The sequence below is a fragment of the Gordonia sp. YC-XJ4 genome (assembly GCF_059511865.1).
Genome location: NZ_CM183447.1, coordinates 3106235 through 3163905 on the forward strand (window position 1 = coordinate 3106235; position 57671 = coordinate 3163905).

The following is a 57671-nucleotide window of genomic DNA, read 5'->3' on the forward strand; positions in this document are numbered from 1 at the left end:
CTGGCCCTCGGACAACCGGATCGACGGCATCGCGCTGGGCGACTGCTGGCGCCATGGTGACGTCCACGGCCCCGGTGCGACCGACGGATGGATGCCGTTCCACAAGCTGTCGCAGTGGCTGACGTATTCGCTGCTCGAACCCTTCGCGGCGGCCGGGGTCGAGGTCGGCGGCCTCGATGATCTGACCGCGTTGCCCGAATATCGCAACGGCGGCCTGCTGCTCGACTCCGGCGTCCTGGCCACGGTGAATCCGGATGCCGCACAGTCGGTGTGGTCGGTCGGCGACGAGTTCGTCGTCGAGTGGCGCGCACTGACCGTGGCCCTGCTCGACGAACTCGCACCACTGGTGGCCGCCGAACTCGGTGTCCCGGGATTGCCCCTGGCATGCGTCCTCGAAGGCGGGACCTGGGCCGCCGGGCGCCGATATGCGGCCCAGCTGCGGGGCGGCCTGCCACCATTGACCATCGACAGCGATGGAACGGTGTTCTGACCCGGGCACCCGGACGTCCACCGACCATCGAAGAAGGGCCACCTGATGAATGCCGTGCACGTCATCGATCATCCACTCGTGCAACACAAGCTGACGCTGATGCGACAGGCCGACACCTCCACCAACGATTTCCGCCGCCTGCTCAACGAGATCGCCACCCTGATGGCCTACGACGTACTCGCCGACATCCCGATGCAGGAGATCACCGTCAAGACGCCGATGGAGGTCACCACCGGCCGGGTGATCGACGGCAAGAAGCTGGTCTTCGCGTCGATCCTGCGTGGGGGAACCTCGATCGCCGACGGCATGCTCACGGTGGTGCCCGGTGCGCGGATCGGTCACATCGGGCTCTACCGCGATCCGAAAACCCATGTTGCCGTGGAGTATTACTTCAAGATGCCTCGTGAGCTCGAGGAACGCGACGTCGTGATCGTCGACCCACTGCTGGCCACCGGACATTCGGCGGTGGCCGCGGTGGACCGGATCAAGGAGTATCGGCCGCGCTCGATCCGGTTCGTCGCTCTGTTGACCTGCCCCGAGGGTCTGGCGATGCTTCACGGCGCCCACCCGGACGTGCCGGTGTTCACCGCGTCGGTGGACCGTGAACTCGATGCCAACGGTTACATCCTGCCCGGTCTCGGTGACGCCGGCGACCGGATCTACGGCACCGCCTGAGCCGAACGAGAGTCAGAGAGCCGATCAATGCCGACGGTACAGACCAGTTCCTCGTTACGATTCGCCTTCCTCGTCACCTGCGCGGGCGGATTCCTCGACAGCTATACCTACCTCGCGCGAGGTGGCGCCTTCGCCACCGCTCAAACCGGGAACGTGGTGTTCTTCGCCGTCGAGATCGCCCAGCGACACCCGATGCAGGCGCTGGCGCATGTGTGGCCGATTCTGGCATTCCTCGTCGGAATCGGGGCGGCGGTGCACATCCGCAAGGGCAGGCTCGATCGCCTACTGCCCCACCCGATCCGGGTGACCGTCGCCCTGCAAGCGGCGATCCTCGCCATCGTCGGATTCATCCCGTCGAGTGCCCCGCACTATACGGTGACGATCCCGATAGCCTTCGTCGCCGCGATGCAGATCGAGATGTTCCGGAACGTCGCCGGGCACAACTACGTCGCCATCGCCACCACCGGGAACCTGATGCGTCTGGTCGAGGCGGCACACGGGGTGGCGGTGGATCGCGACCCGGAATCGCGGCGGCCACTGGCGATCTATCTCGGAGTGGTCGGGATCTTCGCGGGCGGCGCTCTGATCGGCGCGCTGGCCACACACCTCATCGGGGTCCACGCGGCCTGGATACCTGCGGCATTCCTGGGCGTCACCCTCGCCCTGTTCATCTGGGACGAGCGCGACACCCCCGGCGTCGCCGAGACGGACGAATCCGCGCCGTAGCGCTCAGGTCAGGTCGCCGGTGAGATAGTGGGTGATGACCGGGCCGACCTGCGCCACGAGCTGGTCGCGATCGGCTGCCACGATCTCCGGTTGCTGGATCACGAAGCGCATCATGAGAAGTCCGAACATCTGGGAGGCGATCAGCGCCAGTCGCCGCTCTCGGCGGTCGGCGCGGACCGCACCGCCGAGCGCAACCTCCACGATTGCTCCCGGAACGTCCTGCGCCGGGCCGGCGGCATGGTTGGTCGAAGCGATGAGCCGCAGGACGCCGGGAATGTGTGATTGCAACTCCGGTGTTTCCCACGCTCGGATGGCCCGTCGCACGAACTCCGGGCCGGCACGCTCGTCGGTCGGCATGTCGACGAACACCACCGACAAGTCGACGGGCGGTCGTAGTGCCTCGGCCACCAGGTTCTTCTTCGGCCCGAAGTAGTGATGGACCAACGCCGGGTCGACACCGGCACGGCCGGCCACGGCACGTACCGTGGTTCGATCGAACCCGTTGTCCGCCAGTAATTCCCGGGTCGCCGTCAGGATCCTCTCGCGAGTGTCGCGCGACTGTCCCGCCGGTGGTCTGCCCCGCGTCCGCCCGGTCATCGCGTTTCCGGGGTGCGGGCGAGAACCAGCATCCGTTCCTCGATGGTCGCCGGGACCGTGGTGACCTCGGCGGAGATGTCGGCATGCTCGAGGATGCCGCGCACCTGCGCCGGATCGGTGTCGGCCACCCGGATGGTCCGGCCGGCCAGGATGACCGGAACACCTGCGCCCTGCAGCGCCGCGAAGGCTCCGCGCCAGTCCGGCGTGTCCACGAGCGCGGCGCGCGTGTCACCGACGACGTCCTCCTCACTGCCCTGCGCGACCAGCCGACCCGCCGACATCAGCAGCAGCCGGTCGCACTCCTGCGCCTCCTCCATGTAATGCGTGGTGACCAGAACCCCCACCCCGGAATCCGCCTGCGCGCGAATGGTGTCCCAGAGCTGCGCCCGGGACAACGCATCCACCCCCGAGGTCGGCTCGTCGAGGACGAGGATGTCGGGATGATGGGCGAGCGCGACCGCGAAGGCGACCTTGCGCTGGGTGCCGAGCGGCAGATTCCCGACGAGGGTGTCGGCGTAGCCCGCGAGATCGGCGGGGACCATCGCATCACCGTGATAGGCATCCGCGCTGAACGTCATGTTCTCGCGCACGGTCAGATCGCGGTACAGGCCCAGATTCTGGGGCACGTAGCCGAGCCGCGCCCGCCGGCGCTGGTCGGGTGGGCCGTCGAACAGGGAGGTCTGCCCGTCGGTCGGCGCGAGTAATCCCAACAACATCCGGATAAGGGTCGTCTTGCCGGCACCGTTGGCGCCGAGAAGTCCGACGACCTCACCCGACTCCACCGACATCGTGACCTCGGACACGGCGACGAAATCACCGAATCGTCGGGTCACCGAACGGCTGCCGAGTAGCGATCCGGTGGCCTCGGGCGTGGTCCCCCGTTGCTCCGCGCTCATGCCGGTGCCCCCTGACTGTTCCGCCGCGCCAAGGAGAGTGCGATCACGATGTCCTCGAGGTCGGGGGCGACCCTGGAATCCGGGGTCGTGTCTTCTTCTGTCGTCCAGTATTCGTGGCGTTGGTGGCCGCGCCGCCACGACCAGTCTCGTCGCACCGGGGTGGCGCCCTCGGTGATGATGCCGGAGAAGCCTTCTCGCACCGAATCGTAGGATCCGTCGACGAGTACGTGACCGTCGTCGAGCACGACGAGATCACCCGCGCGCTCGGCCTCGTCGAGGTAGGTCGTCGACATCAGGACGGCGGTCCCCGCCGCTGCCGTCTCGGCGATCATGCCCCACAGATCGATCCGACTCACCGGGTCGACGCCGGTACTCGGTTCGTCGAGGATCAACAGCGGTGGGCGGTGGATCATGGCCATCGCGGTGCCCAGCTTGCGTCGCATACCGCCGGACAGGTCCCGCGCCATCCGGTCGGCCGCCACGGACAGACCGGAACGCTCGATCAATTCGTCACGGCGCGAACGGAGTTGCTCTCCTCCGAGTCCGTAGATGCCGCCGACGAAGTCGAGATTCTGCCGGACGGTCAGAGCTCCCCAACTGCCCGGACCGGCCGCGAGGAATCCCACGTGCTTCTTGGGTGGACGGTGCACCTGCCCGGAATTCGGCTGCACCTCGCCGGCGAAGAGCCGCAGCAGTGTCGACTTTCCGGCTCCGTCACCACCCACGATGGCCACGATCTCACCCTCGTGAGCGCGCACGCTCACCGAATCCAGAGCCGTGGTCTTCCCGAACGTCACGGTGACGTCCTCGGCCCCGATCATCATGCGGCCTTCTCCTGGGCCGCGCGTCGATGACCGGTGCCCGGCGCAAGGTCACGACGGAACCGCATGGTTGCCGCGGTGAACACGATGACCGCCATCACGGCGAGTATCAGCAGCGGCAGCCACAGCGTCGAGATGGGCGCCCCACGCAGCATCACCCCCTGCGAGATCATCGTGAAATAGGTCAGTGGCAGCAGATACCCGATCCAGCGCACTCCCGCGGCCATCGCGTCGAGCGGAAAGATCATGCCGGACAACAGGATCTGTGGAAGCAGAAAGAAGAAGGCGGTTTGGATGGCCTGCCCGGTGGTCTGGGAGATCGTGGATATGAACACCCCCAGACCCAGCACCACGAACAAGAACAACGCGGCGCCGATCGCGAAGGTGAGCACGTTGCCGTTGAACGGCACGTCGAACAGGAGCATGCCGAGCACCGTCACGATGATCATGTCCACGGCCGCGACCAGGAAGTAGGGCACGATCTTGCCGAGGATGACCTGGGCAGGCGAGATCGGCATCACCGCAAGCTGTTCGAGCGTCCCGGTCTCGCGTTCACGCACCAGTCCGATACTGGTGATGATCGTGCCGATGAAGGTGAGGATGAGACCGATGATCGCGGGCACCATCACCCACGACGTCTTGAGCGAGGGATTGAAGAGCACCTCGATGTGCACCTTGGCACCGAACTTGTTGAGGGCACCGACCGCCGATTGCGCGGCAAACAGATTGGACCCGTCGACAAGTGCCTCGATGGGCGCCGTCGGCGAGTCGCCGGTCACCATCGCGACGTCGACCTTGTTGTCACGCAACATGTCCCGGGCATCGGCGGCAGTGGTGTCGGTCGACTTGTCGGTCACCTCGAAGTAGGACGGCAGACCGGCGGCGACGGTGTTCGCCTGCGGTCCGACCACCGCCGTCTGTACGGAGGAGACGTAGAAGTTGGCGGCGTATCCGAAGATCACCAGCAACAGCAACGGCATCGCAACCAGCAGACCGAGCGTGCGCTTGTCGCGCACCAATTCGCGGAATTCCTTGATGATCATCGCTCGCATACCAGCGACGGTAGGTCCGCCCAGGTCACAAAGTCAACAGTTGTTGAATTAATTGTCCGAATCGTGGCGCGGCCGACGGTTGCGCGGACGCGAGATCATTTGTGGGGTACGTCGGCCGACAGACCACCGTCCATCACGAACTCGGCGCCGGTGGCGTACGACGATTCGTCGCTCGCCAGGAACACCACGAATGTCGAGACCTCGGCGGATTCGGCAGCGCGTCCCATCGGGACCTTGACCATGTCCTCGGGAATCCCCTCGGTCATCGGCGTGCGGATGAGGCCCGGGTGGATCGAGTTGACGCGGACGTTGTGCGGCGCGAGCTCGAGCGCGGCCGACTTGGCCAGCCCGCGCACACCCCACTTGGACGCCACATACCCATGCGCCCAAGGACTTCCGCGCAGCCCCTCGACCGAGGACACGTTGATGATCGACCCACCGCCCGCCGCGATCATCGGGTCGGCGACGGTCTGTATGCCGAGGAACGTGCCGGTCAGGTTGACGTCGATGATCTGCCGCCACTTGTCCAGACGAAACTTCTGAATCGTCGAGCCGTTGACGATACCGGCGTTGTTCACCAGCACATCGACCTTGCCGAATTCCTCGACGGCCGTGGTAACCGCGGCCTGCCACTGCTCCGGATCGGTGACGTCGAGATGCACGAAGCGTGCGGCCTCACCGAGTTCGGCGGCCAAGACACCGCCCTCGTCGTCGAGGATGTCGCCGATGACGACCTTCGCCCCCTCCGCCACCAGAGCGCGGGCATGCGAGGCGCCCATCCCACGCGCACCGCCTGTGATCAGTGCAACCTTGCCGTCGACTCGTCCCATGGCGAGCAACCCTACCGCGCAGCATCTCGAATGAGAACACGTTCTAGCCAGTTCGGCGAGAACGTGTTCTACTGATATGGACACCAGACCAGACAGTTGTTCACCACGGGTGCCGGAAGCGAAGCGAGCGGGCCTGGTTTTCGCGGTCCGGCGCCGCGGCAGAGAGGCAGACATGGGAGATGTTGGCGACCCGGCGATCCGGGTGGCGGTGGTGGGAACCGGCAACGCCGGACGCCTCGCGCTCGCCCAGGTCATCGCCGATCCCCGCTTCGATCTCGTCGCCGTCGGTGTGCACTCCCCGGAGAAGGTTGGCCTCGACGCCGCAACGATCGCCGGTGCCGCGGACACCACCGGGGTGGTGGCGACCGAGGGTCTCGATGCGGTGATCGCGGCGTCACCGCAGTGCGTCGTGTACTGCGCGATGGGCGACACCCGTCCGATCGAGGCGACGGCCGACGTCGTGCGGCTGCTCTCGGCGGGCATTCACGTGGTCGGCTCCGCGCCCGGACCGCTGCAGTATCCGTGGGGTGCCATGCCGCCCAAGGCCATCGACAAGGTGGCCACCGCCGCGCTCGACCACGATGCCGCGGTGTTCATCACCGGTGTCGATCCCGGTTTCGTCAGCGACCTGATCCCGCTCGCGTTCAGCGGAACCTGTCAACACGTCGAGCAGATCCGCTGCATGGAGATCGCCGACTACGCGACCTACGACGGCACCGAGGTGATGGTGGATGTGATGGGTTTCGGCGCTCCGCTCGATCAGACCCCGATGCTCTTCCTGCCCGGCATCCTGGGACTCGCGTGGGGAACCTCACTGCATCAGATCGCCGCCGCGATGGACGTGACCATCGATGAGATCGTCGAACGTCACGAAAGCGAGCCTGCCCCCGAAGATTTCGAGGTTGCCACCGGAACCATCGCGAAGGGGACGAGGGCCGCGGTGCGCTTCGAGATCATCGGCATGGTCGACGGCAAGCCCGGGATCGTCATCGAACACGTCACCCGCTTGCGTGGCGATCTCCGGCCGGACTGGGCGCAGCCCGCGCAACCGGGCGGCTGCTACCGCGTGGAGATCACCGGCGAACCGTCCTATCGCATCGACATCTGTCCGACGAGCCGCAAGGGCGACCACAACCACGCCGCGATCGTGGCCGCCGCGGGCCGTATCGTCAACGCCATCCCGGCGGTCGTGGCCGGCCCGGCGGGCATTCGCACGACCCTGGACCTACCGCTGATCAGCGGGCCGCGGTTGACCCCGACGGCGCTCACCTAGCTCCGTCGGGCCCGACCACTTCGTAACGGGCACAGACGAATGCCTCGTTGCGACCGTGGTCGATCAACCGGAGATCGGCGGGGCGGGTGAACAGCGGACGCCCACTGCCGAGCATGACCGGGGCGATGTTGACGATGATCTCGTCGAGCATGCCGGCCTCCGCGAATTGGGCCGCCAGATCCCCTCCCCCGACAACCCAGATGTCTTTGCCGGCAGCGGCGTCGAGGAGGGTCTGTCGTCGATCGGCGAGCGGGCCGGAGACGAAGCGAATCGACGGCGCGACCGGCTCGAGGTCACGGTGGGTGAACACGAATGTCGGTGTCGTATACGGCCATGGTTTACCGCCACCGACCTCGTGGTCGACCACCCACCGGTAGGTCGTGGCCCCCATCACCACCACCCCGATATCGCCGATGAAGTCGGTGTAATTCATCGGGCCGGTCTCGTCGATGGGCTGACGCAGCAGCCATCCGAGGTCGTCGTGGTCGTCGGCGAGAAACCCGTCGAGCGTCGTCGCGGTGTAGTAACGGAATCGAGTGCTCACGAGAGTCCTCCGGTTCGGTTGCGGTGCCACATGATCGGGTCGGGGTCACGGTGATCGGGTGAGAGATCGACGCCCGCGTCGCGCATCATCATCCGGACGAGAACACGCCGGTGGGCGGCGAAGGTCAACACATGCGCGACGATCTCGGACAGCAGGAACGATTCCGGCGGTTCACAGATGGCGTCGATCACGCGGTCGGCCCAGGCGTGGTGACGATCGATCTCCCGGATCAGCGCGAGCCAACGACCCGAGACCTCCTGGTGCAGTGCGATCAAGGCGTCGAGGCCGGTCGGGATGTCGGCCGGCGCATCGTGGCCCTCGATTGCGGCGAGCCACGGCACCTTGTCGGCGACCAGGTGCGCCAGCACGTGCGCGATCGAGTCGTCCGGACCCTGCCAGTCGCTGATCCGGTGCTCCGGCAACCTGATTCGCTCGTACTCGGCGGCCTCGAGTCCCGTGGCGGCATCGAGCAGCGCAGTCACGTCGTCGAGGTCGTGTCGTACCATCAGCGCCACCGGATTGCCCGCGGTCTCACCGTATCCCGCGGAGGTGCCCGCGCCGTCGCAATCCTCGACATACAGACCGGTGGGCGAATGGAAGTGGATACCGTTGGGCGCGGGTAGCCAGTGCCCGCGGGACGAGTCGGCGCCGGCGGAACTCGGTGGGTGGCCGAAGGCGCGGGAGTAGGCCCGGCTGAATCCCTCGACCGTGTCGTAGCCGGAATCGAAGGCCACCTCGGTGACCGAACTCCCCTGGCGCAGATACCAGCACGCCCGCTCGAGCATCACCCGCCGACGCATCGCCACCGGTGACTCTCCGGCGAATCGGCTCACCTGCCTGCTGAAATGGAATTCGGAGCTGTGCGCACCCGCCGCCATTCCGGACAGCGAGACGTTGTCGTCGGCGAGTACTGCGTCGAGCAATTCACGCACGCGGTCACGACCGGGGTCGGTCATGACCGGAGAACAGGGGTCGTCGTCATGGTTTCCAGTATCGGACGCCTGCGCCCTGCGCCGCTTGACCGTTCTTGCGGTCCTCTCCCGCGGAGCGCTCGCTCGACTGCCGTACCGACCGCACGCGACTGCCGCGACGGTGCCCGGTGGACACGTGCGGGTGAGTCGCGAGATCGGCTCCTCGGTAGCCTCCTAGACATGAGTGACACACAGTGGAAGGCCTTCGACGTCGTGGTCGGCGACGACATCGCCGAGGTGAGCCTGATCGGCCCCGGCAAGGGCAATGCGATGGGCCCGGATTTCTGGGCGGAGCTACCGGTGCTCGTCGCCGAACTCGACGCCGACGATGCGGTCCGCGCGATCGTGCTCCGCGGTTCGGGTGCGCACTTCTCCTACGGACTCGATCTCGCGGCGATGGCCGGTGACCTCGGGGCGGTTCTCGCCGACGGCTCGAAAGCCAAGGAACGCACCGAGTTCCACGACACGATCCGTCGCATGCAGGCATCGATCACTGCCGTCGCGGACTGCCGCACACCGGTGATCGCGGCGATCTCGGGCTGGTGCATCGGCGGCGGCGTGGACCTCATCACCGCCGCCGACGTCCGCTATGCCAGCTCCGACGCGAAGTTCAGTGTGCGCGAGGTGCGTGTGGCGATGGTCGCCGACGTCGGCACCCTGGCCCGCCTGCCCGGGATCATCGGCGAGGGGCACCTGCGGGAGCTCGCGTTGACCGGCAAGGACATCGACGCCGCCCGCGCGGAGAAGATCGGGCTCGTCAACGACGTGTTCGCCACCCCGGAGGAGGCACTCGAGGCCGCTCGAGCGACCGCCCGCGAGATCGCCGACAATCCGCCGCTGGTGGTCCAGGGCGTCAAGGCCGTGCTCGATCACAGCCGTTCCGCGGCTCAGGCCGACAGCCTGCGCTATGTGGCGGCCTGGAACGCGGCGTTCCTGCCGAGCAACGACCTCACCGAGGCGGTGACGGCCGTCTTCGAGAAGCGCAAGCCCAGGTTCTCCGGATCCTGAAGAACCGTAGCGTCACCGGGAGGCCGGCCTCAGTCGGTCGGCGTGAGTTCGAAGACCGGGATCAGCCGGTCGGTGCGCTTCTCGTAGAGATCGAAGTTGGGCCACACCGACCGCAACTCCTGCCATGCGGCGGCTCGGTGATCGTCATGGAGTTCGGCGACGCGCACCGCACGGCGCCGGCCACGGTCGATGATCTCGGCGGAGTCGGTGGCGCGCAGGTTGTACACCCATTGCGGAGTCTTCTCGCCGCCGAAATACGATCCGGCGATCAGCCAGCGGCCGCCGGATCGCGGGACCGCGAGCAATCGCGTCTGCCGCTCCACACCGCTACGCCTGCCCGCCACCACCACGGTCGTGTTCGGCAGTCCGGCAATGTCGAGCAGTCCGTACCGCTCGCCGGTCAACGTACGTATCACGTTGTCACACTTGACAATCTGCGGAAGATAGCGCGGCATCCAAGGAATCGAGCCGATGCGGACGGCCAGCGGGGTGAGTAAGCCCATCCGCCCAGTCTGGCACGGGCCCGGTGCACGAGACCGACATGGTTGCGCAGCGGGCCCCGATACGTCAAGGGCGGGACTCACAGGTGTGGATGCAAGTGCGCACCACAGGTCCACGTCGGCGCAGGATCTGCCCATGACATCCGATCACCGCAATCCCACATCCCCTCAGCCTGTCTCCGGGGCGGCCGACCCCGTACCCGACAGCACCGTTCCCGACAGCACCGTTCCCGACGGGGCCGTTCCCGACAGGGCCGTTCCCGACACCGATCCGATCCCGCCGACCGAGGTCGCGCAGCTGCCCTTCTGCGATGCCGCCGAACTCCGCGAACGGTGGCGTGCCCTGATGGGGCCACTCGGATTCGACGAGCCGACCCTGTGGCTGGTCTTCGTCGAACGCGGCACGCAGATGATTCCCGTGATCAACCAGTTACCGCTGCCGCACACCCCGAATCGCCATCTCCTCGACACGATGATGGAGCACCTCGGTCAGGTGATCGCCGCGACCAGCGGATTGTCCCTCGCCGCTCTGCTGGCGCGTCCGGGGGCTGATGGGGTGACGGCGCGAGACCGCGGGTGGGCATCGATGATCACCGAATGTGCTGCACGCCACCGAGTCCCACTGCAGCCGCTGTTCCGCGCCAACGACATCGCCGTCGTCGCGTTGCCCGGAGACGCCGAGTCGGGTGCGCTCGACGCGGCGTCGTGACCTCGCCCGCGGACGGCGCCTCAGCCGGCAGATGAGTACGTCGGGACGGGTTGTGCGTCGAGGTCGACCGCACCGTTCATCGGCTGGTCCACCTCCGCGGTCGTCTCGCCACCGTAGGTAGCGGTGTAGTGCGCCCGCCAGGTGACCCCACCGAACACCGATACCGAGGTGGGGGTTGCCGGATCGAGTTCCCGGACCAGGTCGTGCAGACCGCTCGGCGCGCGCCAGCGGACCGAGGAGACCTCTGCCGAGCGGTACAGGCGTTGCACGCATCCCGGCCGATCCGTCGAGGCGTCGGCCTGCGTGGAATTCGCGCATCGATCCAGGTAGGTGTGCAGCGCCGAGTCCACCGCAGCATTGCCGGCGTCACCGAGGGTGACGCCGGGATCGGCCCTCGTCGGCGCCGCCGCACCCCCGGTGACGTCGGTCGAGTCGGTGACGGCGAGGTAGCGATTGCTGCTTCCCCAGACAAGACGGCCCGGAAAGACATAGGCGGTGCCGATCCCGGCGACCGGCCGACCCTGCAGCGACAGACCGGGAATCGTCGACGACGCCAGTTCCACCGCGGCGAGACCGTCGTCGACCAGCCATCGCCGGCCGTCGCGCACCGTGCGATACGTCGTGCGGACCGGATGGCCACCGATCCGGAACTCGGCACCGACATCGGCGGACTCGCCGGCGGTCCGGGAACCGGGTGGTGGGGTCGGCGCGACCGGAGTCGTCGAGCCGCCGCTGCTTTCACCCGAACCGAGCTCGCGTGCGAAGACGTCGGTGATCGCGGCGGCGGCGTGCGCCCGCGCCAACGCGTCGGACGTCAGGAACTCGCGCGACGAGGGCTCGGTCATCAGCGCGAGCGCGGCGGCACCGTCGTCGTCGGCGACCGCGCGCAGAAAGGCGGAGACCGTCTCGGCCGGGGTGGACGGCGAGGAATCCTCACGTCCAAGGGTGAACACCAGCGTCGTCGCCACGGCAACGACGATCACCACCAACGTGGCGGCGCCGGCGAGCCATCCTCGTCCCGGCCGGCGACGCCACGTGGTGGTGGGCTCACTCACCCGACTGCGTCGCCCCTTCTGCGTCCGCCCCTTCTGCGTCCGCCCCTTCTGCGTCACCCTTCGGCGACTCCCCCGCGGTGTCCCCTGCCGCAGCGGCACCGTCCTGCTCCTGCGCGCCGAGCGAATCGGTGAGCGTCGCCGCCAGCAGCCGGGCGAACGCGGCCGGGTCGTCGAGTTCGCCGCCTTCGGCGATCAGCGCCATGCCATAGACGAGTCGGGCGGTGTCGATGAGCGACTGGTGATCGGTCGTGGCACCGAACGCCTTGTTCAGGCCGGCGACCAGCGGGTGCGCGGCGTTGAGTTCGAGTGCCCGCTTGGTCTTGGGCACCTCCTGACCCGACGCCCGATACAGCTTCTCCAGCTGCGGCGACATCGAGAAGTCGTCACCGACGAGGCAGGCCGCCGATTCGGTGAGTCGTTTGGACAGCCGAGCCTCGGTGATGTCGTCGGAGAGCGCCTCGCCCAGCCACGTCAGCAGACCCTCGAAGTCCTTGGCCTTCTCGTCGTCGGCATCGTCGGCGTCGGAGTCCCCGTCGATGCCGTCGAGGTCGACGGCTCCCTTCGCCACCGACCGGAACTGCTTGCCCTCGAATTCCAGGCCGGCACCGACCCACATCTCGTCCACCGGATCGGCGAGGATCAGCACCTCGATCCCCTTGGCGCGGAACGCCTCCAGATGCGGGGAGCTCTCGATCTGCTGACGCGACTCACCGGTCATGTAGTAGATCGAGTCCTGCTTCTCCGGCATCCGGCCCACGTAATCGGCAAGCGACGTCAGTTCCTCGTCGCTGTGGGTGGAGGCGAACACCGACGCCTTGAGGACGGCATCGCGGTTGTCGAAGTCGTTGACCAGACCTTCCTTGAACACGCGACCGAAGCTCGACCAGAAGGTCTGGTAGTCCTCCGGCCGGGAGCTGCGCATCTCGCTGACCGTCGAGATGACCTTCTTGGTGAGGCGGCGCCGGATGGCACGGATCTGCCGGTCCTGCTGCAGGATTTCCCGAGACACGTTGAGCGACAGGTCCGCCGCGTCGACGACACCCTTGACGAACCTCAGATACTCGGGCATCAGCTCTTCGCAGTCGTCCATGATGAACACACGCTTGACGTAGAGCGAGATACCGACGTTGCGCTCGCGCATGAACAGATCGAACGGCGCCTGGGTGGGGATGAACAGCAACGCCTGGTACTCGAAGGTGCCCTCGGCCTTGAGCGTGATGATCTCCAGAGGCTTGTCCCACGCATGCGAGACGTGCCGGTAGAACTCCTCGTATTCCTCGTCGGACACCTCATCGCGCGAGCGCGCCCACAGCGCCTTCATCGAGTTGATGGTCTCGGGCTCGACGGTGGTGACGGTGGTCGGCTCACCGCCCTCTTCCTCGGCGGGCGTCGTGGTCGTCTTCTCGACATCCATCCGGATCGGCCAGCCGATGAAGTCGGAGTACTTCTTGACCAACGAGCGCAAGGTGGCCGGGTCGGTGTAGTCGTGCAGGTGGTTCTCGGTGTCGACGGGCTTGAGCGTCAAGGTGACGGCGGTACCCTGCGGCGCGTCGGCGACCTCGTCGAGGGTGTAGGTCCCGTCCCCGGTCGACTCCCATCGGGTACCGGTTGCCTCGCCCGCCTTCTTGGTGACCAGGGTGACGGTGTCGGCGACCATGAACGTGGAGTAGAAGCCGATTCCGAACTGGCCGATCAGCTCGTCGGTCGCAGCGGAGTCCGACCCGGACTTCTGGGCCTCGGCGAGCTGTTTGCGCAACTCCGCGGTACCCGACTTGGCGAGGGTGCCGATCAGATCGACCACCTCCTCGCGCGACATGCCGATGCCGTTGTCGCGCACGGTCAGCGACCGCGGACCCGACTCGCCCTCGGCCGGCTTCACGGTTTCGAGCGTGATGTGCAGATCCGACGTGTCGACGTCGAGATCCTTGTTCAGCAACGACTCCAGACGCAGCTTGTCGAGCGCGTCCGAGGCATTCGAGATCAACTCCCGCAGAAAGCTGTCCTTGTTGGAGTAGATCGAGTGGACCATCAGGTCCAGCAGCTGCCGGGTCTCGGCCTGGAATTCTCTGACTTCTGATGCGGTACTCATCGACGACCTCCACATGCTCATGGATCACCTATCCCCGACCGGGCGTGCGCCGCGGCGGACGCGGTCTGCCCGGGTCGGGGGACAACGTCGGATTTTAGCGAGCCGTGAACGCAGTACGCTGAACAGGGTCTCGCACGATCGACGGCGCCCGGTCGCCCGACACCGAGGAGGTGACGACGGTAGATGACGGTTCCGCGGATGATGCTCGTGCACGCCCACCCCGACGACGAATCATTGTGGACCGGCGGCACGATCGCCCGTCACGTCGAACTCGGCGGCGACGTGTCGGTGGTGACCGCGACCTGGGCGACGGGTACGTCCCGGCACGGTGAACTGCGCAACGCACTCACCGAGCTCGGGGTGACACGCGAGCCGATCATGCTGGGATTCGCCGACGACGGGGTCCCCGTGTCGGCGCCCGGCGCGAAGAGATTCTGCGACGTCAGCTTCGACAAGCAGGTGCGGATTCTGGTCGGCCACATCCGCCGGCTGCGCCCGGAGATCCTGCTCACCTACGATCCGGTCGGCATCTACGGGCACCGCGATCACGTTCACGCGCACCGGCTGGCCCTCGCGGCCGCCGATGCCGCAGGCGCCTCCATGCTCCATCGGAGCACCGGACCGGCCTGGCGCATCCGCTCGGTGTACATGGCCACCATCGCCGACTGGATGATCGAGGACGTCGTCGACGACTTCTTTCCGACGATCTCCCGGTACGCCCTGCCGGGCACGCCACCTTCGGGCATCGACCTCGAACTCGACGTGTCGGCGTGGGTCAAGCAGAAGGCCGCGGCGGTCGCCTCACATCGCTCGGAAGTGGAACGCAGCCAGATGATCTCGAGTCTGATGAATCTGCCGCGCGAACGGCGTGACCGCCTCTTCGGCACCGAATGCTACATCCGCCGCGACCTCGTGCGCGGCGGCGTCGACCTGTGAGAAGTGTACTGCCACCCCGTCGTCCGCGCCGTCACTGACCTGCCGGCTCCGCAATCATCGACCCGCCGGGTCCGCAATCATCGACCTGCCGGCTCCGCCGGGGAGGAGCGCAGTCCGCTCGCGCGGTGCACGCGACGACCAACCGCCGCCCGTAACGTCTCCGGGGTTCCGACGATCCGAACCCGCGACTTGGCGCGGGTGATGGCGGTATAGAGGAGTTCGCGGGTGAGCAGCGGCGAATCCGGCGGTGGCAGAACGACGGTGACCGCATCGAACTGGCTGCCCTGGCTGCGGTGGATGGTCATCGCGTAGGCCCACATCGTCTCGGCCAGCCGCGCCGGCGGGACGAACATCGGATCGCTGAACTCGCTGCGCCGGAAGGCAACGGTCAGCGACGGATCGCCGGCCTCGGCGATCACCACACCGCAGTCCCCGTTGAACACCCGGTTCTGCCGATCGTTGGCGGTCACCAGGATCGGCATCCCGGGCTGTGGCGCCGCGAGGTCGGGCGTCACAGGCGGGTGGCCGGGGATCTCACCGCACCACTCGACGATCTGACGCGTCCACCCCTGCACACCCCACCGGCCCGCACGGTGGGCACACAACACGCGGTGTGAATCGAGCACCTGCAACGCGGTCGGCGCATCGCCGGCGCGGGCTGCCGACCACAGATCGGTGACCCAGGCGACGACGTCGCGGTGGATCGCGGGATCGTCGGGCTCGACGAGCACGATGTCGGCCAGCTCGCCGGAGCCGATGAGCTCGAGCACGCGATCGCCGTCACCGTCATTGACCGCTGCGGCGACCGTGGCGATGCCGTCGCGGTTGCGGAAGTTGCGGGTCAGTTCGACGATGCCATTGGCCAAACGCGGACGTTCGGATGCGGTGATCCGCGAGTCGTCCGCCAGGGCCATGATCTCGGCATCGAGTGCGGTCCCACTGTCGTGATCTGCGCCGCTGGAGTGTGTTGCGCCGCTGGAGTCTGTTGCGCCGCTGGAGTCTGTTGCGCCGCTGGGTGGCCGCTCGACGAGGTCGGCGAGCACCGCACCGGCCTCCACCGACGCGAGCTGATGGGGATCACCCACCAGGATCAGGCGCGCATCCGGACGCACCGCCTCGAGGAGGTGACTCATCGCGGTCACCGACAGCATGGAGGTCTCGTCGACGACCACCACGTCGTGCGGCAAGCGGTTACCCGGTCCATTGCGCGGCCGCGAACCGGGTCGCCAGCCCAACAGTCCGTGAACGGTCACCGCGTGTACCGGTGGGCCGCTTGCCGAGTCGCCCGTGACCGACGAGTCCGGGCCGAGCCCGCGGCTCATCCCGTCGAGTGAGGCCTGCAGCTGGGCGACCGCGCGGCCCGTGGGTGCGCACACCGCGATGTGCAGGCGTGCCGGGACGAGCCGATCGAGCACGGCGAGGATGCGCGCAACGGTGTAGGTCTTGCCGGTACCCGGACCTCCGGTGAGCACCGAGGTCCACCGCGAGGCGGCGACGGCGGCGGCCAGCCGCTGTCGAGGTGCAAGGCCGGCGCCCTCGCCGAAGACCTCGTCGAGGGCACCGGTGACCCGCTCGGCCGAGACCTCGGGCACCGACGCGGCCCGTTCGGCGAGGACGGTGCGGATCACCTGCTCCTGCTGAAAGTACTTGCGCAGGTATATCAATGGCCCGTCGACGGTGTCGGCGACGACCAGCGGCCGCAGGGGGCCGCCCTTGGCACCGACGACCAGCGGACTCGAGCGCAACCCGCCGACGAGTTCGTCGGCGGACGGCAGTGCCGGCATCACCGCTCGGCCGTCCGCCCCGACGGCACCGCCCACTCCGACGGCCCTGCGCTCCGGCGCGGAGTCGTGTTCTGCGCCCGCGGCGATGTCGGCCAGGTCGCGGACCGCCAGGCAGGTCGAGCCCAGGCGCACCGCGCGCACGGCCAGCGCTGCGGCGAACTCGGCGATCTCGGACACCGGTTCCCCGCACATGCGGACCAGTCGGGTCGCGACGTGCACGTCGGCGGCGTCGAGGATGCCGACGGCGTTGGCCTCACCGAGCAGCCCGCGGGCCCCGTGCACCCGCCTGCCGTCATCGGTGTGGGCACCGGGGCCGGCGGGATCGTCGACCGGGGCGACGGTGTCCGGTGGTGTGGGCGGCGTCATCGTGGCGCTCCCGCCAACAGATCCGAGAGCGTCGTGATCAGCTCTGCGGGTACCGACCACTCGAACACACCGCACCCCGCTGGGGTCGACGGCCCGGCCATCCCGCGGACGAAGTGGTACTGCACCGGCCCGAGATGCGCCGCGGCTGCGTACCCGGGCAGCCGCCAGCGCAGATAGCGATGCAGCGCAACCGAATACAGCAGCGCCTGCAACGGATAATGGGATCGGATCATCTCCGCGGCCATCGCCTCGGCCGAGAAGTCCTCGACCATCAGCGCCCCCGGGCGCAGTCGATTGGTCTTGTAGTCCACCACGACGAAGCGTCCGTCGGGAATCCGCAGCACCGAATCGATGCTGCCGGTGAGGAATCCACGCAGACGCTGGGCGGGCAGCGACGCCAGGATCGGCACATACGGTCGCAGCAGATCGTCCGATGGCAGCAGGTCGCTCATCAGTTCGGCGATGGCGGCCAGTGGTGCGCCCGCGCCGGCGGGGTCACTGCCGGTCACCTCGGGCGGACCCAACGGCATCTCGAAGTCCAGCTCGGCCAACCGATCTCGCGGTCCGACGCTCCAGAGGTCACCGAATCCGAGTGGCGTGGTGAGTACCTTGTCGAGGGCGGAGGTCAACGCGTCGACATCCACCGGCATCCCATAGCGAGATGCCGATCGCTCGCACAGTTCGCGCACATGAGCTCGCCGATCGGGCGCGGAGGTGTCGACATACTCGAGGGTTTCGTGCACAAGGGTGCCGAAGGTCGCACCGAACGGCATGCCGTTCATCGGTGACGGCGTTCCGGCCCGCTCGCCGGCGTCGGCGATCGGCAGTGCCTCCTCGACAGCCTCGACGGGCTCGTCGTCCACGGACTGCGCCTCGGGTTCGGGTTCGCTGCCGCTGTCGCCAGAACCGAATGACGCGTGTCCGGCAGCGGCGATGATCGCCGAATACGACGTACGCCGCCACCCGCTGTCGATCCGACCGCCGAACACCGCCGCGGAGAGCTCGTTCGGTGACCGCTCGGCGGTGTCGGACACCCACCGCCCGGGGTCGAGGCCGCCGGCGGATTCGACACTGATGGTGTCGGTACCCGCACCGAGTTGGACGAGCCGGGCCTCGCATTCGTCGGGATCGGGCACCCGCACCGACTCGGCGACGGTCGTTCCCGGCTCCATGTAGCCGGGCGGATGTCCGAAGATCAGTCGATGCAGCGCCGAGTCGCTGGTGCCGCGCGACGGTGCCCACCAGGCAACCACCTGCGACCCGGCGCGGGTCAGCGCCACGTACAGCTTGCGCAGGTCCTCCCCCGCATCCTCGGAGATGCTGCGGCGCAGGCGTTCCGGACGCCCTGTGGTGTCCAGACCGCCGACGTCGAGGTGCCGGTCACCGTTGTCGTCGTGGTAACGGAAGGTCTTCGGCGACGAGTTGCGGGCACCGTCCCAGCCGAACGGCACGTAGACGATCGGAAATTGCAGCCCCTTGCTGGCGTGCACCGTCATGATCTGCACGACCTGGGTATCGCGGTCGAGTCGCCGGGTCTGCTCCTCCGAACGCCGCCACAGCGATTCGTCGGCGATGCGGTCGGCCAACCACTCCACCAGACTCGAGAGCCCGCAATCCTCCTCCACCACATGGCGATTGCACACCGTCGACACCTGCAGCAGATCGGTGAGCATCCGTTCGCCATCGGCGCCGGCGAGCACACGACCGGCCACGCCATGGTCGGCGAGTATCCGCTGCGCCATCGCGGCGAAGCCGCCGTCGTCGAAAGTCCGTGCCAGATCCGCCAACCCGGCCGCCAGCTCGGTCAGCTCGGCGTCGCCGGCACCGGCCAGCCGCTCGGGGTCCCAGCCGATGAGCGGTGTCAGCGCAGCCAGCGCCACCCGGTCGTTTCGTGCGGGCGACTCGATCGCCCGCAGCACCCACAACCAGTGCCGGGCACTCATGGTGGCGAACACGCTCGTACCGGTCCCCACCACCGACCCGATACCGTGGCCGCCCAACGCGTTCTGCAACGGCTCGATGGTGCGGTTGGCCGACACCAGTATCGCGATGTCACCCGGGTGCACCTCACGGACTCCGGAGTCGGTGGTGAGCTGGGTGCCCGACGCGAGCAGCGACGCGACATCGGCGGCGACGTCGGCGATGACCGCCGCGCGGACATCGTTGACCGAGGCGAATGCGCTGTTGCGCATGAGGACCGGGAAATCGTCGTGGCGAAACCAGCGCACGCGCAGCGACGGCACCGGTTTCTGAGCGTCTGGCGTTCGGGCAGCTGGGCCCGTCTCCGACGAGGTGAGCCGGGTGCCCGGGCGGCGGGCATTCACCTGGTGCACCGTGATCTGGTCGTTGCCGAGATTGGCGCCGCCGTAGATCCGGAACAGCGCCTCGACGAGGTTCTCGTCGGAACGCCAATTGGTGTCGAGGGCCAGGCGCTGCCCCGCCACCCGCACCGCGTCGAGGTAACTGAGGATCTCCGCTCCGCGGAAGGCATAGATGGACTGTTTGGGGTCGCCGACGAGCACCAGACGCCGCTGACCGTGAAAGCACCGGCGCAGGATCTCCCATTGGAGCGGGTCGGTGTCCTGGAACTCGTCGACGAGGATCAGCTCGAACGTGTCGCGGATACGCGCGCACGCGTCGGCGCCGATGTTCTCGTCGATCACGATGCGGTACAAGATCATCTGCAGATCGTCGTAGGTCCGCAACCGGGACTCGCGCTTGCGGCGCTCGACGATCTCGCGTACGCGATGGCAGAAGTTGACGCGACGGGTCGCGGCACGGTCGGCCCGCGGTGCGCCCTCGGCGTCGGCGACACCGGCCGGGACGAGGTCGACGGCCGGATTGCGCACGGCCTCCTTGGCGATGGTCACCGCATCGTCGAAGGTGAACACCGGATCGTCGGGGTCGCGGCCGAAACCGCGCAGATACAGATCCAGGGCAGTCTCCTCGACGAGATCGTCGACGTCCTCCACGATCTCGTAGACCAATTCGCGTTCACCGAGGAACCCGAGCGCCTCGAGCATGCGGTTGCAGAAGGTGTGGGTGGTGGCGATGGTCGACGCGTCGAAGTCCGACAGGGCGCGCGCGAGTCGATCCCGGCGCAACGCGATCGTCTCTGCGTCACCGGTGAGCATCAGCGAAAGCAGTTCGTCCGGTTCGGCGTCGGGCGTCTGCGCGGAAGCGGCACCGGGGTCGGGCTCGTCGGCTCGGGCGTCGATCGCGGTGAGCAGACCGGTGAGGCGTTCGCGCATCCGTTCGCGGAGTTCGGCGGTCGCCGATCGGCTGAAGGTGACCAGCAGCAGCTTGTCGATCGGCAGGCCCTCGGCGATGTGCCGGGCCGCGATGCCGACGATCGCGTAGGTCTTCCCGGTTCCCGCGCTGGCCTCGAGCACGGTGGTGTGCTCGGCGAGGGGCTCGTCGAGCCGGAAGGGGCGCGGGGCGTCGAGCCGGCCGTGGGCGACACCTGCTGCGGGGAAGGTCATCTGATCACCTCGTGTTCGACGACGGGGCCCCACAGCCGGCGGGCGAGCGTGGTGAAGACCGGCTCACCCGACACCAGGCCGATCTGTGCCCAGGGTGCGGTGTCGGCGGCGCAGACCGAGGTCAACGTGTCGAAGTCGACGGACGCGGTGACATCGGCGCCGTACACCAACCGCAGATAGGGGTCGGTATGCGCGCCGAACTTGCCGGCGAACGAGGTGGCCGCGGCGTTCAGCGCGATCATCTCCGAGCTCCCGCTCGCGCGTTTGATGCCATAGGCGGCACAGGGATCCAGCGGTAGTGGCAACACGGTCTGCAGACCGAGCCGACGGATCGCGACGAGCTCGGCGAGCAAAGCGAGCGGATCGTCGGGGCCGGCCAGGCGGACCACGGAGATCCCCGGCGCCTTTCGATCGGCGCGGCCGATCATCGTCGTCGAGTCGATCACCGGACCGCCGACCGCGCCGCAGCGTTGCGCCGCGGCGAGCGCGACAAGCCGAATCCAGGCCGAAAGTCGGTGTTTGGCGCGCACTTTCGAGTAGGTCGCGGCGACAATACCGGTGCCGAAGACGTCGCCGACGCTCCCGTGCACCCGGGTACCGTCCGGGAGATCGAGCACGAAATCACGGGTCGCGGCATCTCCGTGCCGCAGACCGACCGCCGCGTCGTATACCGCACCGACCTGCCGTGAGATGCGGACCAGTTCGCGTCGCCCGAATTCGGCCGGCGGCAGGGTGCCACGGCGCACCTCGGCCATCTGGCAGTCCCGGAGATCGGCGCCGGCGAGCATACGGGCCAACAGCCGATCACCGATCGCCCACTCCTCAAGACCGGCGACCCTGACCTCGAGGCGGTCGGAATCGTCATGCTCCTCATCAGGCATCCGGGCACCGAGACGCTGTCGCACGAAACCCTCGATGGGATTGGCGAAAAATGAGACGAGCGAGGTCAATTCGACGTCGGAATCGGCGTCGGGGGCAGGGATCCCGAGGTGGGCACCGGCGATCGGCCGCACCGGCTGTTTCGTGCCCCGCAGGGCACGGGCACCGGCGAGCAGTCCCCGATCGAAACTGAACGGACCCTGCACACCACCGACGCCACCGGGCTCGAAGTTGCGGGCATCGAAGCCGTGCAGGGTGTGCCGGCGGATGAACCCGGCAGCCCGGATACCGCAGAGGGTGGCAACCGTGTCGGCGAGTTCGCTGACGACCACCGCAGGCGGCACCCGACTGCCCGAGACCGGGTCGGCGCCGGTGTAGAAGACCAGGAAGTGTTCCTGCGCGGCGGTCAGCGCGTCGAGGAACAACTGGCGATCCTCGGCGCGGGGGTTGCGTTCACCGACCAGCGGAACCCGACCCAGGATGTCGTCGCCGTCGACGCGCAACGCCCTCGGGAAGGCCTCGGCGTCGACGCCGAGCAGCACGATGACCCGGTGCGGTACCGAGCGCATCGGCACCAGCGTGCACACCGTCAATTCACCCGTGCGGAAGTTGGCCCGTGTCGGGCGCCCGGCGATCATCATCGCGACGAGATCGCGCACATCGGAGAGCCGCAGCAGACGCTCACCTTTCGGCGGGTCCTCGGTATCACATGCGAGTGCCTCGGTATCACATGCGAGTGCCTCGGTGATGGATCGGTGCGCCTGCGCCGTCTGCCATTCGTCGCCGGGCGCGGTCTCGGTCAACTCATCGACGACCGCGATCAGACTCTCGGCCCAGTCCGCCGCCGGCGCGGACCCCGACAGGCGCACCACGAGCGCGCCCAGGCGGTCGACGAATTCCATCAGCCGTCCCGCCAGGTCGATCTGGGTGCTCTCCACACCCTCCAGCGGCAGTGCGGCACCCAGCCATTCACCGTCGTCCTCCTCGGCGACGACGCCGAGCGCCACCCGGTCGAGCCCGGCGGAGAAGGTCCCCTGACCGAAACCCGAGAGGCCGAACCGCTTTCGTTGCGTCTCATCGATTCCCCACCGGATTCCGCTGCGCGAGAGCCATTCCCGCACCCAGTCCAGATCGTCGTCGGACATCGCGAAGCGACGGCTCACCGGTTCGCGCGTCAACAGGTCGGTGACCTGGCCCGCGGTGATCCGGCCGACGGCCAGTTCGACGACGGTGGCCACCACGTCGAGGACCGGATTGAGGTGGCGCAGACCGCGATCGGCGAGGCGGACGCGCAACGCGGCGGCCGGGTGGTCGAGTCCACTCTGGCCGAAGGCGCCGCGGATCAACGGCGCGAACGTCTCGACGTCCGGGCACATCACGATCACGTCGCGCGGTTGCAGGGTCGGGTCGGCGTCGAACAGATGCAGCAGCCGGTCCCGCAGGGCCTCGACCTGCCGTTCGGGACCATGGCAGGCGTGGATCTCGATCGAGTCGTCCGCGGCACATGTGCCACGGTCCGCGCGGGGATCGGAGTCGTCGCGGATGCCGGCCTGCACGGTCTGCAGCACCGTCGCCGGGGGGTGGTCGCCCGCCCGATGATGCACCTCGGTGTCGAGGTGCCCGGCGATGGACAGCTGCAATTCCTGCACATCGTGGGACAGCCCGGCCAGCAACGGATTTCGCAAGGACGGCGGACGCCACGACGCGCGCCGGGCATCAGCGGGTGCCGCCGTCGTGGCCACCGCACGCCACAGCGCGGGACCGGGGTGCGGCACGAACAGGTGCACATCGCGGTGGGCACCGAGCGCCGAGGCCACCTGCCGGAACGTCTCGGTGATGCGGGTCGGCCCGAACACCGACACCCGCGGCGGGAGGTCCACGGCGCCGGGGTCGGCGCGCACGGCCTCGCACAGTGCATCGAGCCGCTCCACCGGGTGTGCGGCCCCGACGCGTTCGCGGACGGCGCGCCAGAACCTGGGTTGCCACGCCATGTCGTCGGGCAGAGCCGCGCCGGCGCCGTTACTCTGCCCACCGGCCGCCCAGTCGGCGAGCATGCCGGGCCGCTGGCGGGCGTAGCGCTCGAAGAGGTCGGCGATGTGGCGCGCAGTGGCGTACCGGCGACCGAGTCGGGCCCCGTCCGGGCCGTCCCCTTCGGTGGTGTTCGTGCCGGCGCCGGCGGCCGTTGCAGTGGATGCGGACCCGATGTGCCGGGCCAGCATCGCCATCTGCGGGTCGTCGACGAGGTCGTCGAGAACGGCGAGTACCGGCCAAACCAGCGCATCGGCGCGCCAGGCCGTCGCGGTCTGCGCGTCGGTGTCGAGGGCGTCGATCACGGCGTCGGTCAGCTCGCCCGGTGAGCAGAAGCCGATGTTGGCGGCGATTCCGTCACCGAGCTCGGGCGACGATCCCAACCGGACCGCCAGCCGCTGCGACAACCACCGTTCGATTCCTCGCGCGGGCACGGCCACGATCTCGCTCGCCATCGGGTCGGGCAGACCGGTGGCCAGGACGTCGGCGAGCGCGTCGGCCAGGACGTCGGTGCGCTCGGCGCGGTGTAGTCGCAGCATGTCGCCTCGCTCCGGTCAGTCCCTCGGCCGCAGCTCCGGGAGTTGCGCCCGGTGGGACTCGAGGATCTGCCGGGCCGACGGCGGGATCGGAGTCGGCCGACCGGTCGCCGGGTCGATGACGACCATGGTGGTACGGGCGAGGGCACACAGGGTGCCGTCGGCGGCCGACAGCGTGGCGCCGATCGTGTAGGAACTCGTGCCCAGGCGCGTGATCGCCAACCGCATGACGACGGGATCGAGGGTGTAGTCCAGTGTTGCCCGGAACTCCACGTCCTGACGCACCACCAGGATCGGAAGTCGTTCGGCCCCACCCGGGAACCATCGGGAAAACGCGCGCACCCGGCCTTCCTCGAACAGCCGCGCAAATTGTACGTTGTTGATGTGGGCGTTGATATCCATGTCGCCCCAACGCAATTGGAGCTCGACCTCCGCGGGCGCGTGCGGCGGCGGCACCTCGGCGTCGGGTGTCGGTGTCGTCGGCTGGGTGTCGGGGTCCACGAGGGGGAGCCTAGCGCCACGCACCGACGGTCACGCGCGGCGACCCGCGCCGGGACACGCCCACAAATGGCGGCATGTGTCCGGCGTTGTCCGTACACTCATCTCCCGAGTGGGCCGAGCCGGACGTTGCAGGAGTATCCCGGCGCATGCGGACATGAGGGGCATTGGGGGCCGGGTGATCGTGGAGACGTCGCGGATGTTGTTGCGGCCGGTCGAACGCTGCGACGTCGACGATCTCGTGCGCCTCGACAGCGATCCGCACGTGATGCACTTCGTCAGCGGCGGCATCGCCACACCCCGCAGTCTCGTCGAGGAGTGGGTCGTGCCCCGCGCGCAGACCGAATTACGCACCGGCCGCGGCGGCCTGTGGACGGTGATCGATCGGCGTTACGGGGTGTTCCTCGGCTGGGTGTCGTTACGGGCGCCGCGGCACTCCAGCCGCCCGGAGCTGGAACTGACCTATCGGTTGCGGCGCGAGTACTGGGGCCGGGGCTTGGCCACCGAGGCCGCGCGGATCGTCACCGACCTCGCGTTCACCGACCTCGACGCGCAGCGGGTGTTCGCCAGCGCCACCTCCACGCACGCGGCGTCGCGTCGTGTCATGGAGAAGCTGGGCATGCGGATCTGCGGCATTCACGTCGGCGACGAGAACGCGCCGGGCGGATTCGGCGAGGTCGAATACGACCTGCTCCGTGAGGACTGGCAACGACGTCACGAGGGTTGGGGCGCCTCGACCGATCTGACCGCCTGATTCGGCGTTCACCGCGACGAGGACCATAATGTCCTGACATGGATGCCTCACCGCGACCGATCGGGCGGCGAGGACTACCGTGAAGAGGCGTGCGGCGTGACCGCGTCCGCACCCAGACCGTATCCACGGCCCGACACAATCGAGCATGCATGCCCACCAGCGGGTATGTCGACCACGATCGATGAGGAGACGTTCTTCCGATGAGCAGCCCCACCCCGACTTCGGCACGCCCTCACGTCGTCATCATCGGCTCCGGCTTCGGTGGTCTCTTCGCCGCCCAACGGCTCGCGAAGGCCGATGTGGACGTCACGCTCATCGGCAAGACCACCCACCACCTGTTCCAGCCGATGCTCTACCAGGTGGCCACCGGCATCGTCGCCGAGGGCGAGATCGCCCCGGCCACCCGCGTGGTACTGCGCAAGCAACGCAACGTCACCGTGCTGATGGGCGATGTGTTCCAGATCGACCTGACCGCCAAGACGGTGACCTCCCGGTTGCTCGAGCGCATCACGGTGACGCCCTACGACAAGCTCATCATCGCCGCGGGCGCCGACCAGTCGTACTTCGGCAATGACCATTTCGCCGAGTACGCGCCGGGTATGAAGACCATCGACCACGCCCTCGAGTTGCGCGGGCGCATCCTCGGCGCGTTCGAGCAGGCCGAGCTGTCCGACGACCCTGCCGAGCGCGCCAAGCTGTTGACCTTCGTGGTCGTCGGCGCCGGCCCCACCGGGGTCGAGCTGGCCGGTCAGATCGCGGAGATGAGCGACAAGACCCTCAAGGGAGCCTTCCGCAACATCGACCCCACCGAAGCCCGGGTGATCCTGCTCGACGCGGCTCCCGCGGTGTTGCCACCGTTCGGCGAAAAGCTCGGTCGCAAGGCCGCCGCGCGCCTGGAGAAGATGGGTGTGGAGATCCAACTCGGTGCGATGGTCGTCGACCTCGACTACGACGGCCTCGTGGTCAAGGAGAAGGACGGCAGCACCCGACGGATCGAATCGCAGTGCAAGGTGTGGTCGGCGGGCGTGCAGGCCAGCCCGCTCGGCAAGCAACTCGCCGAACAGTCGGGTGTCGAACTCGACCGGGCGGGGCGCGTGAAGGTGCTGCCCGATCTGACCATCCCCGATCACCCAGAGGTCTTCGTCGTCGGCGACATGATGGCCGTCGACGGCGTGCCGGGCGTGGCGCAGGGCGCGATCCAGGGCGGCCGCTACGCCGCCGATGCGATCAAGGCCGAGCAGAAGGGTCAGACGCCGGATCAGCGCAAGCCGTTCAGCTACTACGACAAGGGGTCGATGGCCACCATCTCGCGTTTCAGCGCGGTGATGCAGGTGCCGATCCCGGGTACCAAGAAGAAGTTCGAGACCGAGGGATACTTCGCCTGGCTCGGCTGGCTCGCGCTGCACCTGGTGTACCTCGTCGGTTTCCGAAACCGGCTGAACACGCTGATCAACTGGTTCTTCGCGTTCAGCACGCGCGGCCGCTCGCAGCTCGCGGTGACCGAACAGCAGGTGTACGCGCGCACGGCCATCGGCGCGCTGTCGGCACTGGAGAACAAGTCGGTGCCCGAGGTGGAGGCCGAGGCGGCCGGTGCCGACGACACCGCGGCGGCGACCGAATCCGCGAACAAGCCCACCAGCGACGCCGACGCCACCACGACCGAGGCCGACAAGGCCTCCGCGGCCGAGGCCAGCTAGGGGCTGGGCTGAGCCCTAGATCTGCGCGAGAGCTGCCACATCGAGGGCGTCGCAGTGGGCTCGTGCCTGAGCGACCCCCCGACCCAGTGCGGTGGTGAGCGATGCATCGCCGACGAGGGCGAGCCGCGCCGCGAAATGGTCTGCGTCGACGTGGGCGGGGCTCGCGTCGGGGTACCGGAACACGCTGGTCAGTGCGTTGAAACCCGCTGCAGCACAAGCCGATCCGGCCCCCAACTCGAGTCCGTGACGCAGGATGGGACGCCGGTCGACGTCGACGTGGAGTCGTCCGCGCCATCGTCCGGCGTCGTCGCCGGGGTGATCGACGGCCGACCGGCCTATCTGGATGTGCTCGTGCAGATCGATCGTCGCGTCGGCGTCGGCGTGCACCTCGATCACCGAATCGTGGTGGGCTCCCCCGGCCACCACGGTGGGCTGCGGGTCGAGCCGCAGACGGGCGCCCGCGCCGACCTCGATACGCCATCGCGAGGTCGACTCCACCCGATCCGCGGCGGGCAGGGCGATCATTGCGGCCACCGAACCGAGGTCGAGCGACGTCGCCTCCGCGAGATGCACGAGAACCTCGATGTGGTCGCCGCCCAGCGGGGTCGCCGCAGTCCCGATCAGGTGTGCACGCGACGTCCCGGTCCGGCGAACGGCCAGCCCGCCGGTGGCACACACACGCGGCGAGCGACCGGCCTCGACGACGATCTCGACCTCGGTGCGCATCTACCGTCCGGCCGCCCCGCCACCCACCGGCGCGTCGGCTGCGAGATGACCACGCACCCAGGCCAGCACATCGGTGGCGGCCGGATCGTCGGTGAGTGAGATCATCGCGGTCGGGCGGCCCTCCCGGACCTTGGCGGCGTCGCGACGCATCACCTCCAGATCGGCACCGACCTGCGGCGCGAGGTCGGTCTTGTTGATGACGAGCAGGTCCGACCAGGTCACCCCGGGGCCGCCCTTGCGGGGAACCTTGTCGCCGCCGGCGACGTCGATGACGAAGATCTGCACGTCGATCAGTCCGGTGGAGAAGGTGGCGGTGAGGTTGTCACCGCCGGACTCGACGAGGATCAGATCCAGCGGCGGATTGGCCGCGATCAGGTCGTCGATCGCGTCGAGGTTGGCGGTGATGTCGTCGCGGATCGCGGTGTGCGGGCAACCACCGGTCTGCACGGCGGTGATCCGTTCGTCGGGCAGGACGGCGTTGCGGCGCAGGAAGTCGGCGTCCTCGGTGGTGTAGATGTCGTTGGTCAGCACGGCCACCGACAGTTCGTCGCGCAGTTGGCGGCACAGGGCCGCGACGAGTGCGGTCTTGCCGGAGCCGACGGGCCCGCCGATGCCGACGCGCAGCGCTTCTCCGGGCTCGCGATGGCGGCGTGGCCGGTCGTGGCCGTGATCGTGGGGTTCGCCGTCGATCAGGTGCGGGGGCATGGATTCCTCTCGGGGGTCGGATCGTGATCGGGCTTGGTCTGCGGTCGGCTCGGCTCGTGGGCCGAGCGGGTCAACTCATGAACAGGGGCATGGGCCGGGTCTCGTGACGCTCGGCGAGGACGTCGAGAATCGGATCGGACAGATCCGCGAGTCCGGTCGCGGCCTGCGCGGCCACCGCTTCGCACTCGGCACCGAGGTCGGCGATCATCACCGCGACATCGGCCGGGTCGAGGGCCAGGAGCCGCTGCCCGGCCGTCGCCGTGCCGCTCACCGTCGTGTAGACGCACACGAGCGCGGTCTGCATGCCCGACAGGCCCGACGCCGCGCCGACCGAGCCGCTGATGACCGGCAGATGAGTGCTCGGCACGTGCGCCGAGAAATCAGTCGCCGGGAACATGCGGCGGGCCAGTCGGACCATGCCGCGACCCTGAGCGAGAGACGCTTTGCGCGCGGCGGCCGACGGGGTGCGGGCATCGGTTTCGATCTGGGCGGCCCGAACGTCGAGGGTGCCCTCGGCCACCGCGGCGGCGATCGACGCCGCGACCAGGCCGCTGGTGGTGAGTCGTCGGTGCAGGAAGGCGGCGAGGTCGGCGACGCCGCGCACGAAGCCGTCGGTGATCGCCTGCTCGACACCACCGGAGTGGACGTGGCCGCCCACCGGCAGGCGCGAATCGGCCAGGGTCAGCATCATCGCCAACGACGACGTGGCGGGCGCAGCGGGATCGGTCACGGCGGCTCAGAACAGGAAATACCGTTGTGCCATCGGCAGTTCGGGCACCGGCTCGGCATCCCACACCGCCCCGTCGATGCGCACGGTGAAGGTGTCGGGGTCGACCTCGATGGTCGGCGTCGCGGCATTGCGCGGCATGTCGGTCTTGCCGAGGGCGCGGGTGTTCTTCACCGGTACCAGCCGGCGACGGATGCCGATGCGATCGGCCAGATCCTCGTCGCAGCCCGGCGCGACGAAGCTCAGCGAGGTGTCGGCGGCGGTCGGTGCTTCGGCACCGAACATGGGTCGGGGCAGGACCGGCTGCGGGGTCGGGATGGAGGCGTTGGCATCTCCCATCTGCGCCCAGGCGATCGCGCCACCCTTGATCACCAGGTCCGGCTTCACACCGAAGAACGCCGGATCCCACAGCACGAGGTCGGCGAGCTTGCCGATCTCGACCGAACCGATTTCGTCGTCGAAACCGTGGGCGACCGCCGGACAGATCGTGTACTTGGCGATGTAGCGCTGTGCGCGGTTGTTGTCGGCGCGGCTGTCACCCTCGAGCGCCCCACGTTTGCGCTTCATCACGTGCGCGGTCTGCCACGTCCGCAACACCACCTCGCCGATACGACCCATCGCCTGCGCGTCCGACCCGATCATCGAGATCGCACCCAGGTCGTGCAGCAGATCCTCGGCAGCGATGGTCGACGGCCGGATGCGGCTCTCGGCGAACGCGAGATCCTCGGGCACGGTGGGATTGAGGTGATGGCAGACCATCAGCATGTCGAGGTGTTCGTCGAGGGTGTTGACGGTGTGCGGGCGGGTCGGATTCGTCGAACTCGGCAGCACGTTGGCCGCCGCGGCAACGGTGATGATGTCGGGTGCGTGCCCGCCGCCTGCACCCTCGGTGTGATAGGCGTGGATGCTGCGTCCGGCGATGGCACCCAGGGTCGATTCGACGAAGCCGGCCTCGTTGAGCGTGTCGGAGTGCAGCGCCACCTGCACCCCGGTCTCGTCGGCCACGCGCAGGCAGGCGTCGATCGCGGCCGGTGTACTCCCCCAGTCCTCGTGGAGCTTGAATCCCGATGCGCCGGCACGGATCTGCTCGCGCATGGCCTCGGCGCTGACGGTGTTGCCCTTGCCCAGCAGAGCGATGTTCATGGGCCAGTGATCGGTGGCGGCGAGCATCGACGCCAGATGCCACGCGCCGGGCGTGACGGTGGTGGCCTTGGAACCCTCCGCGGGTCCGGTGCCGCCGCCGATCAGCGTGGTGATGCCGTTGCCGAGCGCCTCGTCCATGATCTGCGGGCAGATGAAGTGCACATGGCAGTCGATACCGCCGGCCGTCAGGATCTTGCCGTTGCCCGCGATGATCTCCGTCGACGCCCCGATCACCAGGTCGGGATGCACCCCGTCCATCGTGTCGGGATTTCCGGCCTTACCCAGAGCTACGATGCGGCCGTCGCGGATTCCGATGTCGGCCTTGATGATTCCCCAGTGGTCGAGCACGACCACGCCGGTGATGACGGTGTCGGGCGCGCCATCGGCGCGGGTGGCGCGACTCTGCCCCATCGATTCCCGGATGACCTTGCCGCCACCGAACACCGCTTCGTCGCCGGCCAGACCCGGTCCGCCGCAACGGTCCTCGGTGACCTCGATGAGCAGATCGGTGTCGGCGAGACGGATCCGATCACCGGTGGTGGGGCCGAACAGTTGCGCGTAGCGGTCACGTCCGAGGATCGCCATCTCAGTCCACCTTTCCGGGCGCATCCAGCGAGATCCCGTGCACCTCACGGGTTCCGCCGAGCGGGACCAGTGTCACCGTCATCTCGATCCCCGGTTCGAAGCGCACCGCGGTACCGGCGGGGATGTCGAGGCGTCGCCCCCGCGCCTGATCGCGATCGACGTCGAGCGCCGGATTGGCCTGCGGGAAGTGGACGTGACTGCCGACCTGGACCGGGCGATCACCGGTGTTGGTGACGGTCAGGGTGATCGCCGAGGCTCCCGCGTTGAGTTCGATGTCGCCGTCGGCGGTGATCACCTCACCGGGCACGATCGTCGATTTCTGCTGCGCCACTGGATAACTCCCCTACCTCAGCCGATCGGGTGATGCACGGTGACCAACTTGGTGCCGTCCGGGAAAGTCGCCTCGACCTGCACGTCGTGCAGCATCTCCGGTATCCCGTCCATCACGTCGTCGCGGGTGAGAACCTCGCGGCCACTGGCCATGAGTTCGGCGACGGTACGGCCATCTCGCGCGCCTTCGAGGACGTGATCGGTGATGACGGCGACCGCCTCCGGATGGTTGAGCTTGAGTCCGCGACCCTGCCTGCGGCGGGCCAGCTCGGCGGCGTAGGAGATGAGCAGACGTTCCTGCTCATGCGGCGACAGTCGCACCGATTCCGTCCTTCCCCGTGTCGGTACCTGCTGAATTCGACACCCTCGGGTCCGAATTCACCTCCGGGGCACCTGCGGTGCACTCCGGCTCCGTCATCCTGCCACTTCTCGGTGCGCTCGGCGCGGCGAGCGCACCGCGGCGTCAGCCGGACGTCAGGGCACCGCCGCCGGCCGACAATTCGTCGAGCCGCGCGGGTGTGCACAACGGCGCCGTCCGGGTCACCTCGTCGACGGTGAAGGCCGCAGCGGCCAGGCCGCGGCGGATCACCAGTGCCAGCGACATCGCGGTCGCCGGCTCGTCGACCACATCGCCGGAGCGCCGCTCGAAATAGGCCTGCAATCGGCTCGCGGCGGCCGGCATCGCCGACCGATAGAAGCCGACAACCGCCAGCCAGCGGGTCACGAGATGCCCCGGGTGCATGTCCCAGCCCTGATAGAAACCGCGTTCCAACGACCGCGTGACCAGCCGGTGATGGCGACGCACTGCCGCGTCGATCTGTTCGGGCTCCCCGGTGGGCATCACCTGGGTGGACCCATCGCTGATCCACACCCCGGTCTGCGCGGCGGCCACCTGCATGACGGCCTTGGCATGGTCGGCGACGGGATGCTCGAGTGATTGCTGCGCCGAGACGATCCCGCACGCCGCGCTGTAGTCGTAGGTGCCGTAGTGCAGTCCCCAGATGCGCCGGCCACCGCGATGGATGGCCTGCGCCAGGGTGGCGCGCCCGTCGGGGCCGAGCACGGCCTGCGGGATCTCGATCTGCAGCTCCACCCGCACGGTGGCCTCGGTGAGTCCGTGCGCGCGCTCGAACTCCTCGCAGAGGACCGTGATCGCGTCGACCTGCCGGACGTCGCGCAGTTTGGGCACGGTGACGACGAAACCCGGGGGCACTCCCCCCGCCCCATCGAGAACGAGTTCGAGAGTGCGGATGCCGCGGGCCCGTTCGTGCGCACCGAGGCCCTTGGCCCGCACCCCCGCCGACCGCGGGGCGTGCGGACGATCGGCGACCCAGCGGGCCAGGGTCTGCCCGGCGCGACGGGCGTCGGCGTCCTCGCGCTCGTCACCGCGCCAGCCGTAGCCGTCCTCGAGGTCGATGCGCAGATCCTCTATCGGATTGGTCGCCAATCGGGTCCGCACGATCTCGCGCACCTCATCACCGGCGAGCTCGGCCACCGCCGACGCGCTCGACTCCAGCTCGAGCGCGGCCGCTCCCCACCGGCGCGGGGTGTCGACGTCGACGTCGGCGGCGCTGACGTACACGGTGTGCACCGGTTGGGGTTCCGCACGATCCCCGGGAAACCACCGACCGAGATCGGCGTCCACCGGTGCCAGCAACTCCTCGATCCGCGCACGGGCCTCGTCGGTGATGCCGCGCTCTCCGGCCGTGCCGTCGGTCATCGTGGCAACGTGCCTTCGGGAACCTCGATGTTCTGCAGCCGCACCTGGCTGCGACTGACCATCCGGTCCTGGTCGTCGAAGATCTCCACCGCCCACAGCTGCTGTCGCCGCCCGCGGTGAATGGGACTGGTACGTGCGGTGATCGTGCCCGTACTGATCGAGCGGAGGAAGTCGGTGTTGTTGTTCACGCCGACCGCGGTGCCACCGATACCGGTCTCCTGCAACCAGTAGAAGCCGCTCATGCTGGCCGCACTCTCGGCCACGGCGCAGTAGACGCCGCCGTGCACGATCCCGAACGGCTGATGGTGCTTGGGGCCGAGTTCGAGAGTGGCGATCAGCCCGTCGATCGTCACCGACTCGATGACCGTGCCCAACTCGCTGTCGAGCCCACGCCACCCGGTCGACTTCACGTACTCCTCGTTGCTCGTCATGACGACAAGAGTGTCATGTCGGATGGAATCGGGGTGAGTCGAAAACGCCCCCGAGGAACCGGTAGGCCCCACATCTCGTTGGAGATGTGGGGCCTACCGTGGCGTGGACCGGGGGTCTCTGCAGCCCTCAGGACTCTCGCGCGGTCCAACGGTTACTTAATGTAGGCTAGCCTTACCAAGCTGTCAAGCATGGTGGGCGACACCGGGTGAAGATCCAGGTCACACGCCATAACCACACACAGCGCCACCGACACGGTCGCGCTCTACGAGTCGGATGCGGCATCGAGGAGAATCGGCAGTAAAATGCGAAAGATGAACGGATTGGGAGACCTCGAGCGGGCAGTCATGGACACGCTGTGGGCCACTCCCACCCCACAGACGGTCCGACAGGTCCACGAATCACTCTCGGAGAACAGGTCACTGGCCTACACGACGGTGATGACGGTCCTACAGCGCCTGGCCAAGAAGAATCTGGTCACCCAGATCCGTGAGGACCGCGCCCACAAGTACGTGCCGACACATCCGCGCGAAGACCTGGTCGCTTCGCTGATGGTCGACGCTCTGAGCGAAGCCGACGCCCCTGGTTCCCGCCACGCGGCGCTGGTCTCGTTCGTCGGTCGGGTCGGAGCCGACGAGGCCGCCGCCCTGCGCCACGCGCTCGATGAGCTCGAAGCCGCCCGTGCGCCGCACGAAACCGGCTAGATTCACCTGACACAGCCCGCACAGCCCAACCGCGAGGACAGCCAACGATGACCGCCCTTCTCTTCGGCATCCTGACGTTGCTGTTGGTCGGTCCCGTTCCGGAGGCCCTGTCCCGCGCCGCGTGGCCGATTCGCGCGCCACGCGCGGCGATGACGCTGTGGCAGGCGATAGCCCTGGCCGCGGTGCTCTCGGCGTTCAGTTGCGGACTCGCGATCGCGGCGAATCTCCTCGCCCCCGGTGCCGACGGCACCCCGACCACCCACCCGCTGCACGAGATCGAACGTCTCGGCATCCCGCTGTGGTCGATCTACATCTCGGTCTTCGCCCTCACCCTGCTGATCGGCGCGCGGTTGTTGTTCACCGTGATCCGCGTCGGGGTGCGCACCCGCGCCCGCCGGGCCAATCACCGCCAACTGATCGACATCCTCGACGCCTGCGATCGCTCGGATCACACCCATCCGCTGTTCGCACGTGACATCCGGATGCTCGACGTGAGCGAACCGCTCGCGTATTGCCTGCCCGGCCTGCGTCAACGTGTCGTGCTCTCCGAAGGTGTGGTGTCCCGACTGACCCGCGACGAGCTGATCGCGGTCATCGCGCACGAACGCGCACACCTGCGCGCACGGCACGATCTGGTGCTCGAGGCGTTCATCGCACTCCACGAGGCATTCCCGCGGTTCGTCCGCAGCAGTTCGGCCCTCGACGCGGTGAAGCTGCTCGTCGAGGCCCTCGCCGACGACCAGGCCGTCCGCGCCACCGCGCCGACCACCCTTGGTCGTGCGCTCGTCGCCTGCGCCGACGCGGTCGCCCCGCGCGGAGCGATGGCCGTCGGCGGCCCCACCACCCTCGCCCGGGTCAACCGTCTCTGTCACGACCGGCCCACCCCCCTGCTCGCGCTGGCCGCCTATGCCACCGCCGTGGCGATCCTCGTGGTACCCACCCTCGCGGTGGCCATCCCCTGGCTGACCGAGATCAGTCGGCTCCTCACGGCCCATCACTGACCGACGACATCGGCATCGGCCGGCACGGGTCACCCGACAACGCGCACCGGACCCGATAACCCATAGGCTGGGGACATGACCAACTCCGCCTCGTCTTCTCCTGCCACCAAGGCCCAGATCGGTGTCACCGGCCTGGCCGTGATGGGCTCGAACATCGCCCGCAACTTCGCCCGCCACGGGTACACCGTCGCCCTGCACAACCGCAGCATCGCCAAGACCGACGCGCTGATCCGCGACCACGGCAGCGAGGGTGCATTCATCCGCACCGAGAGCATCGCCGAGTTCATCGATGCACTCGAGAAGCCTCGACGCGTGCTGATCATGGTCAAGGCCGGCGACGCCACCGACGCGGTCATCAACGAACTCGCCGACGCCATGGAGACCGGCGACATCATCATCGACGGCGGCAACTCGCTCTATACCGACACCATCCGCCGCGAGAAGGCGATGGCCGAACGCGGACTGCACTTCGTCGGCGCCGGGATCTCCGGCGGCGAGGAGGGCGCGCTCAACGGACCGTCGATCATGCCCGGAGGCCCGGCCGAGTCCTACAAGTCACTGGGCCCGCTGCTGGAGTCGATCTCCGCCCACGTCGACGGCGAACCGTGCTGTACCCACATCGGCCCCGACGGCAGCGGACACTTCGTCAAGATGGTGCACAACGGCATCGAGTACGCCGACATGCAACTCATCGGCGAGGCCTACGACCTGATGCGCCGCGTCCTGGGCATGCCCGTCGCCGACATCGCCGAGGTCTTCGACGGCTGGAACTCCGGCGACCTCGAGAGCTATCTGGTCGAGATCACCGCGCAGGTACTCGCCCAGGTCGACGCCGCCACCGGCACGCCACTCGTCGACGTCATCGTCGACGCAGCCGGGCAGAAGGGCACCGGTCGCTGGACGGTCGAATCGGCACTCGATCTCGGAATCCCGACCACCGGCATCGCCGAAGCCGTGTTCGCCCGCGCCCTCTCCAGCGCCACCGATCAGCGTGCCGCCGCACAAGGACTCGCCGGCGGCACCCCCGGCGCCGCCCCCACCGACACCGCGGCGTTCATCGACGACATCCGCGCCGCGCTCTACGCCTCCAAGGTGGTCGCCTACGCCCAGGGCTTCGACCAGATCGCGGCGGGCAGCAAGGAATACGGCTGGAACGTCGATCCGGGCGCACTGGCCACCATCTGGCGCGGCGGATGCATCATCCGCGCCCAGTTCCTCAACCGCATCCGCGAGGCCTACGCCGAGAACCCGGACCTGCCGAGCCTGCTGCTCGCCCCGTACTTCCGCGAGGCCGTCGAATCCGGTGTCGACGCCTGGCGCCGCGTGGTGGCCACCGCGGCGACCGTCGGGGTCCCGGTCCCGGCCTTCGCCTCGTCACTGTCCTACTACGACGCGCTGCGCAGCGAACGCCTACCCGCCGCGCTGACCCAGGGCCTGCGCGACTACTTCGGCGCGCACACCTACCAGCGCACCGACAAGCCCGGCACCTTCCACACACTGTGGGGCGGCGACCGCAGCGAAGTCGAGCAGTAGCCCGACCGACCCACCACACCCCGAGCACAGAAAGGGACGTCGAGCGCAGCGATGCAATTCCTGTCCGGACACCACCTCACCCATGACCTGACCTACGACGACGTGTTCGTCGTACCGAACCGCTCGGATGTGACCTCGCGGTTCGACGTGGACCTGGGCACCCACGACGGGTCGGGAACGACCATCCCGGTGGTGGCGGCCAACATGACCGCTGTCTCGGGCAAGCGGATGGCCGAGACGTTGGCGCGTCGCGGTGGGCTCGCGGTGTTGCCCCAGGATCTACCGCTGGCGGCGGCCGCACGGTCGATTGCCTTCGTGAAATCACGCGACCTGGTGGCCGACACCCCGGTGACGCTGACCCGCGGGGATTCGGTGTCCGACGCGCTGGCCCTGCTGCACAAGCGAGCGCACGGGGCCGCGGTGGTCGTCGAGAACGACGTGCCGGTGGGACTGGTGACCGAGTCCGCGTGTACCGACGTCGATCGCTTCACCCGGGTCTCCGACGTCGCGGCGCCGGTGATCGTCACCCTGCCGGTACACACGCCGCCCCGAGAGGTGTTCGACGCGCTCACCGATCTCCGGCAGGAACTCGCGGTGCTGACTCATTCCGACGGCACGCTCGCCGGTGTGCTCACCCGCGTCGGGGCGCTGCGTCACGGTGTGTATCACCCCAATGTCGATTCCGACGGCCGGTTGCGGATCGCGGCCGCGGTCGGGATCAACGGCGATGTCGCAGCGAAGGCGTCCGATCTGGTCGAGGCAGGCGCCGACCTCTTGGTCATCGACACCGCCCACGGCCATCAGGAACGCATGATCACCGCGGTGTCGGCGGTCGCGGCGGTCGGCCTCGGGGTACCGATCGTCGCCGGCAACGTGGTGTCCGCGCAGGGCACCATCGATCTGATCACCGCGGGCGCCGACATCGTCAAGGTGGGTGTGGGGCCGGGTGCGATGTGCACGACGCGGATGATGACCGGCGTGGGGCGTCCGCAGTTCTCCGCGGTCGCCGACTGCGCGGCCGCCGCCCGAGAGCACGGCGGGCACGTCTGGGCCGACGGCGGGGTGCGGCATCCGCGCGACGTCGCACTCGCGGTGGCCGCCGGGGCGTCCAATGTGATGATCGGCTCGTGGTTCGCCGGAACCTACGAATCGCCAGGCGATCTGCATCAGGATGCACGCGGCGCGTACAAGGTCAGTTTCGGCATGGCCTCCAAGCGTGCGGTGGCGGCCCGCTCCGCCGACGACAACGCCTACGACCGAGCCCGCAAGAGCCTCTTCGAGGAGGGCATCTCCTCGTCGCGCATTCCCGTCGACCCCGACCGGCCCAGCGTCGAGGACCTCCTCGACCACATCTGTTCCGGGGTGCGCAGTACCGCCACCTACACCGGCGCAAGGACCCTCACCGAGCTGCACGACCGGGTGATCCTCGGCGTCCAGTCGGCGGCCGGATTCGCCGAGGGACGCCCGTTGCCGGGCGGGTGGTGAGCGCCTGGTGCAGATCGTCCTCTACGTCGCCGGCCTGGTCGGCTTCGTCGCGCTCACCCTGGGCACGGCCCTGTTCGTCGCCGCGGAATTCTCGCTCACCGCACTCGAGCGCTCGGCCATCGACTCCGACGTCACCAACCGTGGTGATCGCCGCGCACGGATGGTGCAGCGCGCCCACCGCACACTGTCGTTCCAGCTCTCCGGAGCCCAACTCGGCATCACCATCACCACACTGGTCACCGGTTACATCGCCGAACCCGTTCTGGCGCAACTGATCACACCCGGACTCAAGGCGCTGGGACTCGGCTCCGGCGCGGCCGGGGGCATCTCCCTGGCACTGTCGTTGCTCATCGCGACGTCGTTGTCGATGGTGCTCGGCGAGCTGGTGCCGAAGAATCTCGCCATCGCCCACCCGTTGTCGGTGGCCCGCGCGACGGCCGGACCGATGACCATCTTCTCGGCGATGTTCCGCTACGTCATCAACGGCCTCAACGGCTCGGCCAACTGGGTGGTCCGCCGCCTCGGTATCGAGCCGGCCGAAGAGCTCCGCTCCGGGCGTTCGCCGCAGGAGTTGGCGTCGCTGGTGCGCAACTCGGCGCGGCAGGGCTCCATCGACGAGGACACCGCGACCCTGGTGAACCGTTCACTGCGATTCGGCGAACTCACCGCCGAGGATCTGATGACCCCCCGCGTCACGGTGGAATGCCTCGACCGTGATGCCAGCGTGCGTGACCTCGTCATCGCCTGCTCGGCCACCGGACATTCCCGGTTTCCCGTCGTCGACGACGGCGACCTCGACGATCTCATCGGCGTCGTGCACATCAAACAGGCCTTCACCGTCGCCCCCGACGAGCAGTCGACGACCACGGTCGCCGCCCTGGCCCGTCCCGTCGGCCGGGTACCGGTGACGCTGGACGGCGACGCGCTCATGGAGCGCATCCGCGCCGACGGCATGGAGATGTGCGTGGTCATCGACGAGTACGGCGGGACCGCGGGCATCGTGACGACCGAGGACCTCATCGAGGAGATCCTCGGCGACGTCACCGACGAGCACGACGACGAACACCCCGACGTCCAGGCTGACGGGGAGGGTTATCTCTGCGCGGGTCTGCTGCGGGTCGACGAGCTGTACGAGGCCACCGGATATCGGGCGCCGGACGGCTCCTACGACACCCTCGGCGGTCTGGTCATGTTCGTCCTCGGACGCATCCCGCAGGCCGGCGACTCGGTCGAGCTGCCACTGCGGACTCCGGTGATCGATCCCGACCCAGATGACGACGACGAGTCCGACGACGCCGACGGTGAGCTCAGCGACCAACGATGGCGTGCGACGGTGACCGAGATGGACGGCAGGCGGGTCGACGTCGTGTCGCTGCAGCCGATCTCCGACGATCCGGCCCCGGACTCGTTGGCGGCTCGTTTCCACTGGAACTCCGACGCGGCGGGTGAGCGATGAACGACATCGGCGCCGTGGTGCTGGCGGTGGTGTTGCTGGCCGGCAACGCCTTCTTCGTCGGCGCGGAATTCTCGCTCATCTCCGCGCGACGCGACCGACTCGAGGCGCTCGCCGAGGACGGCAAGGCCCGGGCCCGCACCGTGATCCGGGCGGGCGAGCACCTGTCCTTGATGCTGGCCGGAGCGCAGCTGGGCATCACGGTCTGCTCGATCCTGCTCGGACGTGTCGCCGAACCCGCGGTGGCGCATCTCATCGAGGGACCCCTGGACCTGGTGCACATTCCCGAGCAGGTGGTGCATCCGATCGCCTTCGCGATCGCCCTCGCACTGGTGGTGGTGTTGCACATCCTGCTCGGCGAGATGGTGCCCAAGAACATCGCGCTGGCCGGACCGGAGACCTCGGCGATGCTGCTGGTACCCGTGCATCTGGCGTTCATCAAGATCGCGCGGCCGTTCATCAGCGTCTACAACTGGCTGGCGAACATCACGTTGCGTGCGATGCGGGTGGAACCCAAGGACGAGCTGGATTCGTCGGTGTCACCGGTCGAGCTCGCCCAGATGCTCGGCGAGTCCCGCGAGGAGGGACTCATCGACGCCGAGGAGCACGACCGACTCGATCGCGCGCTGCGGTCGGTGAGCCGGACCGTGGCCGAGGTGATGATCCCGCTGGACCGGATGCGCAGCGTAGACGTCGAGCGCGACCCGCAGACCGGCGGCAGCGGCCCCACCCTCGGCGCGGTGGAGCGTGCGGTCAGCGCCACCGGGTTCTCCCGATTCCCTGTCCGTGGCCCGGACGGCACCTACACCGGCTATCTGCACCTGAAGGACATCCTCGACGACATTCTCGACGAACGAATCGGCCCCGACACCGTCATCGGTGTCGACAAGGTCCGTCCGCTGCCGGTGATCGCCGCCGACACCCCGCTCGACGAGGCCACCGGCGTCCTGCGGCGGACCAGCTCGCATCTGGGTGCGGTCGTCGACGACACCGGCCGGACGGTCGGGATCGTCGCCCTGGCCGACCTCGTCGAGGAGTTCGTCGGGACGGTCCGCGACGAGACCCATCGGATCTGACGTGATCGGCGAGACCCTCGCTCCCGCACAGTGGCACGCGCAGCGCGATGCCCACGCGCGACGTGTCGAGGAACTGATCGGTCCGTACCTGCGTGAGCGTCGGCGCGGTGGCCGTCATCCGGTGCTCGACTTCCTGTTCACCTATTACTCGTCGCGTCCCTCCCATGTGCGGCGGTGGCATCCCGGGTACGGGGTCGTCCTGCGCATCGACGACACCGCCCACGATCAGGCCTGGGCTCGGGAGGTCGGCACGCTGCGCGGCTATCACCACACGACCGCGGGCATCACCGTCGATCCGGCCTACCTGCGCCGTCGCCTCGATGCCGTGCGGTCCGCACGGGACCTGCTCACCCGGACCGCTGCCAGGCCTGCGCGCCTCGGGTGCTTCGGGCTGCACGAGTGGGCAATGGTGTACCGCACCACCGACACCCGGCACGCTGCGCCCCTGCGGCTCGGCGCCGCGGGCACCGATGCGGTGGTCGAGGCCATGCCGTTGCGCTGCACCCACTTCGACGCGTTCCGGTTCTTCACCGACCCCGCCCGCCCCCGCAACGAACGGCCCCTGGGCCCCGATGACCGGCTCGCCACCGACCAACCGGGCTGTCTGCACGTGTCGATGGACCTCTATCGCACCTGCTTCACCCTGGCCCCGCTGCTCGATTCGGCGCTGACGCTGGACGCCTTCGAGCTCGCCCGCGACGCCCGGGAGATCGACATGCGCGCGAGTCCCTACGATCTGCGGTCGCTCGGGTACGAGCCGATCACGGTGGAGACCGCGGCCGGACGCGCGCACTACGTCCGCGAGCAGACCGCACTCACCCGCCGCGCCGCCGCGGTCCGGACGCGGATCGTCGCGGCGATCGACGCGCTGCCCGGCGTCGACGAACCGCCCTGCGCAGAGCCGACCGGGCCCGCCGGCGATGTTTCCCGGCGAGTAACATAGGTGGCCGCACACCGCAGAACCACGACTTTCACACCCCGTCCGAGCACCTCGGTGCCGTGGGGGTGAGTGCTGTGGGGACCACACGAAGGAAGGCGCACATGTCTGACCGGATCACCGTCAACGGCTTGCAGGTCTCTCGAGTCCTCTACGACTTCGTCAACGATGAGGCGTTGCCGGGCACCGGTGTGGACGCCGACACCTTCTGGTCCGGAGCCGCCGAGATCGTCGCCGACCTCGCACCGAAGAACAAGGCGCTGCTCGCCGTCCGCGACGATCTGCAGGCCAAGATCGACACCTGGCACCGCGACCATCAGGGCGCCGACTTCTCCGACGCCACCACCTTCGGTGAGTACAAGGATTTCCTCACCGAGATCGGCTACCTCGTGCCGGTGCCCGACGACTTCCAGATCAGCACCACCGGCGTCGATCGCGAGATCAGCGAGACCGCAGGCCCACAGCTGGTGGTGCCGGTCCTCAACGCCCGCTTCGCGCTCAATGCCTCCAACGCCCGCTGGGGTTCGCTGTACGACGCCCTCTACGGCACCGACGTCATCCCGGAGACCGACGGCGCGGAGAAGGGCAAGTCCTACAACAAGGTTCGCGGCGACAAGGTCATCGCCTACGCAAAGGACTTCCTGGACAAGGCAGTTCCGCTCGAACAATGCAGCTACACCGACGTGACCGCGTTCACCGTCGACAACGGCGCGCTGTCGGTGACCCTGGCCGACGGATCGACGGCCACCCTCGCCGACCCGTCGGCGTTCGCCGGTTATCGCGGACAGGCCTCCTCGCCGTCGTCGATCCTGTTGCGCCACAACGGCCTCTACCTCGACATCGAGATCGACCCGAACTCCCCCATCGGCTCCACCGACCCGGCGGGCATCAAGGACGTGGTCATGGAGTCGGCGATCACCACGATCATGGACTTCGAGGACTCCGTCGCCGCGGTCGACGCCGACGACAAGGTGCTCGGCTACCGCAACTGGCTCGGCCTGAACAAGGGCGACCTGGCCGAAGAGGTGACCAAGGGCGGCAAGAGCTTCACCCGCCGCCTCAATCCCAACCGCGAGTACACCGGACCCGACGGGACCGGCTTCGACCTGCACGGCCGCTCGCTGCTGTTCGTCCGCAACGTCGGTCACCTGATGACCAACCCCGCGATCCTCGACGCCGACGGCAACGAGGTCCCCGAGGGCATCCTCGACGCCCTGGTCACCTCGCTGGCCGCCATCCACGGACTGTCCACCCAATCGGGTGTGCAGAACTCCCGGACCGGGTCCATCTACATCGTCAAGCCGAAGATGCACGGGCCCGACGAGGTCGCCTTCACCGTCGAGTTGTTCGGTCGCGTCGAGCAGGTCCTCGGCCTGCCGGAGAACACCCTCAAGGTCGGCATCATGGACGAGGAGCGCCGCACCACGGTGAACCTCAAGGCCGCGATCAAGGCCGCCGAGAAGCGGGTGGTGTTCATCAACACCGGCTTCCTCGACCGCACCGGCGACGAGATCCACACCTCGATGGAGGCCGGCGCCATGATCCGCAAGGGCGAGATGAAGAAGCAGAAGTGGATTCTCGCCTACGAGGACTTCAACGTCGACACCGGTTTGGCCGCCGGCCTGCAGCACAAGGCGCAGATCGGCAAGGGCATGTGGGCGATGACCGATCTGATGGCCGACATGGTCGAGCAGAAGATCGGCCAGCCCAAGGCCGGCGCGACGACCGCGTGGGTGCCCTCACCGACGGCGGCGACGCTGCACGCCATGCACTACCACCTCGTCGACGTCTTCGAGCGCCAGGATGAGATCGCCAAGCGGGATCCGGCCTCGGTCGATGACATCCTCACCATCCCGCTCGCCCCGAGGACCGATTGGTCCGACGAGGAGAAGCGCGAGGAGCTCGACAACAACTGCCAGTCCATCCTCGGCTACGTGGTGCGTTGGATCGACCACGGTGTCGGCTGCTCCAAGGTCCCCGACATCCACGACATCGCACTGATGGAAGACCGTGCGACGCTGCGCATCTCGAGTCAGCTCCTCGCCAACTGGATTCGGCACGGCATCGTGACCGCCGACGACGTGGTCGACGCGCTCAAGCGGATGGCCCCGGTGGTCGACCGACAGAACGAGGGCGACCCGGATTACCGGCCGATGGCCCCGGACTTCGACAGCAACATCGCCTGGCAGGCCGCCAAGGAGCTGATCCTGGAGGGCACCACCCAGCCCAGTGGCTACACCGAGCCGATCCTGCATCGCCGCCGCCGCGAGTACAAAGCGGCTGCTCAGGGCTGATTCGGCGCTGCGTGAGGTTCCGACCGGCCCTGATATGCCATAGGGTGTGCCCGGGCCGGTCGGACAACGGAGGACCAACGGGTGGCACACCATCGCGTCGACGATGACAAGAACAGGTTGCGGCATCGCGGGGTGAGCCGCGGCCTGGTCATGGTTCTGCTGTCGGCGATCCTGATCGCCGCGTGTGTGGTGGTGTGGTTCCGCATCGGTGATCACGTCGACCGCGAGGCCGACGCCGCGGCCGCACAATGCGTCGACGGCCCGGCCACGGTAACCGTCCTCGCCGACCCCGACATCGCGCCGGGACTCGAGGCCATCGCGCAGGCCTATTCGGCGACCAACCCGGTGGTACGCGACCACTGTGTCCGCATCGCGGTCGCCGCCCGCGACGCCAAGATCACTCTCGACGGTCTGACCGGCAGCTGGGACACCGCATCGATGGGTCCGTATCCAGCCGCGTGGGTACCACAGTCGTCGGTGTGGGCCGCCCAGCTCACGACCGCCAAACCCGATCTCGTGGACGGCGATCCCGATTCGCTGGTCACCTCGCCGGTGGTGCTCGCGACCGCTCCGGAACTCGGGGCCAAGCTCACCGGCCAACTCGACTGGGGACAGCTCCCGACGCTGCAGAGTCGCGACGACAGTCTCGACGACCTCGGGCTGCGCGGCTGGGGGTCGTTGCGCATGTCGATGCCGCGTGAGGGCCAATCGGATCCGAGTGTCCTCGCCGCGCAGGCGGTGGCGATGCGGGTGACCCACAGTGTCGGCACCCTGACCGCTGCCGACGCCGCCTCGACGCGGGTGTCCTCGAGCATCGACGCACTCACCCGGACCGCTCCGCGGTCCCCCGACGGCTCGCCGGCGGGAGCGGCGACTGCGATTGCCACGGCCACGGACCCGGCGAGTGCACCCATTCATGCCGTGCCGATCACCGAACAGCGGCTGTATCAGCTGACCAAGGACGACGCCAAGGCCCGGCTCGCCGAGGTGATCCCCGACGGGCCGACCCCGATCGCCGACTTCCCCGTCCTGCACCTCAAGGGTGATCAGGTACCGCAGTTCGCCGCAGCCGCGATCTCCGAATTCCTCGGCTACGCCGAGAAACCCGAACACCTGCGGGCGCTGACCGGCCTCGGCTTCCGCGGCGACGCCCCGCTACCGCCGAAGACCGCGACGGTCGCCTTCCCGATGACCGACGATCCGATGCCCAATCCGGAGGATCAGGCCATCGTCACGATCAACAAGCTCGTGTACGGCACCAACGCGGGCTGACGGCCGCCCGGGTTGTCCTCAGCCACCGGTATCACTCGGCGAACGCCGCCACCGGCGGGCAACTGCACACGAGGTTACGGTCGCCGAAGGCCCCGTCGATGCGCCGCACCGCCGGCCACACCTTCGCTCGCCCGCCCGCGGACGGCAGGCCCTGCGGGTACACGGCCACCTCCCGGGAGTACGGATGATCCCACTCGCCGACGAGGCACTCGGCGGTATGCGGCGCTCCGCGTAGCGGATTGTCCTCTGCGGGCCACGTGCCCGCGGCCACGGCGTCGATCTCGGCGCGGATCGCGATCATCGCGTCGCAGAACGCATCGAGTTCGTCGAGGTTCTCGCTCTCGGTCGGCTCGACCATCAGCGTCCCGGCCACCGGGAAACTCATCGTCGGCGCGTGGAAGCCGTAGTCGGCCAATCGTTTTGCCACATCATCGACGGTGACACCGGTCTCCTTGGTCAGCGGACGCAGATCCAGGATCGCCTCGTGGGCCACCCAGCCGCCGACCTCACCGGTGTCCCCGGCACCGGCCTCGTGGCCGGTGTAGAGCACCGGGTAGTGATCGGCGAGCCGACGCGCGATGTAGTTCGCCGAGGCGATGGCGGTCAGCGTCGCCCGACGTAGACCGGCCGCCCCCATCATCGCGATGTAGGCGTAGGTGATCGGCAGGATCGACGCCGATCCGTAGGGCGCGGCGGCGATCGTCGGACCGTCAGGCAGCTCCGGCGCGAGCGGGTGGCCAGGCAGGAATGCCGCGAGATGACTACGCACCGCGACCGGGCCAACCCCGGGTCCGCCGCCGCCGTGCGGGATGCAGAACGTCTTGTGCAGGTTCAGATGACTCACGTCGCCGCCGAAGCGTCCCGGACGGGCAACGCCGACGAGCGCGTTCAGGTTCGCGCCGTCGACATACACCTGACCGCCGGCGTCGTGGACGGCCGCGCAGATGTCGGCGATGTCGTGTTCGAACACCCCGTGGGTGGAGGGATAGGTGATCATGATCGCGGCCAGACGCGTGCCGTGTTCGGCGATCTTGGCACGCAGATCCTCGACGTCGACGTCACCGTTGGTACGGCAGGCCACCACGACCACCCGCATCCCGGCCATGACCGCCGAGGCCGCATTGGTGCCATGCGCACTCGACGGGATCAGACACACGTCGCGGTCGGTGTCGCCGCGGCTGTGGTGGTAGCCGCGGATCGCCAGCAGGCCCGCGTACTCTCCCTGTGAACCCGCGTTGGGCTGCAGGCTCACCCGGTCGTAGCCGGTGATGGCCACCAGCCACGATTCCAGGGTCGCGATCAGCTCGCGGATGCCCGCACTGTCCTCGGCCGGGGCGAACGGGTGCAGTCCGGCGAAGCCCGGCCAGGTGATGGGTTCCATCTCCGCGGTGGCGTTGAGCTTCATCGTGCACGAGCCGAGCGGAATCATGCTGCGATCGAGCGCGATGTCCTTGTCGGACAGGGCTCGTAGGTATCGCAGCATCGACGTCTCGGTGCGGTGGCGGTGGAATGCCGGGTGCGTGAGGTAGTCACTCGTGCGTGTCGCGATCGGTTGTGCGAACTGCCTCGGGCGTACACCGGCGGAATCGAAGACACCGAGCACGGCGCGTACGTCGTCGTCGGTGGTGGTCTCGTCGCAGGCGATGCGCACGGTGTCGGCGTCTGCGCGCCACAGCGCGATTCCGGCCTGTCGGGCCGTGGCGACGATCCGGTCGGCACCGCCGGGGATCCGGACCGCGACGGTGTCGAAGAAGGTTGCGTGCTCGACGGCGAAGCCGGCGGCGGTGAGCGCGTCGGCGATCCGCGCGGCCCGTTCGTGCACCCGAATCGCGATGGCGCGCAACCCTTCCGGACCGTGATAGCCGGCATACATCGCCGCGATGATGGCGAGCAGGACCTGTGCGGTGCAGATGTTGCTGGTTGCCTTCTCGCGGCGGATGTGTTGTTCGCGCGTCTGCAGCGACAGCCGGTAGGCGAGGTTGTCATCGGCGTCCTTGGACACCCCGACGAGTCGTCCGGGCATCTGCCGGGTGTGGGCGGTACGCACCGCGAGGTATCCCGCGTGTGGGCCGCCGAAGCCCATCGGCACACCGAACCGCTGGGTGGTGCCGAAGGCGACGTCGGCGCCCAGCTCACCGGGCGGGGTGATGAGGGTCAGGGCCAACAGGTCGGCGCCCACCGCGACGAGTGCGCCGGCCCCATGAGCGGCCTCGATGATCGGCGCGGCGTCGATGATGCGGCCGGAGGCACCCGGCACCTGCAGCACGACGCCGAAGTAGTCGTCGGCGGGCAGACCGTACCCGGGGAGTTCGGGATGCAGTGCCGCCTCGACGACCTCGATCCCCAACGGCTCGGCACGGGTCTCGATGACGGCGCGGGTCTGCGGGTAGAGATCGGCGTCGACGACCAGCCGCGCCGACTTCGACTTGCCCGCCCGGCGCATGAGCGTCATCGCCTCCGCCGCCGCGGTCGCCTCGTCGAGCATTGACGCATTCGCGACCTCGAGGCCGGTGAGGTCGGAGACCATGGTCTGGAAGTTGAGCAGTGCCTCGAGGCGCCCCTGGCTGATCTCGGGCTGATAGGGCGTGTAGGCGGTGTACCAGGCCGGGTTCTCCAGCACGTTGCGGCGGATCACCGGCGGGGTCAGCGTGTCGTAATAGCCCAGCCCGATCATCGAGCGGCAGACCGTGTTGCGGGCGGCGAGTTCGGCGAGTGTGGCAAGCACCTGGTGTTCGGTGGCCGGCGGAGGAAGGGCGTCGAGGCCGTTGTCGTCGGGCGAATCGGCGATCACCGCGGGCACCACGCGCGCGGCGAGTTCGTCGAGACCCGACACGCCGATGGTGGCCAGGATGTGCGCGGTCTCCGCGTTGTCGGGGCCCACGTGACGGTCGACGAAGGCCGGCGGGACGGGCAACCGGGATTCGACGGGCGACTGGGATTCCACGGGCGACTGGGATTCGGACAGACGGGTCATGACGGGACCTCTCACGGGATCCGGACACCGGATCGTTCGGTCCTCCCCCTCTGTCATGCCGCGGATCGCAGATCCGGCCGGCGCCTGAGAGATTCGGCCGTACGCGGCGTCACCGACGCGTCTGGCCTTTCACCGTGGGCGGACGAGTGGCTCGTCACTTTCCAGAGACGCCGTCGTCCATCACGGTCCGGGTGCCTGAGAGTTTGACGGAGAGGTATTGCTCCTTCGGCGGTCACCGCGTGACCTCGTATCCGAGGCGTGGACGGCGACGCTCTCCCGTGATGCAGCGGCGCCCGCCCAGTCTACCGTCGGGTAACCCGCCGGGTGCAGCGCGCCACGAGGTGGCTATCCGGTGCGGCGCGTGCGGCTCTTGCGACGTGCGGCGAGCTCGTCCTCCGGAGCGGTCTCGGTGACGCCGCCGTCGGCCCGTTCACCGGGGAAGTCGGAGATGGTGCCGGTGAGTTCGCGCATGGCTCCGCTCACCGCGATCCCGAAGACGCCCTGACCACCCTGGAGCAGGTCGACGACTTCTTCGGCAGAGGTGCACTCGTAGACCGTCGTCCCGTCCGAGAACAGGGTGATCCGCGCGAGGTCCTCGACCCCCCGCTGACGCAGGTGGTCGACCGCGACACGGATGTTCTGCAGCGAGATCCCGGTGTCGAGCAGACGTTTGACGATCTTGAGGACCAGGACGTCCTTGAACGAGTAGAGCCGTTGACTGCCGGACCCGGCGGCACCGCGAATCGACGGGACGACCAGCGAGGTCCGTGCCCAGTAGTCGAGCTGACGGTAGGTGATGCCGGCGATCTGGCAGGCGCTCGGGCCGCGGTAGCCGATCAGCTCGTCGGGCACCGTGTCATTGGGGAACAGGCCGGGAGCGATGTCCTCCAGGCTTCCCTGCGTCGCCGTTCGCGGCGCGCCACGATCCCCACTCGCACCGTTGTCCATCGGCTGATCGCCCACTGCAGACTCCTCGCCACACCTTGAGAACCGGTCGGACGGGCATGCACTTAGTCGGCCACCCTCGGTGGTCTACTGTACGCGCCCGCGCGCCGATCGATGTCCTGCTCGCCACGGATGTCCTGCGGCGATCCGGCACTGACGCTATGCCTGCCGACGACTCCGAATCAACGCGACGCGCCAGGAGGCTCAACCTCTACTTGAGATGGAGGCAGACGGAGACCAGACGGTTGCCGATCCGTGATGTGTCGCTCCCGCCGATGGCGAAACCGATCGCCTCACGCGGATCAGGCGCCGCCGCTCGCCTTGAAGTCGTCGGGTGAGACGTTGTCGAGGAACTCCTTGAACTTCTCGACCTCGTCGTCCTTCTCGTTCGGCGCCTCGTCGGTGTCCTCGTCCGGGATGAGCAGACCCGCCTCGGCGAGGACCTCCTCGTCGGCGATGATCGGGACCTCGGCACGCATGGCGACCGCGATCGAATCCGATGGGCGCGCCGACACCCGGAGGTCGTTGGCGAAGACCATCTCGGCGTAGAAAGTGCCCTCTTGCATGTCGACGATGCGTACCTCGACGAGGGTCTGCCCGAACTCCTCGATGAGGTTCACGATCAGATCATGGGTCAACGGCCTCGGCGGCTCGATCCCCTTCTGCCGCAGCGCGATCGACGCGGCTTCACTCTGCCCGATCCAGATCGGCAGATATCGTGCGCCGTCGACCTCACGCAGCAACAACACGGGCTGACTCTGTGGCGGCTCGACGCGGATACCGACCACGCGCATTTCGCTCATGTCATGCACCTCCACCCGATGACGACGGAACCGATTCTCTCGTGACCCGATGGGTCCTTCTCGACGCTACACCGCACCGCCGCCACACGAAGGTCGAGTCGGTCCGACCGGACGATCGGGCCGGGCGTCAGAACGCCGACGTCAGTCCAAGACGTCCCGCACGGCCGCCTTGACCAGCTGGGTGTGCAGGGTGACCGAGAGGGCCGCGATCTCCCGCACCAACTCCTCGGCGCGATCGCGGGCACCGGTGCCCTTGCCCTTGGCGATCGGGCTGGCGATCTGGGCGACCAGCCCGGCCTCACGGTCGGCGGAGACCTTGAACGCGCGCAGGTGTCGTGTCTCGACGCCGTAGCTCGCCAGTGCCGCAGCGGCTTCCACCAATCGCACCGCGTCCTCGTCGAAGAACCCGGCGGGGCCGGGCGTCAGCAGGCCACTGCGTTGGAGTTCGGTCACGAACGCGGAGTCCACACCCGTGCGTTCGATCAACGACTCCCGTGACACCCGGTCTGCGCGGGAACCGAAGTCGGTGGCCGGCGCCACCGCCGAGCGAGCCGACGACAGCAACCGCGTGCCGTTGCCGGTGGACCCGTCGTTGCCGTGATCGATCGAGTCGAGTTGCTCCTTGATGACCTTCAGCGGCAGATAGCGATCACGCTGCGCGGTCAGCACGAAGCGCAGCCGATCGCAGTCCGCCTGGCTGAACCTGCGATAGCCCGACGGCGCACGCTCCGGACTGATCAATCCCTCGGACTCGAGGAATCGGATCTTGGAGATGGTGACGTCGGGAAAGTCCTCACGCAGCAGTGCGAGGACCGACCCGATGGACATCGGTCCGTCGCCGCGCTGCCCTGCTGGGGAGGCCGGCACGTGCCTAGGAAGCGGAACCGTCGCGCGGGCCGCTCAGGAATACGAGCCGGAACTTGCCGATCTGGACCTCGTCGCCGTTGCTCAGCGTCGCGGTGTCGACCGGTTCGCGGTTCACGTAGGTGCCGTTGAGGCTGCCCACGTCGACGACCTGGAACTCGGCGTCGGACAGCCGGAACTCGGCGTGCCGGCGGCTCACGGTGACGTCGTCGAGGAAGATGTCGCTGTCGGGGTGGCGGCCCGCGGACGTGGTCGCCTGGTCGAGCAGGAACCGGGATCCGGCGTTCGGACCACGCTTGACGACAAGCAGCGCCGTGCCGGGTGAGAGTCGCTCGACCCCGGTGTCGGCGGGCTCACTCGAGGTGCCGGCCGAGTCGAGTTCGTTGATGAACTCCTCGCGGAAGACCGACGTGGTCTCCACGGGCGCCTCGAAGTCCTTGTCGTTATCGCTCACTATCTCTCCTTCGTCGTCCGAAGTGCGCTGTTGTCGATCGCGGCGCCGTCGAGGCGCTCGGCCGCGTCCGAAGCGGGTCGGGGAACCGGGTACCCGACGCACGGGGCGTCGGTTCGGTCGCACCTGTCGGCGCCCGAATCCAACCTACCGTTTCGCGCCGACCCCGACCCATCAGACCCGGCAGACACCGATTGATCATAGCCGCCCGGATCCGCCGACCACGACCGTTGGGGAGCGTTTCGGCGTTACGCCACCGCGTATCCGGTGGATCGGGCCGGCTGCCGTCCCTCGGGGCGAGGCCGACGCGATGCCGCCGTGTCGCCGCTCAGCCGTCGATGACCTGCCGGTATCCGTCGGCGTCGAGCAGGTCGCCCAGTTGTGCGTCGAGTTCGCCGGATTCCTCGACCGCGATCTCCACGAGCCAACCGGCTTCGTAGGGTTCGGAATTGACCAGATCCGGCGTCGACTCGAGTTCGTCGTTGACGGCCGCGATCGTCCCGTTGAGGGGCCCGAAGATGTCGGAGACACTCTTGGTCGACTCGACCTCGGCAAACGACTCGCCGGCCTCCACGTCCGACCCGACGTCGGGCAACTGCACGAAGACGACGTCACCGAGCTGCTCCTGGGCGAAGTCGGTGATCCCGATCCGGACTGTCGTGGGCGAGACCCGACGGACCCATTCATGCTCGGGCGTATAGGTCAACTCGGCCGGCACGTTGGTTTCGGTCACTGTGCCCCCTTTCTGTTCGTTCGAGACTTTAACCCGCTGCGGCCGAGGAGACGCGGTCGAGTCGCGGCATCATGCGCATCACCATGATCGTCTGGGCCCAATAGAGCACGAACGACCACAGATACATTGCGACGCCCCAGATCAGGAAGGCCCATCCGATCGGATAGCAGATGGTGCCGATCACCGAATCAAGTTGTCCGGCAAGCAGCCACGGGAAGGCGCTCATCAGGGCGAAGGTCGCGGCCTTGCCGACGTAGAGCACCGGCAGCGCCACCAGCCCGCGCGAACGCAGCAGCGGTGCGCTCGCGAACAACAGCACGTCCCGGGCGATGATGACGCCGATCAACCACCACGGCACGAAGTCGCGCAGCCCGAAACAGATCGGGATGACCACGATGTAGAGGCGATCGGCGGCGGGGTCGAGCAGCTCGCCGAGTCGTGACGACTGGTCGAGCAGCCGGGCGAGTTTCCCGTCGAGCCAGTCGGTGACCCCGGAGACGAACAGCACGACGAACGCCCACCCGTCGGCCTTCTCGACGATCACCAACCAGATGAAGACCGGGATGAGGACCAGCCGCAAGACGCTGAGCGCGTTGGGCACGGTGAGGATGCGGTCGACGCCGGGCGCCGCTGCCGTCACCGGGCCGTCGTCGTCTCCCCCCGATCCGGTCACCGGAAGATACCGATGATTCCCTGCAGGGTCTTGGCGCCGCCGGACGCGAACAGGTTGTCGTGAACCATGTAGGTCCACGTCATCGTCGACCGGTGCAGGTCCGCGGCTCCCAGGTCCACCCCGTCCGGGGTGATCACCGCCTCGCGGAAGGTCTTGCGCGACTTGTCGATCGCCCGTGTCGGCAGCTCGGAGAACTCGGCCAGGATGAGCCGGTGGAACTCGTCGAGCGGACTCTCCCGCCCGATCGCACGCAGGTGGATGCTCGCCCGGACGTCGGAGACGAAGGCGAGGTGATCGGCCCATTCGCGATCGAGGTGGTAGAGCATGATCTCGCGGGCCGCCTGCTCGAGCACGTCGTCGGCGAGCGGCTCGACGGGGATCCACCGCGACTTCTCCTCGGTCACGTCGGACGCGTCGGTCACGTCGGACGCGTCGGTCGCGTGGGCCTGGTCGGTCGTGTTCGCCTCGGTGACACTGTCCGCGGCGGCACTGTCCTCGGTCGCGCTGTCCTCGGTGGCGGCCCCTGCAGTCTCCTCGACCTCCGCCGCCTTCTCATCCACCCCGGCCTTCTCATCCGCCCCGGCGGCATCCTCGGCCTTGGCGGTTCCGGTGAGTTCGGCGTACCGCTCCGGTTCGAGATCACGGAGTTCCTTGAGCGCGGTGTCGGTGGTCAACACCTCCATCCGGCGTTTGACCACGATCTCGCGTTGCTGATTCACCAGCTGGTTGTAACGCCAGGTGTTGGCGTGCAATTCGAGCATCACGCCCTCGGCCACCCGTTGGGCCTGCTCGATGAGGTCGATTCCCTTCGATCCCATCGACCCGTCCTCGGACTGCGCGACGGGATCACGCTTGAACGAGAGATTCTTGGTGACGACGGGATCCTCGAGGCTGCTGAAGAAGACCGACATGCCCGGGTCACCCTGACGGCCGGCGCGGCCACGCAGCTGGTTGTCGAGACGTTCGGTGTCGTGCCGCCCGGTGCCGACCACGCACAGTCCGCCGAGTTCGATGATCTCCTCGCGAGCCGTCTCGTCGTCGGACGATCCGCCCAATCGGATGTCGGTGCCGCGTCCGGCCATCTGCGTCGACACCGTGACGGCGTCCTTCGTGCCCGCCTCGGCGATGATCTTGGCCTCTTCGGCATCGTTCTTCGCGTTGAGGACCACGCATCCCACGCCGGCCTTCTCCAGGAAGTACGCGAGTTCTTCGGACTCGGCGACGTCGTGGGTGCCGATCAGGACCGGCTGACCGGTCTCGTGCACCTCTTTGACGTAGGCGACGACCGCCTCCACCTTGTTGGCCTTGGTGTCGTAGACGCGGTCGGGCAGATCCTTGCGGATGTTGGGGGTGTTCGGTGGGATCTGCGAGACCCGCAGGTCGTAGAACTGTCGGAACTGCTCACCGGCGGCCAACGCGGTACCGGTCATGCCGCACACCTTCGGGTAGCGGCCGATCAATGCCTGCACGGTGATGGTGTCGATGACCTCGCCGGAGTCGGTCTGGGCGAGGCCCTCCTTGATCTCCACGGCCGCCTGCATGCCGTCGGGCCACCGCTGCAGCTGGGCCACCCGACCGCGGGAGGCGTTGATCAGGTGCACTCCGCCGTCGCGCACGATGTAGTGCACATCGCGCTCGAGTAGGTGGTGGGCGTGCATGGCGACGTTGACGTGGACCAGGGTCGTGCCGACGTGCTCTTCGTCGTAGAGGTCGATGCCGCCGAGTTCCTCCTCGACGAAGGCCGCACCCTCGTCGGTGAGCGAGACGTTGCGTCCCTCGACGTCGATCTCGTAGTGCTTGTTCTTCATCCGCGCGACCACGTCGTGGATGGCCTGATCGGGTACCTCGACATCAGCGGTTCCGGCGAGGACGAGCGGGATGAGCGCCTCGTCGACGAGGACCGAGTCCGCCTCGTCGATGATCGCGACGTCGGGGGTCGGCGAGACGAGTTCGTCGGCATGGATCGCGAGCTGATCGCGCAGCACGTCGAAGCCGATCTCGTTCACCGAGCCATAGGTGACGTCGCCGTCGTAGGCCTGCTTGCGCTCGGCACGACTCGAGTTCTCCGACACCGCATGCACGGTGATGCCGAAGGCCGCGAACAGCGGAGCCATCCACTCCGCGTCACGGGTCGCGAGGTAGTCGTTCACCGAGATGACATGGACGCGATGGCCTTCCAGGACATATCCGACCGCAGCGATAGCGCCTGCGAGCGTCTTGCCCTCACCGGTACCCATCTCGATGACGTCGCCGTCGAGCAGGCGCAGCGCACCCTGCAGCTGGACATCGAACGGCCGCAGACCCAGCGACCGGTCGGCGGCCTCGCGGGCGAGGGCGAGGAACTTCGCGCGATCTCCCCCATCGGCGCCGATGTCGAGCTTTTCCGCCTCGGCGCGGAAGTCCGCGTCGTCGAGGTCGGCGGCCCAGTCGGTGTGTGCCTCGGCATCCTTGAGCAGGCTCAGCGACTTGGACTGGTTCCGCGAACTCTGTGCCCCCAGCAAACGCCACATGCTGTTCGTCAGCTTTCCCACCGAGCGTTCTCCTACCAGTTGTTCCCGGATCGAATCGCCGTCCACGGTACGCGGCCGCTGCCACCGCTGTGACGCCCACCGTGGCACGGTGGATCCATCATGCCGATCGCCGTCGGCCAGATGCCGAGAACGGCAGGCGGAGAACACGTCGACTACGGTTGCCCTCGTGGTCTTCCCATGGTCACGACACAGCACCGTCTCCGGCACCGTCGCCATGTCGGCGATCCTCGCTGTCGTGGCTGCCGCGGTGGCGATCACCGTTCTGCGCGATCCGGATACGGCCTCGGGCGACCCCTCCGTGCCGCAGGCCCTGCCCGCGAGCTCGTCGTTCACCTCGGTCTCGGTGTCGGGCGCGGCGATCCCCGGCGGCGGACCACTGGTGATCGCCTTCGGCGACGCCGGGCGGATCTCGATGACCGCCGGCTGCAATCGGCACATGGGCGGCGCGGCGCTGCACACCGGTTCCGCACACGGCACCGAACCGATCACCAGGCTTCAGGTCGGCGCACTGGCATCGACGATGATGGCGTGTCCGCCGCCGCGCGCGGGCGCCGACGCCTGGCTGGCGCATTTCACCGGCCAACCGCTGGTCTGGCACCTCGACGGCGCTGCCCTGACGTTGACCGCACCCGCCACCGCCGACACCCCGGAGACCGTGGTCGTCCTGGCCCGAGATCACCCCTGAGTACCGCGCAGCACCGAACCACCGACAACCCCTCGCAGACAGGACCCACCATGCCCGATGTCAGTCCCGCCGTCGTGACCGTGACCGGAGCCGCCGGCAGTATCGGTTACGCCTCACTGTTCCGCATCGCCGCCGGCGCGATGCTCGGGCACGATCGCCCGGTCCGTCTACGGCTGCTGGAGTTGCCTGCCGCGGTCACCGCCGCCGAGGGCACGGCCATGGAACTCGAGGACGGCGCATTTCCGCTGCTGGAGTCGATCGACATCTTCGACGACGCCCGCAAAGCGTTCGACGGTGCCCGGTTCGGGCTTCTCATCGGCGCCCGGCCCCGGACCAAGGGGATGGAGCGCGCCGAACTACTCGCCGCCAATTCGGCTATCTTCGCCGAGCAGGGTCGGATCATCAATGATGTGGCGGCACAGGACATCCGGGTGATCGTGGTCGGCAATCCGGCCAACACGAACGCGGCGATCGCCGCTGCCAACGCCCCCGACGTCCCCGCCGAGAGATTCACCGCGCTGACCCGACTGGACCACAACCGTGCGATCGCCCAGCTCGCCCGGCGTACCGGGACCCCGGTCGGCCGGATCAGTCGCGTCACCATCTGGGGCAACCACTCGGCAAGCCAATACCCCGACATCTTCCACGCGCGGGTCGGCGACACCCCCGGCGCCGAGATCGCCGCCGACGAGCGCTGGCTCGTCGAGGATTTCATCCCGACCGTCGCCACCCGGGGCACCGCCATCATCGAGGCGCGCGGGGCGTCGTCGGCCGCCTCGGCGGCCAACGCGACCATCGATCACGTCCACGACTGGGTGCTGGGTACCGCCGGGGACGACTGGACGTCGGTCGCGATGCCGTCGACCGGCGCGTACGGCATTCGCGAAGGACTCGTCAGCTCGGTTCCCGCGCGGGCGGTCGGCGGTCGCTGGGAAGTCGTCGAGGGCCTCGACATCAACGACTTCTCCCGAGCCCGGATCGATGCCTCCGTCGCCGAACTCGAGGGTGAACTCGACGCCGTGGCCAAACTCTCGCCTGCGTGAGGACCACCTCCGCCGTGTCGGGCGCATGGGAGCCGTGCGCGGCCTAAGCTCTTCCGCATGGCAAAGAAGGGCAAGCCGGACAAGGTCAAGATCTCCACCTCGGTGTACGAGGCGGAGCTGTTCCGGTTGCAGACCGAACTGGTGAAACTGCAGGAGTGGGTGCGCGAATCCGGCGCTCGGGTCGTCGTCATCTTCGAGGGGCGCGACGCCGCGGGCAAGGGCGGCACCATCAAGCGGGTGACCGAATATCTGAGTCCGCGGGTCGCGCGGGTCGCCGCACTGCCCGCCCCCACCGATCGTGAACGGGGACAGTGGTATTACCAGCGCTACGTCGCCCACCTGCCGGCACCGGGTGAGATCGTGTTGTTCGACCGGTCCTGGTACAACCGTGCCGGCGTCGAGAAGGTGATGGGGTTCTGCACCCCCGAGGAGCACACACGTTTCCTGCGTCAGACACCGATTTTCGAGCAGATGCTCATCGATGACGGAATCCTGTTGCGCAAGTACTGGTTCTCGGTCTCCGACGACGAGCAACTTCGCAGATTCCGAGCACGGATGAACGACCCTGTGCGGCAATGGAAGTTGAGCCCGATGGACCTCGAATCGGTCTACCGGTGGGAGGACTACTCCCGCGCCAAGGACGAGATGATGGT

The 57671-nt window shown here is 68.1% G+C and carries 51 protein-coding genes and 1 riboswitch (2 of these 52 running past the window's edge); of the genes, 21 read left to right on the forward strand and 30 right to left on the reverse strand.

What is annotated here, in order from left to right; translation table 11 throughout:
• The 3 genes in view from AC5ZH6_RS13660 to AC5ZH6_RS13670 are tightly spaced (at most 45 nt apart) and all read left to right on the forward strand, a layout consistent with a single transcriptional unit that may run on beyond the window.
• Positions 1-490: the final stretch of a URC4/urg3 family protein gene (locus tag AC5ZH6_RS13660; RefSeq protein ID WP_050955230.1), read on the forward strand. The gene continues 755 nt to the left of window position 1, outside the view; only the last 490 of its 1245 coding nucleotides appear in the window; its start codon lies beyond the left edge, outside the window; the stop codon is at positions 488-490.
• Between the two features lie 45 nt (positions 491-535).
• Positions 536-1165, forward strand: coding sequence for a uracil phosphoribosyltransferase (upp, locus tag AC5ZH6_RS13665; protein WP_006368026.1), 630 nt, complete (start codon positions 536-538; stop codon positions 1163-1165).
• A gap of 27 nt (positions 1166-1192) precedes the next feature.
• On the forward strand, positions 1193-1891 hold the full coding sequence (locus tag AC5ZH6_RS13670) for a YoaK family protein (protein WP_006368027.1): 699 nt from the start codon (positions 1193-1195) through the stop codon (positions 1889-1891).
• A gap of 3 nt (positions 1892-1894) precedes the next feature.
• On the opposite strand, the gene AC5ZH6_RS13675 is transcribed toward AC5ZH6_RS13670, so the two are convergent.
• The 5 genes from AC5ZH6_RS13675 to AC5ZH6_RS13695 all read right to left on the reverse strand — a co-directional run bounded on the left by AC5ZH6_RS13675 (position 1895) and on the right by AC5ZH6_RS13695 (position 6087).
• Entirely contained in the window at positions 1895-2488 is a 594-nt protein-coding gene (locus tag AC5ZH6_RS13675) for a TetR/AcrR family transcriptional regulator (RefSeq protein ID WP_006368028.1), read from the reverse strand.
• Positions 2485-3384: an ABC transporter ATP-binding protein gene (locus tag AC5ZH6_RS13680; protein WP_006368029.1), complete on the reverse strand. Its 900-nt coding sequence runs from the start codon at positions 3382-3384 to the stop codon at positions 2485-2487. Before AC5ZH6_RS13680 ends, AC5ZH6_RS13675 begins: the two co-directional genes overlap by 4 nt.
• On the reverse strand, positions 3381-4208 hold the full coding sequence (locus tag AC5ZH6_RS13685; RefSeq protein WP_006368030.1) for an ABC transporter ATP-binding protein: 828 nt from the start codon (positions 4206-4208) through the stop codon (positions 3381-3383). The genes AC5ZH6_RS13680 and AC5ZH6_RS13685 overlap by 4 nt, the downstream gene beginning before the upstream one ends.
• Entirely contained in the window at positions 4205-5257 is a 1053-nt protein-coding gene (locus AC5ZH6_RS13690) for an ABC transporter permease (protein ID WP_035726998.1), read from the reverse strand. Before AC5ZH6_RS13690 ends, AC5ZH6_RS13685 begins: the two co-directional genes overlap by 4 nt.
• A 95-nt stretch (positions 5258-5352) precedes the next feature.
• Positions 5353-6087, reverse strand: coding sequence for a glucose 1-dehydrogenase (locus tag AC5ZH6_RS13695; protein ID WP_006368032.1), 735 nt, complete (start codon positions 6085-6087; stop codon positions 5353-5355).
• 172 nt (positions 6088-6259) lie between these two features.
• Here AC5ZH6_RS13695 and AC5ZH6_RS13700 point away from each other — a divergent pair, with 172 nt between their 5' ends.
• Entirely contained in the window at positions 6260-7360 is a 1101-nt protein-coding gene (locus AC5ZH6_RS13700) for an NAD(P)H-dependent amine dehydrogenase family protein (protein WP_035727000.1), read from the forward strand.
• Here AC5ZH6_RS13700 and AC5ZH6_RS13705 read toward each other — a convergent pair.
• Complete coding sequence (locus AC5ZH6_RS13705) at positions 7353-7904, reverse strand: dihydrofolate reductase family protein (protein WP_006368034.1); 552 nt, start codon at positions 7902-7904, stop codon at positions 7353-7355. The two genes, AC5ZH6_RS13700 and AC5ZH6_RS13705, sit on opposite strands and share 8 nt — an antisense overlap.
• Positions 7901-8860 carry a helix-turn-helix domain-containing protein gene (locus AC5ZH6_RS13710; RefSeq protein ID WP_006368035.1) on the reverse strand — a complete coding sequence of 320 codons (960 nt, stop codon included), beginning with the start codon at positions 8858-8860 and terminating at the stop codon, positions 7901-7903. The genes AC5ZH6_RS13705 and AC5ZH6_RS13710 overlap by 4 nt, the downstream gene beginning before the upstream one ends.
• 195 nt (positions 8861-9055) lie before the next feature.
• Between AC5ZH6_RS13710 and AC5ZH6_RS13715 the strand changes: the two genes are divergently transcribed.
• Positions 9056-9883, forward strand: coding sequence for a crotonase/enoyl-CoA hydratase family protein (locus tag AC5ZH6_RS13715; RefSeq protein WP_006368036.1), 828 nt, complete (start codon positions 9056-9058; stop codon positions 9881-9883).
• A gap of 29 nt (positions 9884-9912) precedes the next feature.
• Here the strand turns inward: AC5ZH6_RS13715 and AC5ZH6_RS13720 are convergent, their stop codons facing one another.
• A complete protein-coding gene (locus tag AC5ZH6_RS13720; RefSeq protein ID WP_006368037.1) occupies positions 9913-10386 on the reverse strand; it encodes a nitroreductase family deazaflavin-dependent oxidoreductase in 474 nt (157 codons plus the stop codon).
• 133 nt (positions 10387-10519) lie between these two features.
• Here AC5ZH6_RS13720 and AC5ZH6_RS13725 point away from each other — a divergent pair, with 133 nt between their 5' ends.
• Positions 10520-11092 (forward strand): hypothetical protein, encoded by a 573-nt coding sequence (locus AC5ZH6_RS13725; RefSeq protein ID WP_006368038.1) that lies wholly within the window; start codon positions 10520-10522, stop codon positions 11090-11092.
• 20 nt (positions 11093-11112) lie between these two features.
• Here the strand turns inward: AC5ZH6_RS13725 and AC5ZH6_RS13730 are convergent, their stop codons facing one another.
• Together AC5ZH6_RS13730 and htpG are read right to left on the reverse strand one after the other, a co-directional pair.
• Positions 11113-12147: a hypothetical protein gene (locus AC5ZH6_RS13730; protein ID WP_006368040.1), complete on the reverse strand. Its 1035-nt coding sequence runs from the start codon at positions 12145-12147 to the stop codon at positions 11113-11115.
• A complete protein-coding gene (htpG, locus tag AC5ZH6_RS13735) occupies positions 12140-14236 on the reverse strand; it encodes a molecular chaperone HtpG (protein WP_006368042.1) in 2097 nt (698 codons plus the stop codon). Before htpG ends, AC5ZH6_RS13730 begins: the two co-directional genes overlap by 8 nt.
• Positions 14237-14419: 183 nt before the next feature.
• On the opposite strand from htpG, the gene AC5ZH6_RS13740 reads away from it, so the two are divergent.
• The gene (locus tag AC5ZH6_RS13740; protein WP_006368044.1) at positions 14420-15172 is read left to right on the forward strand and encodes a PIG-L family deacetylase; all 753 of its coding nucleotides are present in this window, start codon (positions 14420-14422) and stop codon (positions 15170-15172) included.
• A gap of 77 nt (positions 15173-15249) precedes the next feature.
• Here the strand turns inward: AC5ZH6_RS13740 and recD are convergent, their stop codons facing one another.
• From recD to AC5ZH6_RS13760, 4 genes are read right to left on the reverse strand one after another with little or no spacing between them, the layout of a single operon-like run.
• A complete protein-coding gene (gene recD / locus AC5ZH6_RS13745; RefSeq protein ID WP_006368046.1) occupies positions 15250-17322 on the reverse strand; it encodes an exodeoxyribonuclease V subunit alpha in 2073 nt (690 codons plus the stop codon).
• A complete protein-coding gene (locus AC5ZH6_RS13750; RefSeq protein WP_006368048.1) occupies positions 17319-20804 on the reverse strand; it encodes a UvrD-helicase domain-containing protein in 3486 nt (1161 codons plus the stop codon). Before AC5ZH6_RS13750 ends, recD begins: the two co-directional genes overlap by 4 nt.
• Entirely contained in the window at positions 20801-24250 is a 3450-nt protein-coding gene (gene recC, locus AC5ZH6_RS13755; RefSeq protein WP_288336460.1) for an exodeoxyribonuclease V subunit gamma, read from the reverse strand. Before recC ends, AC5ZH6_RS13750 begins: the two co-directional genes overlap by 4 nt.
• Positions 24251-24265: 15 nt before the next feature.
• A complete protein-coding gene (locus AC5ZH6_RS13760) occupies positions 24266-24748 on the reverse strand; it encodes an acyl-CoA thioesterase (protein WP_014362199.1) in 483 nt (160 codons plus the stop codon).
• Between the two features lie 175 nt (positions 24749-24923).
• On the opposite strand from AC5ZH6_RS13760, the gene AC5ZH6_RS13765 reads away from it, so the two are divergent.
• Positions 24924-25499: a GNAT family N-acetyltransferase gene (locus AC5ZH6_RS13765; RefSeq protein ID WP_288336492.1), complete on the forward strand. Its 576-nt coding sequence runs from the start codon at positions 24924-24926 to the stop codon at positions 25497-25499.
• A gap of 200 nt (positions 25500-25699) precedes the next feature.
• Positions 25700-27196, forward strand: coding sequence for an NAD(P)/FAD-dependent oxidoreductase (locus AC5ZH6_RS13770; protein ID WP_006368054.1), 1497 nt, complete (start codon positions 25700-25702; stop codon positions 27194-27196).
• A 15-nt stretch (positions 27197-27211) separates the two neighbouring features.
• Here AC5ZH6_RS13770 and AC5ZH6_RS13775 read toward each other — a convergent pair whose 3' ends face one another.
• From AC5ZH6_RS13775 to AC5ZH6_RS13810, 8 genes are all read right to left on the reverse strand, one after another.
• Positions 27212-27922: an urease accessory protein UreD gene (locus AC5ZH6_RS13775; protein ID WP_288336458.1), complete on the reverse strand. Its 711-nt coding sequence runs from the start codon at positions 27920-27922 to the stop codon at positions 27212-27214.
• The gene (gene ureG, locus AC5ZH6_RS13780; protein WP_006368056.1) at positions 27923-28627 is read right to left on the reverse strand and encodes an urease accessory protein UreG; all 705 of its coding nucleotides are present in this window, start codon (positions 28625-28627) and stop codon (positions 27923-27925) included.
• Between the two features lie 70 nt (positions 28628-28697).
• Positions 28698-29318, reverse strand: coding sequence for an urease accessory protein UreF (locus AC5ZH6_RS13785; RefSeq protein WP_288336490.1), 621 nt, complete (start codon positions 29316-29318; stop codon positions 28698-28700).
• A gap of 45 nt (positions 29319-29363) precedes the next feature.
• Entirely contained in the window at positions 29364-31082 is a 1719-nt protein-coding gene (locus AC5ZH6_RS13790) for an urease subunit alpha (RefSeq protein ID WP_094600627.1), read from the reverse strand.
• A gap of 1 nt (position 31083) precedes the next feature.
• Positions 31084-31413 carry an urease subunit beta gene (locus AC5ZH6_RS13795; RefSeq protein ID WP_006368059.1) on the reverse strand — a complete coding sequence of 110 codons (330 nt, stop codon included), beginning with the start codon at positions 31411-31413 and terminating at the stop codon, positions 31084-31086.
• A gap of 17 nt (positions 31414-31430) precedes the next feature.
• Complete coding sequence (locus AC5ZH6_RS13800) at positions 31431-31733, reverse strand: urease subunit gamma (protein WP_014362194.1); 303 nt, start codon at positions 31731-31733, stop codon at positions 31431-31433.
• A gap of 142 nt (positions 31734-31875) precedes the next feature.
• Positions 31876-33132, reverse strand: a complete 1257-nt coding sequence (locus tag AC5ZH6_RS13805) for a DUF6986 family protein (RefSeq protein ID WP_094600628.1) — start codon at positions 33130-33132, stop codon at positions 31876-31878.
• Entirely contained in the window at positions 33129-33563 is a 435-nt protein-coding gene (locus AC5ZH6_RS13810) for a PaaI family thioesterase (protein ID WP_006368062.1), read from the reverse strand. The genes AC5ZH6_RS13805 and AC5ZH6_RS13810 overlap by 4 nt, the downstream gene beginning before the upstream one ends.
• Before the next feature lie 303 nt (positions 33564-33866).
• On the opposite strand from AC5ZH6_RS13810, the gene AC5ZH6_RS13815 reads away from it, so the two are divergent.
• The 9 genes from AC5ZH6_RS13815 to AC5ZH6_RS13855 all read left to right on the forward strand — a co-directional run bounded on the left by AC5ZH6_RS13815 (position 33867) and on the right by AC5ZH6_RS13855 (position 45316).
• Positions 33867-34265 carry a BlaI/MecI/CopY family transcriptional regulator gene (locus AC5ZH6_RS13815; protein WP_006368063.1) on the forward strand — a complete coding sequence of 133 codons (399 nt, stop codon included), beginning with the start codon at positions 33867-33869 and terminating at the stop codon, positions 34263-34265.
• A gap of 47 nt (positions 34266-34312) precedes the next feature.
• The gene (locus AC5ZH6_RS13820) at positions 34313-35266 is read left to right on the forward strand and encodes a M56 family metallopeptidase (RefSeq protein ID WP_006368064.1); all 954 of its coding nucleotides are present in this window, start codon (positions 34313-34315) and stop codon (positions 35264-35266) included.
• 75 nt (positions 35267-35341) lie between these two features.
• On the forward strand, positions 35342-36799 hold the full coding sequence (gene gnd, locus AC5ZH6_RS13825; protein WP_020171156.1) for an NADP-dependent phosphogluconate dehydrogenase: 1458 nt from the start codon (positions 35342-35344) through the stop codon (positions 36797-36799).
• Between the two features lie 51 nt (positions 36800-36850).
• Positions 36851-38284, forward strand: a complete 1434-nt coding sequence (gene guaB1, locus AC5ZH6_RS13830; RefSeq protein WP_006368066.1) for a GMP reductase — start codon at positions 36851-36853, stop codon at positions 38282-38284.
• A 7-nt stretch (positions 38285-38291) separates the two neighbouring features.
• Positions 38292-39740: a hemolysin family protein gene (locus tag AC5ZH6_RS13835; protein ID WP_020171155.1), complete on the forward strand. Its 1449-nt coding sequence runs from the start codon at positions 38292-38294 to the stop codon at positions 39738-39740.
• Positions 39737-40813: a hemolysin family protein gene (locus AC5ZH6_RS13840; protein ID WP_020171154.1), complete on the forward strand. Its 1077-nt coding sequence runs from the start codon at positions 39737-39739 to the stop codon at positions 40811-40813. Before AC5ZH6_RS13835 ends, AC5ZH6_RS13840 begins: the two co-directional genes overlap by 4 nt.
• A 1-nt stretch (position 40814) precedes the next feature.
• On the forward strand, positions 40815-41756 hold the full coding sequence (locus AC5ZH6_RS13845; RefSeq protein ID WP_094600629.1) for a 3-methyladenine DNA glycosylase: 942 nt from the start codon (positions 40815-40817) through the stop codon (positions 41754-41756).
• A 98-nt stretch (positions 41757-41854) separates the two neighbouring features.
• Complete coding sequence (locus AC5ZH6_RS13850; RefSeq protein WP_006368070.1) at positions 41855-44044, forward strand: malate synthase G; 2190 nt, start codon at positions 41855-41857, stop codon at positions 44042-44044.
• An 81-nt stretch (positions 44045-44125) separates the two neighbouring features.
• Positions 44126-45316, forward strand: coding sequence for a hypothetical protein (locus AC5ZH6_RS13855; RefSeq protein ID WP_006368071.1), 1191 nt, complete (start codon positions 44126-44128; stop codon positions 45314-45316).
• A 31-nt stretch (positions 45317-45347) separates the two neighbouring features.
• On the opposite strand, the gene gcvP is transcribed toward AC5ZH6_RS13855, so the two are convergent.
• From gcvP to secA2, 8 genes are all read right to left on the reverse strand, one after another.
• A complete protein-coding gene (gene gcvP, locus AC5ZH6_RS13860; protein WP_240523944.1) occupies positions 45348-48290 on the reverse strand; it encodes an aminomethyl-transferring glycine dehydrogenase in 2943 nt (980 codons plus the stop codon).
• A 173-nt stretch (positions 48291-48463) separates the two neighbouring features.
• A riboswitch (glycine riboswitch) is annotated at positions 48464-48579 on the reverse strand.
• 56 nt (positions 48580-48635) lie between these two features.
• Positions 48636-49253, reverse strand: coding sequence for a MerR family transcriptional regulator (locus tag AC5ZH6_RS13865; RefSeq protein ID WP_006368073.1), 618 nt, complete (start codon positions 49251-49253; stop codon positions 48636-48638).
• A 284-nt stretch (positions 49254-49537) separates the two neighbouring features.
• The gene (locus tag AC5ZH6_RS13870; RefSeq protein WP_006368074.1) at positions 49538-50038 is read right to left on the reverse strand and encodes a bifunctional nuclease family protein; all 501 of its coding nucleotides are present in this window, start codon (positions 50036-50038) and stop codon (positions 49538-49540) included.
• Positions 50039-50179: 141 nt separating this feature from the next.
• The gene (ftsR, locus tag AC5ZH6_RS13875; protein WP_006368075.1) at positions 50180-50866 is read right to left on the reverse strand and encodes a transcriptional regulator FtsR; all 687 of its coding nucleotides are present in this window, start codon (positions 50864-50866) and stop codon (positions 50180-50182) included.
• Between the two features lie 43 nt (positions 50867-50909).
• Positions 50910-51359 (reverse strand): glycogen accumulation regulator GarA, encoded by a 450-nt coding sequence (garA, locus tag AC5ZH6_RS13880; RefSeq protein ID WP_035727025.1) that lies wholly within the window; start codon positions 51357-51359, stop codon positions 50910-50912.
• A gap of 322 nt (positions 51360-51681) precedes the next feature.
• A complete protein-coding gene (gene gcvH / locus AC5ZH6_RS13885; protein ID WP_006368077.1) occupies positions 51682-52086 on the reverse strand; it encodes a glycine cleavage system protein GcvH in 405 nt (134 codons plus the stop codon).
• A gap of 28 nt (positions 52087-52114) precedes the next feature.
• Positions 52115-52759 (reverse strand): CDP-alcohol phosphatidyltransferase family protein, encoded by a 645-nt coding sequence (locus tag AC5ZH6_RS13890; protein ID WP_288337471.1) that lies wholly within the window; start codon positions 52757-52759, stop codon positions 52115-52117.
• Positions 52756-55290: an accessory Sec system translocase SecA2 gene (secA2, locus tag AC5ZH6_RS13895; RefSeq protein WP_288437793.1), complete on the reverse strand. Its 2535-nt coding sequence runs from the start codon at positions 55288-55290 to the stop codon at positions 52756-52758. Before secA2 ends, AC5ZH6_RS13890 begins: the two co-directional genes overlap by 4 nt.
• 166 nt (positions 55291-55456) lie before the next feature.
• Here secA2 and AC5ZH6_RS13900 point away from each other — a divergent pair, with 166 nt between their 5' ends.
• The 3 genes in view from AC5ZH6_RS13900 to ppk2 are tightly spaced (at most 57 nt apart) and all read left to right on the forward strand, a layout consistent with a single transcriptional unit that may run on beyond the window.
• The gene (locus AC5ZH6_RS13900) at positions 55457-55975 is read left to right on the forward strand and encodes an META domain-containing protein (RefSeq protein WP_288336619.1); all 519 of its coding nucleotides are present in this window, start codon (positions 55457-55459) and stop codon (positions 55973-55975) included.
• A 50-nt stretch (positions 55976-56025) separates the two neighbouring features.
• Positions 56026-57018: a malate dehydrogenase gene (locus AC5ZH6_RS13905; RefSeq protein ID WP_006368081.1), complete on the forward strand. Its 993-nt coding sequence runs from the start codon at positions 56026-56028 to the stop codon at positions 57016-57018.
• A gap of 57 nt (positions 57019-57075) precedes the next feature.
• On the forward strand, positions 57076-57671 hold the 5' portion of the coding sequence (gene ppk2 / locus AC5ZH6_RS13910) for a polyphosphate kinase 2 (protein ID WP_006368082.1). The gene runs 235 nt beyond the window's last position; the window shows 596 of its 831 coding nt (coding positions 1-596); its start codon is at positions 57076-57078; the stop codon falls past the right edge of the window.

Excerpts from the sequence above, each read along its gene's own strand:
- upp (WP_006368026.1), top strand. The coding sequence starts at position 536 with ATGAATGCCGTGCACGTCATCGATCATCCACTCGTGCAACACAAGCTG.
- AC5ZH6_RS13670 (WP_006368027.1), top strand. The coding sequence starts at position 1,193 with ATGCCGACGGTACAGACCAGTTCCTCGTTACGATTCGCCTTCCTCGTC.
- AC5ZH6_RS13675 (WP_006368028.1), bottom strand. The coding sequence starts at position 2,488 with ATGACCGGGCGGACGCGGGGCAGACCACCGGCGGGACAGTCGCGCGAC.
- AC5ZH6_RS13680 (WP_006368029.1), bottom strand. The coding sequence starts at position 3,384 with ATGAGCGCGGAGCAACGGGGGACCACGCCCGAGGCCACCGGATCGCTA.
- AC5ZH6_RS13685 (WP_006368030.1), bottom strand. The coding sequence starts at position 4,208 with ATGATGATCGGGGCCGAGGACGTCACCGTGACGTTCGGGAAGACCACG.
- AC5ZH6_RS13690 (WP_035726998.1), bottom strand. The coding sequence starts at position 5,257 with ATGCGAGCGATGATCATCAAGGAATTCCGCGAATTGGTGCGCGACAAG.
- AC5ZH6_RS13695 (WP_006368032.1), bottom strand. The coding sequence starts at position 6,087 with ATGGGACGAGTCGACGGCAAGGTTGCACTGATCACAGGCGGTGCGCGT.
- AC5ZH6_RS13700 (WP_035727000.1), top strand. The coding sequence starts at position 6,260 with ATGGGAGATGTTGGCGACCCGGCGATCCGGGTGGCGGTGGTGGGAACC.
- AC5ZH6_RS13710 (WP_006368035.1), bottom strand. The coding sequence starts at position 8,860 with ATGACCGACCCCGGTCGTGACCGCGTGCGTGAATTGCTCGACGCAGTA.
- AC5ZH6_RS13715 (WP_006368036.1), top strand. The coding sequence starts at position 9,056 with ATGAGTGACACACAGTGGAAGGCCTTCGACGTCGTGGTCGGCGACGAC.
- AC5ZH6_RS13720 (WP_006368037.1), bottom strand. The coding sequence starts at position 10,386 with ATGGGCTTACTCACCCCGCTGGCCGTCCGCATCGGCTCGATTCCTTGG.
- AC5ZH6_RS13725 (WP_006368038.1), top strand. The coding sequence starts at position 10,520 with ATGACATCCGATCACCGCAATCCCACATCCCCTCAGCCTGTCTCCGGG.
- htpG (WP_006368042.1), bottom strand. The coding sequence starts at position 14,236 with ATGAGTACCGCATCAGAAGTCAGAGAATTCCAGGCCGAGACCCGGCAG.
- AC5ZH6_RS13740 (WP_006368044.1), top strand. The coding sequence starts at position 14,420 with ATGACGGTTCCGCGGATGATGCTCGTGCACGCCCACCCCGACGACGAA.
- recD (WP_006368046.1), bottom strand. The coding sequence starts at position 17,322 with ATGACGCCGCCCACACCACCGGACACCGTCGCCCCGGTCGACGATCCC.
- AC5ZH6_RS13750 (WP_006368048.1), bottom strand. The coding sequence starts at position 20,804 with ATGACCTTCCCCGCAGCAGGTGTCGCCCACGGCCGGCTCGACGCCCCG.
- recC (WP_288336460.1), bottom strand. The coding sequence starts at position 24,250 with ATGCTGCGACTACACCGCGCCGAGCGCACCGACGTCCTGGCCGACGCG.
- AC5ZH6_RS13770 (WP_006368054.1), top strand. The coding sequence starts at position 25,700 with ATGAGCAGCCCCACCCCGACTTCGGCACGCCCTCACGTCGTCATCATC.
- AC5ZH6_RS13775 (WP_288336458.1), bottom strand. The coding sequence starts at position 27,922 with ATGCGCACCGAGGTCGAGATCGTCGTCGAGGCCGGTCGCTCGCCGCGT.
- ureG (WP_006368056.1), bottom strand. The coding sequence starts at position 28,627 with ATGCCCCCGCACCTGATCGACGGCGAACCCCACGATCACGGCCACGAC.
- AC5ZH6_RS13785 (WP_288336490.1), bottom strand. The coding sequence starts at position 29,318 with ATGATGCTGACCCTGGCCGATTCGCGCCTGCCGGTGGGCGGCCACGTC.
- AC5ZH6_RS13790 (WP_094600627.1), bottom strand. The coding sequence starts at position 31,082 with ATGGCGATCCTCGGACGTGACCGCTACGCGCAACTGTTCGGCCCCACC.
- AC5ZH6_RS13805 (WP_094600628.1), bottom strand. The coding sequence starts at position 33,132 with ATGACCGACGGCACGGCCGGAGAGCGCGGCATCACCGACGAGGCCCGT.
- AC5ZH6_RS13810 (WP_006368062.1), bottom strand. The coding sequence starts at position 33,563 with ATGACGAGCAACGAGGAGTACGTGAAGTCGACCGGGTGGCGTGGGCTC.
- AC5ZH6_RS13815 (WP_006368063.1), top strand. The coding sequence starts at position 33,867 with ATGCGAAAGATGAACGGATTGGGAGACCTCGAGCGGGCAGTCATGGAC.
- AC5ZH6_RS13820 (WP_006368064.1), top strand. The coding sequence starts at position 34,313 with ATGACCGCCCTTCTCTTCGGCATCCTGACGTTGCTGTTGGTCGGTCCC.
- gnd (WP_020171156.1), top strand. The coding sequence starts at position 35,342 with ATGACCAACTCCGCCTCGTCTTCTCCTGCCACCAAGGCCCAGATCGGT.
- guaB1 (WP_006368066.1), top strand. The coding sequence starts at position 36,851 with ATGCAATTCCTGTCCGGACACCACCTCACCCATGACCTGACCTACGAC.
- AC5ZH6_RS13840 (WP_020171154.1), top strand. The coding sequence starts at position 39,737 with ATGAACGACATCGGCGCCGTGGTGCTGGCGGTGGTGTTGCTGGCCGGC.
- AC5ZH6_RS13850 (WP_006368070.1), top strand. The coding sequence starts at position 41,855 with ATGTCTGACCGGATCACCGTCAACGGCTTGCAGGTCTCTCGAGTCCTC.
- gcvP (WP_240523944.1), bottom strand. The coding sequence starts at position 48,290 with ATGACCCGTCTGTCCGAATCCCAGTCGCCCGTGGAATCCCAGTCGCCC.
- AC5ZH6_RS13870 (WP_006368074.1), bottom strand. The coding sequence starts at position 50,038 with ATGAGCGAAATGCGCGTGGTCGGTATCCGCGTCGAGCCGCCACAGAGT.
- ftsR (WP_006368075.1), bottom strand. The coding sequence starts at position 50,866 with ATGTCCATCGGGTCGGTCCTCGCACTGCTGCGTGAGGACTTTCCCGAC.
- AC5ZH6_RS13905 (WP_006368081.1), top strand. The coding sequence starts at position 56,026 with ATGCCCGATGTCAGTCCCGCCGTCGTGACCGTGACCGGAGCCGCCGGC.